This window comes from Pseudomonas marginalis (genome assembly GCF_024169655.1).
GTDB lineage: Bacteria > Pseudomonadota > Gammaproteobacteria > Pseudomonadales > Pseudomonadaceae > Aquipseudomonas > Aquipseudomonas paraveronii.
Genome location: NZ_JALJWV010000001.1, coordinates 5,742,877 through 5,800,547 on the forward strand (window position 1 = coordinate 5,742,877; position 57,671 = coordinate 5,800,547).

Annotated in this window: 50 protein-coding genes (1 of these 50 running past the window's edge); 27 read left to right on the forward strand and 23 right to left on the reverse strand. The window is 61.6% G+C overall.

Annotation, left to right across the window (positions count from 1 at the left end; translation table 11 throughout):
• Nucleotides 1-90 precede the first annotated feature (90 nt).
• From etfB to J2Y83_RS26605, 6 genes are all read right to left on the reverse strand, one after another.
• On the reverse strand, nt 91-861 hold the full coding sequence (gene etfB, locus J2Y83_RS26580) for an electron transfer flavoprotein subunit beta (protein WP_253399799.1): 771 nt from the start codon (nt 859-861) through the stop codon (nt 91-93).
• 15 nt (nt 862-876) lie between these two features.
• Nucleotides 877-2,097, reverse strand: coding sequence for an electron transfer flavoprotein subunit alpha (etfA, locus tag J2Y83_RS26585; protein ID WP_253399801.1), 1,221 nt, complete (start codon nt 2,095-2,097; stop codon nt 877-879).
• Nucleotides 2,097-4,040 (reverse strand): dimethylglycine demethylation protein DgcB, encoded by a 1,944-nt coding sequence (dgcB, locus tag J2Y83_RS26590; protein ID WP_253399802.1) that lies wholly within the window; start codon nt 4,038-4,040, stop codon nt 2,097-2,099. Before dgcB ends, etfA begins: the two co-directional genes overlap by 1 nt.
• 173 nt (nt 4,041-4,213) lie before the next feature.
• Complete coding sequence (gene dgcA, locus J2Y83_RS26595) at nt 4,214-6,274, reverse strand: dimethylglycine demethylation protein DgcA (RefSeq protein WP_253399803.1); 2,061 nt, start codon at nt 6,272-6,274, stop codon at nt 4,214-4,216.
• Between the two features lie 16 nt (nt 6,275-6,290).
• Entirely contained in the window at nt 6,291-6,821 is a 531-nt protein-coding gene (locus J2Y83_RS26600; RefSeq protein ID WP_027606002.1) for a DUF5943 domain-containing protein, read from the reverse strand.
• Nucleotides 6,822-6,872: 51 nt separating this feature from the next.
• Nucleotides 6,873-7,850 (reverse strand): dipeptidase, encoded by a 978-nt coding sequence (locus J2Y83_RS26605; RefSeq protein ID WP_017849539.1) that lies wholly within the window; start codon nt 7,848-7,850, stop codon nt 6,873-6,875.
• A gap of 219 nt (nt 7,851-8,069) precedes the next feature.
• On the opposite strand from J2Y83_RS26605, the gene J2Y83_RS26610 reads away from it, so the two are divergent.
• Together J2Y83_RS26610 and J2Y83_RS26615 are read left to right on the forward strand one after the other, a co-directional pair.
• Nucleotides 8,070-8,471 (forward strand): lysozyme inhibitor LprI family protein, encoded by a 402-nt coding sequence (locus tag J2Y83_RS26610; RefSeq protein ID WP_247403253.1) that lies wholly within the window; start codon nt 8,070-8,072, stop codon nt 8,469-8,471.
• Between the two features lie 41 nt (nt 8,472-8,512).
• Nucleotides 8,513-8,929, forward strand: a complete 417-nt coding sequence (locus J2Y83_RS26615; protein ID WP_253399804.1) for a DUF3010 family protein — start codon at nt 8,513-8,515, stop codon at nt 8,927-8,929.
• A 135-nt stretch (nt 8,930-9,064) separates the two neighbouring features.
• Here J2Y83_RS26615 and J2Y83_RS26620 read toward each other — a convergent pair whose 3' ends face one another.
• Nucleotides 9,065-10,009, reverse strand: coding sequence for a GlxA family transcriptional regulator (locus J2Y83_RS26620; RefSeq protein WP_247403257.1), 945 nt, complete (start codon nt 10,007-10,009; stop codon nt 9,065-9,067).
• 193 nt (nt 10,010-10,202) lie between these two features.
• On the opposite strand from J2Y83_RS26620, the gene J2Y83_RS26625 reads away from it, so the two are divergent.
• From J2Y83_RS26625 to J2Y83_RS26640, 4 genes are all read left to right on the forward strand, one after another.
• Nucleotides 10,203-11,147 (forward strand): choline ABC transporter substrate-binding protein, encoded by a 945-nt coding sequence (locus J2Y83_RS26625; protein ID WP_253399805.1) that lies wholly within the window; start codon nt 10,203-10,205, stop codon nt 11,145-11,147.
• A gap of 87 nt (nt 11,148-11,234) precedes the next feature.
• The gene (locus J2Y83_RS26630) at nt 11,235-12,122 is read left to right on the forward strand and encodes a 3-keto-5-aminohexanoate cleavage protein (protein WP_253399806.1); all 888 of its coding nucleotides are present in this window, start codon (nt 11,235-11,237) and stop codon (nt 12,120-12,122) included.
• 85 nt (nt 12,123-12,207) lie between these two features.
• Entirely contained in the window at nt 12,208-13,173 is a 966-nt protein-coding gene (locus J2Y83_RS26635) for an L-carnitine dehydrogenase (protein WP_253399808.1), read from the forward strand.
• A gap of 13 nt (nt 13,174-13,186) precedes the next feature.
• Nucleotides 13,187-13,663: a thioesterase family protein gene (locus J2Y83_RS26640; RefSeq protein ID WP_253399810.1), complete on the forward strand. Its 477-nt coding sequence runs from the start codon at nt 13,187-13,189 to the stop codon at nt 13,661-13,663.
• Between the two features lie 73 nt (nt 13,664-13,736).
• On the opposite strand, the gene J2Y83_RS26645 is transcribed toward J2Y83_RS26640, so the two are convergent.
• Both J2Y83_RS26645 and J2Y83_RS26650 read right to left on the reverse strand, forming a co-directional pair.
• Entirely contained in the window at nt 13,737-14,342 is a 606-nt protein-coding gene (locus J2Y83_RS26645) for a hypothetical protein (RefSeq protein WP_253399812.1), read from the reverse strand.
• The gene (locus J2Y83_RS26650; protein ID WP_253399814.1) at nt 14,339-15,628 is read right to left on the reverse strand and encodes an AAA family ATPase; all 1,290 of its coding nucleotides are present in this window, start codon (nt 15,626-15,628) and stop codon (nt 14,339-14,341) included. Before J2Y83_RS26650 ends, J2Y83_RS26645 begins: the two co-directional genes overlap by 4 nt.
• Before the next feature lie 307 nt (nt 15,629-15,935).
• Here J2Y83_RS26650 and J2Y83_RS26655 point away from each other — a divergent pair, with 307 nt between their 5' ends.
• Nucleotides 15,936-16,199: a hypothetical protein gene (locus J2Y83_RS26655; protein ID WP_247397743.1), complete on the forward strand. Its 264-nt coding sequence runs from the start codon at nt 15,936-15,938 to the stop codon at nt 16,197-16,199.
• A 94-nt stretch (nt 16,200-16,293) separates the two neighbouring features.
• Here the strand turns inward: J2Y83_RS26655 and J2Y83_RS26660 are convergent, their stop codons facing one another.
• Nucleotides 16,294-17,397, reverse strand: coding sequence for a GlxA family transcriptional regulator (locus tag J2Y83_RS26660; RefSeq protein WP_017844931.1), 1,104 nt, complete (start codon nt 17,395-17,397; stop codon nt 16,294-16,296).
• A gap of 501 nt (nt 17,398-17,898) precedes the next feature.
• Nucleotides 17,899-19,275 carry an L-serine ammonia-lyase gene (locus tag J2Y83_RS26665; protein ID WP_253399816.1) on the reverse strand — a complete coding sequence of 459 codons (1,377 nt, stop codon included), beginning with the start codon at nt 19,273-19,275 and terminating at the stop codon, nt 17,899-17,901.
• A 424-nt stretch (nt 19,276-19,699) separates the two neighbouring features.
• On the opposite strand from J2Y83_RS26665, the gene J2Y83_RS26670 reads away from it, so the two are divergent.
• The 3 genes from J2Y83_RS26670 (at nt 19,700) to choV (ending at nt 22,740) form a co-directional block, all read left to right on the forward strand.
• Nucleotides 19,700-20,647, forward strand: a complete 948-nt coding sequence (locus J2Y83_RS26670) for a choline ABC transporter substrate-binding protein (RefSeq protein ID WP_247397752.1) — start codon at nt 19,700-19,702, stop codon at nt 20,645-20,647.
• Between the two features lie 69 nt (nt 20,648-20,716).
• Complete coding sequence (choW, locus tag J2Y83_RS26675; protein ID WP_247397755.1) at nt 20,717-21,565, forward strand: choline ABC transporter permease subunit; 849 nt, start codon at nt 20,717-20,719, stop codon at nt 21,563-21,565.
• Nucleotides 21,562-22,740 (forward strand): choline ABC transporter ATP-binding protein, encoded by a 1,179-nt coding sequence (gene choV / locus J2Y83_RS26680; protein WP_253399819.1) that lies wholly within the window; start codon nt 21,562-21,564, stop codon nt 22,738-22,740. The genes choW and choV overlap by 4 nt, the downstream gene beginning before the upstream one ends.
• A 169-nt stretch (nt 22,741-22,909) precedes the next feature.
• On the opposite strand, the gene J2Y83_RS26685 is transcribed toward choV, so the two are convergent.
• Nucleotides 22,910-24,844 (reverse strand): BCCT family transporter, encoded by a 1,935-nt coding sequence (locus J2Y83_RS26685; RefSeq protein WP_253400450.1) that lies wholly within the window; start codon nt 24,842-24,844, stop codon nt 22,910-22,912.
• Between the two features lie 390 nt (nt 24,845-25,234).
• Here J2Y83_RS26685 and betI point away from each other — a divergent pair, with 390 nt between their 5' ends.
• The 10 genes from betI (at nt 25,235) to yccS (ending at nt 39,966) form a co-directional block, all read left to right on the forward strand.
• Entirely contained in the window at nt 25,235-25,828 is a 594-nt protein-coding gene (gene betI / locus J2Y83_RS26690; protein WP_253399821.1) for a transcriptional regulator BetI, read from the forward strand.
• A 110-nt stretch (nt 25,829-25,938) separates the two neighbouring features.
• Nucleotides 25,939-27,411 (forward strand): betaine-aldehyde dehydrogenase, encoded by a 1,473-nt coding sequence (gene betB, locus J2Y83_RS26695; RefSeq protein ID WP_253399823.1) that lies wholly within the window; start codon nt 25,939-25,941, stop codon nt 27,409-27,411.
• Nucleotides 27,412-27,553: 142 nt separating this feature from the next.
• A complete protein-coding gene (gene betA / locus J2Y83_RS26700) occupies nt 27,554-29,257 on the forward strand; it encodes a choline dehydrogenase (RefSeq protein WP_253399825.1) in 1,704 nt (567 codons plus the stop codon).
• Between the two features lie 203 nt (nt 29,258-29,460).
• On the forward strand, nt 29,461-30,903 hold the full coding sequence (locus J2Y83_RS26705; RefSeq protein WP_253399827.1) for a TldD/PmbA family protein: 1,443 nt from the start codon (nt 29,461-29,463) through the stop codon (nt 30,901-30,903).
• Entirely contained in the window at nt 30,903-32,219 is a 1,317-nt protein-coding gene (locus J2Y83_RS26710; RefSeq protein ID WP_253399829.1) for a TldD/PmbA family protein, read from the forward strand. The genes J2Y83_RS26705 and J2Y83_RS26710 overlap by 1 nt, the downstream gene beginning before the upstream one ends.
• A gap of 240 nt (nt 32,220-32,459) precedes the next feature.
• A complete protein-coding gene (locus J2Y83_RS26715) occupies nt 32,460-33,350 on the forward strand; it encodes an alpha/beta fold hydrolase (protein ID WP_253399831.1) in 891 nt (296 codons plus the stop codon).
• Nucleotides 33,351-33,385: 35 nt separating this feature from the next.
• Nucleotides 33,386-34,813 (forward strand): multidrug transporter subunit MdtD, encoded by a 1,428-nt coding sequence (gene mdtD / locus J2Y83_RS26720; protein WP_253399833.1) that lies wholly within the window; start codon nt 33,386-33,388, stop codon nt 34,811-34,813.
• Nucleotides 34,814-34,943: 130 nt separating this feature from the next.
• Nucleotides 34,944-36,281, forward strand: a complete 1,338-nt coding sequence (dbpA, locus tag J2Y83_RS26725; protein WP_247397788.1) for an ATP-dependent RNA helicase DbpA — start codon at nt 34,944-34,946, stop codon at nt 36,279-36,281.
• 160 nt (nt 36,282-36,441) lie between these two features.
• Nucleotides 36,442-37,620 (forward strand): NAD(P)/FAD-dependent oxidoreductase, encoded by a 1,179-nt coding sequence (locus J2Y83_RS26730; RefSeq protein ID WP_253399835.1) that lies wholly within the window; start codon nt 36,442-36,444, stop codon nt 37,618-37,620.
• A 162-nt stretch (nt 37,621-37,782) separates the two neighbouring features.
• Entirely contained in the window at nt 37,783-39,966 is a 2,184-nt protein-coding gene (gene yccS / locus J2Y83_RS26735; RefSeq protein ID WP_253399837.1) for a YccS family putative transporter, read from the forward strand.
• Nucleotides 39,967-39,970: 4 nt separating this feature from the next.
• Here the strand turns inward: yccS and J2Y83_RS26740 are convergent, their stop codons facing one another.
• Nucleotides 39,971-40,708, reverse strand: a complete 738-nt coding sequence (locus tag J2Y83_RS26740; RefSeq protein ID WP_253399839.1) for a substrate-binding periplasmic protein — start codon at nt 40,706-40,708, stop codon at nt 39,971-39,973.
• A gap of 202 nt (nt 40,709-40,910) precedes the next feature.
• Here J2Y83_RS26740 and J2Y83_RS26745 point away from each other — a divergent pair, with 202 nt between their 5' ends.
• Nucleotides 40,911-41,363 (forward strand): GNAT family N-acetyltransferase, encoded by a 453-nt coding sequence (locus tag J2Y83_RS26745; protein ID WP_253399841.1) that lies wholly within the window; start codon nt 40,911-40,913, stop codon nt 41,361-41,363.
• Between the two features lie 115 nt (nt 41,364-41,478).
• On the opposite strand, the gene J2Y83_RS26750 is transcribed toward J2Y83_RS26745, so the two are convergent.
• Genes J2Y83_RS26750 through J2Y83_RS26760 form a run of 3 tightly spaced genes read right to left on the reverse strand, consistent with a single transcriptional unit; the run spans nt 41,479 to nt 44,444 of the window.
• The gene (locus J2Y83_RS26750) at nt 41,479-41,775 is read right to left on the reverse strand and encodes a winged helix-turn-helix domain-containing protein (RefSeq protein ID WP_247404038.1); all 297 of its coding nucleotides are present in this window, start codon (nt 41,773-41,775) and stop codon (nt 41,479-41,481) included.
• Between the two features lie 19 nt (nt 41,776-41,794).
• A complete protein-coding gene (locus J2Y83_RS26755) occupies nt 41,795-42,295 on the reverse strand; it encodes a M48 metallopeptidase family protein (protein WP_010207148.1) in 501 nt (166 codons plus the stop codon).
• A gap of 43 nt (nt 42,296-42,338) precedes the next feature.
• Nucleotides 42,339-44,444, reverse strand: coding sequence for a putative bifunctional diguanylate cyclase/phosphodiesterase (locus tag J2Y83_RS26760; RefSeq protein WP_253399843.1), 2,106 nt, complete (start codon nt 44,442-44,444; stop codon nt 42,339-42,341).
• A gap of 312 nt (nt 44,445-44,756) precedes the next feature.
• Between J2Y83_RS26760 and J2Y83_RS26765 the strand changes: the two genes are divergently transcribed.
• Nucleotides 44,757-45,422: a polysaccharide lyase family 7 protein gene (locus J2Y83_RS26765; protein ID WP_253399845.1), complete on the forward strand. Its 666-nt coding sequence runs from the start codon at nt 44,757-44,759 to the stop codon at nt 45,420-45,422.
• Between the two features lie 238 nt (nt 45,423-45,660).
• On the opposite strand, the gene fba is transcribed toward J2Y83_RS26765, so the two are convergent.
• From fba to tkt, 6 genes are all read right to left on the reverse strand, one after another.
• The gene (gene fba / locus J2Y83_RS26770; protein WP_247404048.1) at nt 45,661-46,725 is read right to left on the reverse strand and encodes a class II fructose-bisphosphate aldolase; all 1,065 of its coding nucleotides are present in this window, start codon (nt 46,723-46,725) and stop codon (nt 45,661-45,663) included.
• A gap of 297 nt (nt 46,726-47,022) precedes the next feature.
• Nucleotides 47,023-47,355 (reverse strand): MliC family protein, encoded by a 333-nt coding sequence (locus J2Y83_RS26775; protein WP_253399847.1) that lies wholly within the window; start codon nt 47,353-47,355, stop codon nt 47,023-47,025.
• A 60-nt stretch (nt 47,356-47,415) separates the two neighbouring features.
• Nucleotides 47,416-47,643, reverse strand: a complete 228-nt coding sequence (locus J2Y83_RS26780; protein ID WP_253399849.1) for a hypothetical protein — start codon at nt 47,641-47,643, stop codon at nt 47,416-47,418.
• Nucleotides 47,644-47,669: 26 nt separating this feature from the next.
• A complete protein-coding gene (locus J2Y83_RS26785; RefSeq protein ID WP_253399850.1) occupies nt 47,670-48,833 on the reverse strand; it encodes a phosphoglycerate kinase in 1,164 nt (387 codons plus the stop codon).
• Between the two features lie 27 nt (nt 48,834-48,860).
• Nucleotides 48,861-49,916: an erythrose-4-phosphate dehydrogenase gene (epd, locus tag J2Y83_RS26790; RefSeq protein ID WP_253399851.1), complete on the reverse strand. Its 1,056-nt coding sequence runs from the start codon at nt 49,914-49,916 to the stop codon at nt 48,861-48,863.
• 209 nt (nt 49,917-50,125) lie between these two features.
• Entirely contained in the window at nt 50,126-52,123 is a 1,998-nt protein-coding gene (gene tkt / locus J2Y83_RS26795) for a transketolase (protein WP_253399852.1), read from the reverse strand.
• 259 nt (nt 52,124-52,382) lie between these two features.
• On the opposite strand from tkt, the gene J2Y83_RS26800 reads away from it, so the two are divergent.
• From J2Y83_RS26800 to J2Y83_RS26820, 5 genes are all read left to right on the forward strand, one after another.
• Complete coding sequence (locus J2Y83_RS26800; RefSeq protein ID WP_253399853.1) at nt 52,383-53,378, forward strand: ArsR/SmtB family transcription factor; 996 nt, start codon at nt 52,383-52,385, stop codon at nt 53,376-53,378.
• Between the two features lie 19 nt (nt 53,379-53,397).
• Nucleotides 53,398-54,588: a methionine adenosyltransferase gene (metK, locus tag J2Y83_RS26805; RefSeq protein ID WP_247398970.1), complete on the forward strand. Its 1,191-nt coding sequence runs from the start codon at nt 53,398-53,400 to the stop codon at nt 54,586-54,588.
• 219 nt (nt 54,589-54,807) lie between these two features.
• Nucleotides 54,808-55,158 carry a DUF1090 family protein gene (locus tag J2Y83_RS26810; protein ID WP_253399854.1) on the forward strand — a complete coding sequence of 117 codons (351 nt, stop codon included), beginning with the start codon at nt 54,808-54,810 and terminating at the stop codon, nt 55,156-55,158.
• A 99-nt stretch (nt 55,159-55,257) separates the two neighbouring features.
• Nucleotides 55,258-56,919: an NAD-dependent DNA ligase LigB gene (gene ligB, locus J2Y83_RS26815; RefSeq protein ID WP_253399855.1), complete on the forward strand. Its 1,662-nt coding sequence runs from the start codon at nt 55,258-55,260 to the stop codon at nt 56,917-56,919.
• A 39-nt stretch (nt 56,920-56,958) separates the two neighbouring features.
• Nucleotides 56,959-57,354 carry a DUF1090 domain-containing protein gene (locus J2Y83_RS26820; protein WP_253399856.1) on the forward strand — a complete coding sequence of 132 codons (396 nt, stop codon included), beginning with the start codon at nt 56,959-56,961 and terminating at the stop codon, nt 57,352-57,354.
• A 5-nt stretch (nt 57,355-57,359) separates the two neighbouring features.
• Here the strand turns inward: J2Y83_RS26820 and J2Y83_RS26825 are convergent, their stop codons facing one another.
• Nucleotides 57,360-57,671, reverse strand: partial view of a c-type cytochrome gene (locus tag J2Y83_RS26825; RefSeq protein WP_253399858.1) — the 3' portion only. Its footprint extends 138 nt past the window's final position; only the last 312 of its 450 coding nucleotides appear in the window; the start codon falls outside the window, past its right edge; its stop codon occupies nt 57,360-57,362.

Sequence of the window (57,671 nt, forward strand, 5' to 3'; positions counted from 1 at the left end):
ATAGCGGTAGATCAGTCAATATTTTCGGCGACTGGTACACCGCTATCGGGAGCAAGCTCCCTCCCACAGGTGTGTTGCAGTGTTTGCAGATCAGCGAACCACGCCTTCCTCAACCAACAGCTTGAGAATGGCTTCAGCGCCCGCTTCAGGGCTGAGGCCCTTGAGCACCTGCCCACCGCCGCCACTGGCCTTGGCCGTGGCGGCCTTCATCCGATCCGCGCCGCTCTTGGCCTTGATCACCTTGAGCCGCTTGGGCCGGGGCTTGGCCGGTTGCAGCACGGCGCCGGTGAATAACTCATCCTCTTCAACCGCGACCTCGTGGGCCGCCAGTTCGCCGCGTTGCGCCGGGCCATACGCGCTTTGTCGAGGCTTGGGCGCGGCGTTATCCACCGTGGCCAGAAACGGCAGGCGCACCTTCAAGCGCCGCCGCTGCCCGCGTGGCAAGGCTTGCAGCACGTGGGCCACGCCGCTGTCGATGGACTCCACCTGCGCCAGCCCGACAATCAGCGGCCAGCCCAGGTGTTCGGCGAGCAGGAACGGCAACATCCCCGAACCTTCGCCGGTTTCGGCCTGGCTGCCGGTGAGCACGACCTGGGCGCCGGCGTCGCGCAGATACTCGCTGAGCACCGGCAAGGCATCCGCGCCGGCCGGTTGTTCGAGCACATGCAATTGCGCCAGCCCCATGCCCAGGTAGCTGCGCAGCGTGGGCTCGGCGATGTTGCCGGCATGCAGCACCTGCAACTTATCCCCAGCCATCTGCAGGCCCAGCTCGACCGCACGCGCGTCCTGCTCGGCGCGGCGCGGGCGCCCGGAGGTGGGGTGGGCGCCGATGGAAACCAGACTGATTACATGCGTGTTCATGACCCTATCCTTTGCTTAAGCCGCATCGCGCTTGGCGCCGTTGCGGAAGGCCTCGACCGCAGCGATCAAGGCTTGCAGAATCGCGGCGCTGTCGCCGATCACCGACAGGTCGGCACGCTTGATCATGTCGCAGCCAGGGTCGAGGTTGATCGCCACCACCTTGTCGCAGGCGCCGATGCCTTGCAGGTGCTGGATCGCCCCGGAGATACCGACCGCCACATACACCCGCGCCGTGACCCAGGTGCCGCTGGCGCCGACCTGGCGATCGCGGGCCATGAAGCCATCGTCCACCGCGACCCGCGAGGCGCCTTCGGTGGCGCCGAGGGCGGCGGCGGCCTGGTGGAACAGCGCCCAGTCCTTCACGCCGTTGCCGCCGGAGACAATAAACTCGGCTTCAGCCATCGGAATCGCCGCCGGGTCCACCGCCACCGCGCCGAGGTCTTCGATGCGCGGCAGGCGCCGCGCCAGGGCTGTGGATAACTCTACGGGCAGCACTTCATGACGGGTCTCGCTGACCGGATCAGCGCATTCGGCGGCGGCCAGGATCAGGCGCGGCAGCGGCCGCGCCAAATCTTGCTGACCGGCACCGGCACGGCCGATGCACTGCTCGTCCTTGATCTGCCAGACCCGCGTGGCCGGGCGCTCGTTGAGGCTGGCGGCAAAACGCCGACCGAGTTCGCCGCCACCGCTGCGGCTGTCCGGCAGCAACCAATGGCGCGGGTTGAACTGGTTATCCACAGCCCGCAGGCCCTGCACGCGTTGCTCCGGTGAATAACCGTCGAAGGCGTGACCTTCCAGCACCAGCAGGCGGTCGACACCGGCCGTGGCAAACGCGGTTTCTTTGTGTTCACCAAACACCACCGCCAGCACCGCACCGTCACTGCCGGCGAGTTGCCGGGCCAGGCCGAGCAGGTCACGGTCGTGGCTGCTCAGGCGACCGCCGACCATGTCCGGCACCACGTTGATGTAGAACGCAGGTGCCGCCACCTGATGCAGCGGCAACTGCACGTCCACTGCCGCCGTGCGCTTCGCCGCGCCGCCTTGTTGGGCGCCGCTGCGGTCGATGCGTTTGATGCCGTTGGGGCCGATAAAACCGACACCATGGACGTTTTTGCGGATGACGCCGTTTGGCCCCATCCAGCTGTGTTGCACCGGCTGCATCGCCGCATGCAGCGGGTGCAGGCGGTTACGGGCGATCCATTCGGCGCGTGGGTCGCGGCGGATAATGTCGCTCATCAGTGCACCTCCGCAGGTTCACGTTTGATCGGTGATTTGGTAGGCGCGGCGTCGTCGAGCAACGCGTCGGCCACCAGCTCGGCGATGTCTTTGATCAGTGGACGCGGTTCGACCACGCCTTCGAGCATCGCGGTGCATTGCGGGCAGCCCACGGCCACCAGCTCGGCGCCGGTTTCGCGGATGTCGTCCATGCGCATATCGGGGATACGTTGCTTGCCGGGAATGTCGGTGATCGGCGCGCCACCGCCGCCGCCACAGCAGCGTGAACGGAAGCCCGAGCGCTGCATTTCCTTGATCTCGATACCCAATGCACGCAGCACTTGGCGCGGCGCCTCGTATTCGCCGTTGTAGCGGCCCAGGTAGCACGGGTCGTGATAGGTCACGCTGTTGCCTTTGTGCTGGCCCAGGTTCAACGCGCCGTCGCCGATCAGCTCGGCCATGAAGGTGCTGTGGTGCTGTACGACATAGTCACCGTTGAAGGCGCCGTATTCGTTTTTCAGCACATGGAAACTGTGCGGGTCGCAGGTGACGATGCGCGTGAAGCTGTACTTGGCCAGGGTCTGGATATTGCGCGTGGCCAGCAGTTGGAAGGTCGCTTCATCGCCCAAACGCCGGGCGACGTCGCCGCTGTCGCGTTCTTCCAGGCCGAGCACGGCGAAGTCGACCTTGGCCGCTTTCAGCACTTTGACGAAGGCGCGCAGGGTGCGTTGGTTGCGCATGTCGAAGGCGCCGTCGCCGACCCAGAACAGTACCTCGCAACTGCCCTTTTCGCTGAGCAACGGCAGGTTCAAATCCGCCGCCCAGTTCAGCCGACCGCCCGGTGCGAAGCCGCCGGGGTTGTCGGTGGCGATCAGGTTTTCGAGGACTTCGGCGCCCTTGTTCGGCGTGGCGCCTTTTTCCAGGGTGAGGTGGCGGCGCATGTCGACGATGGCGTCCACGTGCTCGATCATCATCGGGCACTCTTCCACGCAGGCGCGGCAGGTGGTGCAGGACCACAAGGTGTCGGCGTCCACCAGGCCGTTGACGATTGGCTGGTGCGGGTTGCCGCTGTGTTCGCCGATCGGTTTTCCAGGATACGGGCTGCCGGCGAACTTGGCATCGGTGCCGCCGGCCAGGCCGACGACCATGTCCTGAATCAGCTTTTTCGGGTTCAGCGGCTGGCCGGCGGCGAACGCCGGGCAGGCGGCTTCGCACTTGCCGCACTGCACGCAGGCGTCGAAGCCGAGCAATTGGTTCCAGGTGAAATCCTTGGGTTTTTCCACACCCAGGGGCGCGCTTTTATCGTTCAGGTCCAACGGCTTCAAGCCGGTGGAACGGCCACCGCCGAAGCGCTCGGCGCGGCGGTGCCAGGCCAGGTGCAAGGCACCGGCGAAGGCGTGCTTCATCGGCCCGCCCCAGGTCATGCCGAAGAACATTTCCGACACGCCCCACAGCACGCCCACGCTCAGCAACGCGGCCAGCAACCAACCGCCGAAGTCCGCCGGCAGAATCCCGGCCACCGGCAAGGTCACCAGGAAGAAGCTCACTGCGAACGCCATCAGGCTTTTCGGCAGGCGCATCCACGGGCCTTTCGACAGACGCGCTGGAGGGTTGCGCCGACGCAGATACACAAACGTGGCGCCGACAAACATCAGCACCGACGCCAGCAACAGCGCATAACCGAGGATGCGGTTATGCAGGCCGAACCCATGCACCAGAATCGCCAGCAGCGCCGACAGCACAAAACCCAGCGCCGTGGCGACGTGGGTGTTGGCGATGTATTTATCGCGGGCGACCACGTGGTGCAGGTCGACCATGTAGCGCTTGGGCATGGCCAGCAGGCCTTTGATCAAGTCGACCTTCGACGCCCGCCCACGGCGCCACATGGCTGCCCGCCGCAGTGCGCCCAGAACAGCAAGGCCCAGCGCCGCAAACAGCAGAATCGGAAGAAGAGTATTCAACATGGTGAAGCTCCCACAGACCACACGGATCTACTGTGAAACCGGGTCTGAATGTGGGAGGGGGCTTGCCCCCGATGGCGGACTGTCAGTTGATACAGCTGTAGCTGACCCACCGCTATCGGGGGCAAGCCCCCTCCCACATTTTCAGACCGGGTCCACATTGGTTCGGTGTCGGGTCAGAAATCCTTGCACAAGCGCAGGGCGTCATAGATCGCAGCGTGGGTATTGCGCTGCGCCACACAGTCACCGATGCGGAACAGCAAATAGCCCTCGCCCGCTTCGCTCAGGCACGGTTGCGGCTTGATCGCGAACAGCGCTTCGATGTCCATCTGGCCCTTGTTGCGCGAGCCGGGCTTGAGGGCGTAGTAGATCTCTTCATCCGGGCGCACGCCGTTCTCGACGACCACCTGATCGACCACCCGCTCCTCTTTGGCGCCGGTGTATTCGTTCTCCAGCACCGCCACCAGCTTGTCGCCTTCGCGGTAGACCTTTTCCAGCATCATGTCGCCGGTCATGATCACTTCCTTGGGGTACATGCTGCGGTAGTAGGTCGGGAACGACGTACCGCCGATGGCCACGCCCGGCTTGATGTCGTCGGTGACGATCTCGACCTGGCTGCCCTTGTCCGCGAGGAAGTCCGCCACCGACATACCGGTGAATTCGCAGATGGTGTCGTAGACCAGCACGTTCTTGCCCGGCGCGACTTTGCCGTCGAGCACGTCCCAACTGCTGACCACCAGGCCTTCGGCCGCGCCCCAGTGTTCGTTCTGTTCCAGGAACGGATGCCCGCCCACCGCCAGCACCACTACGTCCGGGCGCAGGTCAAGGATGGTCGCCGCGTCCGCCGCCACGCCCAGGCGCAGCTCGACGTTCAAGCGCGCCAGTTCCAGTTGGAACCAGCGGGTGATCCCGGCGATCTGGTCGCGCTGCGGGGCTTTGGACGCGGTGGTGATTTGCCCACCGATAAAGGCTTTTTTCTCGAACAGGGTCACGTCGTGACCACGTTCAGCAGCAACGCGCGCGGCTTCCATCCCGGCGGGACCGGCACCGACCACCACCACCTTGCGCTTGGGCCCGGTGGATTTCTCGATGATGTGCGGCACGCCCATGTATTCACGGGAGGTCGCGGCGTTCTGGATGCACAGCACATCCAGGCCCTGGTACTGGCGGTCGATGCAATAGTTGGCGCCGACGCACTGCTTGATCTGGTCGATCTGGCCCATCTTGATCTTGGCGATCAGGTGCGGGTCGGCGATGTGGGCGCGGGTCATGCCGACCATGTCCACATAGCCGCCTTCGAGGATGCGCGTGGCCTGGTTCGGGTCCTTGATGTTCTGCGCGTGCAGCACCGGGGCCTTGACCACTTCCTTGATCCCGGCCGCCAGATGCAGGAACGGCTCCGGTGGATAACTCATGTTCGGGATGACGTTGGCCAGGGTGTTGTGCGTATCGCAACCCGAGCCGACCACGCCGATAAAGTCGAGCATGCCGGTGTCGTCGTAGTACTTGGCGATCTGCTTCATGTCCTCGTGGGACAAACCATCCGGGTGGAATTCATCGCCGCACAGGCGGATACCGACGCAGAAGTCCGGGCCTACCTCGGCACGCACCGCCTTGAGCACTTCCAGGCCGAAACGCATGCGGTTTTCAAAGCTGCCGCCCCATTCGTCGGTGCGCTTGTTGACGCGCGGGCTCCAGAACTGGTCGATCATGTGCTGGTGCACCGCCGACAGTTCCACGCCGTCCAGACCACCGGCTTTCGCACGCGCTGCCGCGCTGGCGTAGTTGCCGATCACGCGCCAGATTTCTTCCGGCTCGATGGTCTTGCAGGTCGCACGGTGTACCGGCTCGCGGATGCCCGAGGGCGACAGCAGGGTCGGCCAATGCTCGCCGTCCCAGCGCGAGCGGCGGCCCATGTGGGTAATCTGGATCATGATCTTGGCGCCATGCTTGTGCATGGCATCGGCCAGGTTCTGGAAGTGCGGGATGATCCGGTCGTCGGCCAGGTTCACCGATTTCCACCAGCCTTGCGGGCTGTCGATCGCCACGCTGGAAGACCCGCCGCAGATGGCCAGGCCGATCCCGCCCTTGGCTTTCTCTTCGTAGTACTTCACATAGCGGTCGGTGGTCATGCCGCCGTCGGTGGCATACACCTCGGCGTGGGCGGTACTGAGCACGCGGTTGCGGATGGTCAGTTTGCCGATCTGGATCGGCGCGAACATTGCTTCGAAAGCCATGGCAGGGTTCCTCGACTTACAACGGCTTGACGGTGAACAGGCCGTCGTCGTGGCCCTCTTCGGAGCCGCCGTAGACTTGTTCGGCCACGGTGCGAATCTGGCTGCCGCGTGCTTGCAGAATCTGGTCCATGGCGCCGGCAAACCAACCGGTGAACATGTAGTCGACCTTGCGCCCGACCTTGCCGTACACGTAGACGAACGCCGAGTGCTCGAGCTTGACGCTGGCGGTGCCTTTGTCGAGGTCGATGTCCTGGATCTTGAACAGGCCCCAGCCGCGTTGCGACAGGCGCTTCATGTAGTGTTCGAACACCGCCACACCTTCGAGGCCGTGGCATTCGGCTTCTTTTTCACACCAGTGCCAGGCGGATTTGTAGCCGGCCTTGTAGAGGATCTCGGCGTAGGCCTCGGCACCGAGGACTTCTTCGATGCCCATGTGGTTGTTGACGAAGAAATGGCGCGGTACGTACAGCATTGGCAGGGCGTCGGAGGTCCAGACACCGGTTTCGCTGTCGACTTCGATAGGCAATTGCGGGGCGATCTTGGCCATGGAAACTTAACTCCAGAAAATTCGTAGTGGTGTTGCCCGTGGGTGTTTGGCTTATTCGCCCCACACGTCCTTCAAGACGTTGACCCAGTTCTCGCCCATGATCTTGCGCACCACGCGTTCGCTGTGGCCGCGCTTGAGCAGGGTCTCGGTGAGGTTGGGAAACTCGCCCACGGTGCGGATGCCCAGGGGGTTGATGATCTTGCCGAAGCTGGTCAGGCGGCGGGCGTAGCCCTTGTCATGGGTCAGCATCTCGAAGAAATCCTGGCCATGGCCCTGGGTGAAATCGGTGCCGATGCCGATGGCGTCTTCGCCGACGATGTTCATGGTGTATTCGATGGCTTCGGCGTAGTCGTCGATGGTCGAATCGATGCCCTTGGCGAGGAACGGCGCGAACATGGTCACGCCGACAAAACCGCCGTGGTCGGCAATGAACTTCAGCTCTTCATCGGACTTGTTGCGCGGGTGCTCCTTGAGCCCGGAAGGCAGGCAGTGGGAGTAGCACACCGGTTTTTTCGATTCGAGGATGACCTCTTCGCTGGTCTTGGAGCCGACGTGGGACAGGTCGCACATGATGCCGACGCGGTTCATCTCGCCGACGATCTCACGACCGAAGCCCGACAGCCCGCCATCGCGTTCGTAGCAACCGGTACCGACCAGGTTCTGGGTGTTGTAGCACATCTGCACCACACCGACGCCCAGCTGCTTGAAGATCTCGACGTAGCCGAGCTGGTCTTCAAACGCATGGGCATTCTGGAAGCCGAAGATGATGCCGGTCTTGCCCTGTTCCTTGGCTTTGCGGATGTCGGCGGTGGTTTTCACCGGGATCACCAGGTCGCTGTTCTCGCGGATCAGGGTCTGGCTGGCGACGATGTTATTGATCGTGGCCTGGAACCCTTCCCACACCGACACGGTGCAGTTGGCAGCGGTCAGGCCGCCTTTGCGCATGTCCTCGAACAGCTCGCGGTTCCACTTGGCAATGATCAGCCCGTCGATAACGATGCTGTCGGCGTGTAATTGCGCTGGGCTCATCAGGCGTCCCCTTATTGGCGATTCGTGCGCCGAATCGTCTGCCGGCGCTTTGGGGTCAGCATATGCCGAGGGGCCGACCGGACCGGGTGCAAAAACGACAGGGGAATTGCCGAAAGCGTCAATCCGCGACGAAGGTCGCTATGACAGGTCTGTCTGACGGCTGTTCTTTGTCTTACGCTTGGGCCAGAATTCGCGCATCAACCGATATGAGACGGCGCAATGAAATCAATTTTCCTGGCTTTGGCACTCATCGCAACCGGCGTCCACGCGGCCGAAGACACCGACAGCACGCCGTGCGACGGCATCGAAAACGACAAGCAAACCCTGGAATGCGCCACCTACAACAAAACCACCGCCGAACAACTGCTCAAGGATAACTATCAAGGGCTGTTGGAGCGCATGGGCTCGACCTATGGCAGCAACAAGACGCAACTGGCGGACATTACCGCTCGTCTGAAGGATGCCCAGCAGAAGTGGGAAAAATTGCGCGACGCCGATTGCGCAGTGGACACCTTCCCGGCGGTGACCGGCACCAAACCTTATGCGATCGAGCTGAACGATTGCCTGGCGCGGATGAGTGATGAACGGTCGGAGTTTTTGGAGTCGATCGGGCAGGAATAGGCGACAATCCTTGCCACTTTCAATCTGAACCAAGGCCATTCATGAAAACCTGCGGCATCGAAATCAAAGGCAGCGAAGCCATCTTCGCCGTTGCCTCCCTGGACGACCAGACACTGACCCACGTCGCCCTGGCCACCAAGAAAATCGCCCTTGAAGACGACGATGAAGCAGCCAACGTCAAAGCCTTCGCGGCCCAGGTGAAGGCGTTCGTGCGGGACAACGCCATCGAACGCATCGCCATCAAGAAGCGCAGCAAAAAAGGCGAATTCGCCGGTGGCCCGACCACGTTCAAGATTGAAGGGGTGTTTCAGTTGCTCGACGGTGTTGAAGTGACGCTGCTGTCGCCGCAGACCCTCAATGCGCAGAACAAGAAGCACAACTTTGATCTGCCGACGACGCTGAACAAATACCAACATGAAGCCTTCAAGGCAGCGTGTTCGGCCCTGATAAAAAAATAAGCACACCGACAATTTACTGTGGGAGGGGGCTTGCCCCCGATGACGGTGGATCAGCAGCACATGAGTGGCTGACACACCGCTATCGGGGGCAAGCCCCCTCCCACATTTGATCGTTGTCGCGTGTAGGACCTACGTTCACACCACCTCCCGTCGCCGATCCTCCCGCGGACACTTGGCAAACCGCGCCCGATAACGGCGGGTGAAATACGACGGCGACTCAAACCCGCAGGCAAGGCTCACCTCCAGCACGCTCATGTCGCTCTGGCGCAGCAGTTGCCGGGCTTTTTCCAGGCGCAGGCCGAGGTAGAAGTTGCTCGGCGTGTCGTTCAGATGCAGGCGAAACAGCCGCTCCAATTGGCGTCGCGTCACTTTGATCGCCTCGGCCAGGGCCAGGGTGCTCAGCGGCGGCTCGGTGTGTTGTTCCATCTCGCCGATCACCTGCACCAACTTCTTGTTGTTGATGCCGTAACGCGTGACGATCTGCATGCGCTGGTGGTCTTTGCGTGGGCGGATGCGCCCGAGCACGAATTGTTCGGAAACCTGGATCGCCAACTCGGGCCCATGGGCCTGGCTGATCAGGTCGAGCATCAGGTCGATGGAGGCGGTGCCGCCGGCGCAGGTGATGCGGCGGCGGTCGATCTCGAAGAGTTCCTGGGTCACCGTCAGCTGTGGATACGCTTCCTTGAACGCGTCGATGGCTTCCCAGTGCAGGGTCAGACGGTGACCGTCGAGCAGCCCGGCTTCGGCCAGGATGCAGGCGCCGGTGTCGATGGCGCCAAGGGTCACGCCGTCATAGTCGAGGCGGCGCAGCCAGTGTTCGAGGGCCGGGGTGGCGAATTTGAGCGGTTCGAAACCGGCGACCACCATCAGCGTCGCGCCCTTTTTCAGCGGCTCCAGCGCCGCGTCGGCGTTGACCGACATGCCATTGCTCGCCAGCACCGCGCCGCCATCGGCGCTCAATACATGCCAGCGGTACAACTCGCCACGAAAGCGGTTGGCCACCCGCAGCGGTTCGAGCGCAGAGATAAAGCCGATGGCCGAGAACCCCGGCATCAGCAGAAAGTAGAAATCCTGGGACATGGTGCGCTCTCGTAGGACCGGCAGCGTGGTCACTGTGATACGCCAGTTCAACGGCCCATTCAAGAGCACAGGTCGCTGCAGTGCAAGAGCCGGTCGCCGCCGTGCGTTTTGTCGCCCCTCAAGCTGCGTAACGTGATCGCACGGCGCATAAAGACGCCGGCCCCCACAATAACGACCTGCCGAGGGAACCACCATGAACCGACTGATCAGCCGCTGCGTGCTCGCATTCAGCGCCAGCGCCATCTTGAGCACCAGCGTCCTCGCGGCCGACGCGCCCTCCTGCCAGAACGTGCGCATGGGCGTGGTGAACTGGACCGACGTGATCGCCACCAGCGCCATGACCCAAGTGTTGCTCGACGGCCTCGGCTACAAGACCAAACAAACCAGCGCGTCCCAGCAAATCATCTTCGCCGGTATCCGCGACCAGCGCCTGGACCTGTTCCTCGGCTACTGGAACCCGCTGATGACCCAGACCATCGCGCCGTTCGTCGACGCCAAGCAGGTCAAGGTCCTCGACAAACCGAGCCTGGAAGACGCACGCGCCACGCTGGCGGTGCCGACTTATCTGGCGGACAAAGGCCTGAAAACCTTCGCCGACATCGCCAAGTTCGAGAAAGAACTGGGCGGCAAGCTCTACGGTATCGAGCCAGGCTCGGGCGCCAACACCCAGATCAAGGCGATGATCGCCAAGAACCAGTTCGGCCTTGGCAAATTCCAGCTAGTGGAGTCCAGCGAAGCCGGCATGCTCGCCGCCGTCGACCGCGCGGTGCGCCGCAAGGAAGCCGTGGTGTTCTTCGGCTGGGCGCCGCACCCGATGAACGTCAACATCGCGATGACCTACCTCACCGGCAGCGAAGACGCCCTGGGACCGAACGAAGGCATGGCCACCGTGTGGAGCGTCACCTCGCCGACCTACGCCGAGCAGTGCCCCAACGTCCACAAGCTGCTGACCAACCTGACCTTCACCGCCGCCGACGAGAGCCGAATGATGCAGCCGTTGCTGGATCACAAGGACGCATTCGAGTCCGCCAAGCAGTGGCTCAAGGACCACCCGCAAGACCAGCAGCGCTGGCTCGAAGGCGTGACCACCTTCGACGGCAAACCGGCCGCCGCCAACCTGCAACTGACCAGCAAATAACGGTATTCGACGCACCGTTTCGCGGTCGTGCCTGACCGCGAACGGCCTCGCTACGCCTTGAAATCACGCCTGTAAGGAACCTGCCCCATGAACCACGACGTCATCATCACCTGCGCACTCACCGGTGCTGGCGACACAAGCGCCAGAAGCCCCCATGTGCCGGTCACCCCCAAACAAATCGCCGCCGCCGCCGTGGAAGCCGCCAAGGCCGGCGCCACCGTGGTGCATTGCCATGTGCGCAACCCCGAGACCGGCAAGTTCAGCCGCGACGTCGCCTTGTACCGCGAAGTGATGGAGCGCATCCGTGAGGCCGACGTCGACATCATCGTCAACCTCACCGCTGGCATGGGCGGCGACCTGGAGATCGGCGGCGGCGAAAACCCGATGGCATTCGGCCCCAACACCGACCTGGTCGGCCCGCTGACCCGCCTGGCCCATGTGGAAGCGCTGCTGCCGGAAATCTGCACGCTGGACTGCGGCACGCTGAACTTCGGCGATGGCGACACCATTTACGTGTCGACCCCGGCGCAACTGCGGGCCGGCGCCAAACGTATCCAGGAACTGGGCGTAAAAGCCGAACTGGAAATCTTCGACACCGGCCACCTGTGGTTCGCCAAGCAGATGATCAAGGAAGGCCTGCTCGACGACCCGTTGTTCCAACTGTGCCTGGGCATCCCGTGGGGCGCGCCGGCCGACACCACCACCATGAAAGCCATGGTCGACAACCTGCCCGCCGACGCAGTGTGGGCCGGCTTCGGCATCGGCCGCATGCAAATGCCGATGGCGGCGCAGGCGGTGCTGCTCGGCGGCAACGTGCGGGTCGGCCTGGAAGACAACCTGTGGCTGGACAAGGGCGTGCTGGCCACCAACGGTCAACTGGTGGAACGCGCCAGTGAAATCCTCAGCCGCCTGGGCGCGCGGGTCATGACCCCAGCCGAAGGGCGCATAAAAATGGGCCTCAAAAAACGCGGCTAACCCCCCGACCCAAACCGGATCAAAACCTGTGGGAGGGGCTTGCCCCCTCCCACAGGGGTTCGCCCCATTATTCAGGAATGTCGCCATGCCTTTTATTACAGATATCAAAATCTTCGCTGCCCTCGGCAGCGGTGTGATCGGCAGCGGTTGGGTGTCCCGCGCCCTCGCCCACGGCCTCGATGTGGTGGCCTGGGACCCGGCGCCCGGCGCCGAAGCCGCGCTGCGCCAACGCGTCGCCAATGCCTGGGGCGCTCTGGAGAAACACGGCCTGGCCCCAGGCGCATCCCAGCAGCGCCTGCGTTTTGTCAGCACCATCGAAGCCTGCGTGAAAGACGCCGACTTCATCCAGGAAAGCGCCCCGGAACGCCTGGAGCTGAAACTGGAGTTGCACGGCAAAATCAGCGCGGCGGCCAAGCCCAATGCCCTGATCGGTTCGAGCACCTCGGGCCTGTTGCCCAGCGAGTTCTACGAGGGCTCGACGCACCCGGAGCGCTGCGTGGTCGGCCACCCGTTCAACCCGGTGTACCTGCTGCCGCTGGTGGAAGTGGTGGGCGGCAAAAACACCGCGCCCGAGGCGATCCAGGCGGCGATCAAGGTGTATCAATCCCTGGGCATGCGCCCGCTGCATGTGCGCAAGGAAGTCCCCGGCTTTATCGCCGACCGCCTGCTCGAAGCCTTGTGGCGTGAGGCGCTGCACCTGGTCAACGATGGCGTCGCCACCACCGGCGAGATCGATGACGCGATCCGTTTTGGCGCCGGCTTGCGCTGGTCGTTCATGGGTACGTTCCTGACCTACACCCTGGCCGGCGGCGATGCCGGGATGCGCCACTTCATGGCGCAGTTCGGCCCGGCGTTGCAGTTGCCGTGGACCTACCTGCCGGCACCGGAACTGACCGACAAGTTGATCGACGATGTGGTCGACGGCACCAGCGCTCAGTTGGGCCAACACAGCATTTCGGCGCTGGAGCGCTATCGTGATGATTGCCTGCTGGCGGTACTGGAAGCGGTGAAGACCACCAAAGCCAAGCACGGCATGACCTTCGCCGAATAAGGGAAACCCCAGCATGCCCGCACTGACCACCTACACCACACAGGTCCACCCCGACTGGGTGGACTACAACGGCCACCTGCGCGACGCGTTCTACCTGCTGATCTTCAGCTACGCCACCGACGCGCTGATGGACACCCTGGGCCTGGACAGCGAAAACCGCGCCGCCAGCGGCCACTCGCTGTTCACCCTGGAGCTGCACCTGAACTACCTGCACGAAGTGAAACTCGGCGCCGAGGTGGAGGTGCGCACCCAACTGATCGCGCACGATGCCAAGCGCCTGCACCTCTATCACAGCCTGCACTGGGTGAGCGACGACAAGGAACTGGCGGGCAACGAACAGATGCTGCTGCACGTCGACCTCGCCGGGCCGCACGCCACCCCGTTCAGCGCGAAGACCTTGGCAACACTCGCGGCCATCGGCGCCGAACAAGCCGAACTGCCGCGCCCCGCCCTCCTCGGCCGAGTGATTGGATTGCCAGCCAGGAAATAATCAGGAGCCACCCCGAAAACCACCGCCGCTGTTATCGATTTGCGTACTTAATCGCAGTGATTGCTGCGGTGGTTCACTGATTCCCCGACGCTGGCGCATGGACCGCTTCCAAAGCCAGTTTCTTTTCAACAGCGGCAGCAATAAGAGGAGCCATTTCACGGAGCATATCTAAATTTCCGGTCTTCTCGTAAAGGCTTAGCCATTTGCGTCGAGGCCTCAATATCCGCTCATCATCCCTAAGCGGTAGCTTTTTCAGGGTGTTCTCAGCGCGCGCTCTAAATTCCGCAGGGACCGCGTCAGTCAATACCAACTGGAGAGACGGCAAACTGATCTCAAACCACCCCTCCTGCACTTCGAAGGGGTCCAATAAATCAGCAGCCACCTGCTTACTTTTAGAGCTGTTGATCCATCCATCAATAAATCGGTAGTTCGACCATTCATAGGCGAGCAACGGGTCTTCGTTGAAACTGATGCCGTGATCGACTGTACCGCTGGGAATATACATTGCGGCATAACCACATCGGTCATCAAACCCATCGGCAAGCGCATGCCTGAAAGGGGACCACAAGTCTCTCGGCCGCTCGGCTGTCGGGTTTGCTTTCAACCAGAGGTCGCCTGGCTTTCGACATTTCTCGTCAAATTTTTCAGGCTCGGGAATAGGGTTCAAAACGGGTGTCATGACCTTTTTCCTTTCGACCCTTTCTCGGGTTTTCCCTGAGACATTATCCATCGCGGCCAAAAGTCATCTAGGCCGGGCAAGACACGAACCAGTTCCTGATGAATAGCTGATTGCGTTGCCAAGTTTTCCGGCAACTCTTCCTTATCACCACGCATCCACGCTTCGGCGGCTTCGATAGCTTCCTCCGCTGCCACCGAGCGGGCCTGTTGCAAACCAAAAACGTCCGACACCAACCAGTTCACTACATCGCCCTGCTTGGACCATACCTCTTTGGTGATTCTGGCCTGCCCTCCTTCAAGATGAATATTGAAAACTGCATCTTTTTCTTCAATAAATTCAGGCTCGGCCGATGCCAATACCAAAGGGGAGTGGGTTGCCACAATCAGTTGTACAGCGACCTTCTCTTGCGTCATTTCCTCTACCACTTTAAGCAGGGCAGGGACGATTCGACGCTGCCATTGCGGATGCAAATGGCACTCGACTTCGTCGATCAGAAAGATGATCTCTTTGGCAGGGTTAACTTTTCGCTGTTTGCACGCTCGCTTATGACCGTTCCACGTCCAGACAATCATGTAGGCTAACGCAGCAATTCGACGCATACCCGCAGAGGCATGCACCAGCGGGACATCAAGGCCATATGGCATTCGCAAGGTTGGGTATTCGGTTTCATCCAGAGGACCAATATGGCAAGGCTCACCAGGCGACAACTTTTCAATGCCTGATGGAGACAGTGCATCCAGTGCCACAGTCAACTCTTTGAAAGAGGAGTCACCTGCGGTCCGCTGCCATCGGACCCAATCATGAATTAAGCCATTGCAGATATTGGTACCCTTTTCGGACACAGCGCCGTTCCATACCTCATCTGGAGAAAAGTTAAATGCCCGAATTTTTTCTTCAGTCCCGGCCTGTTGATCAGTCCAATAGTTACGCGCGGGGTCCCAAGCAGAGAAGCTGCCGTCTACTCCCGCATAAATAACGATTCCAGGGATGGAGGGACGCGCCTTCGGCTGACGCCAAACACCCTCTTTGAAATGGACTTCACCGGCTTTGTCCCCCGTCGTCACCTTGCTGAACGCAAACTCAATGCTGGCCGATCTCGACGACTCTCTAGGAATAGCCTCTGAGCCACGCGCCCATGTCCGCGTCAAAGCCCACCAGGCAGCATCCAGTAGGAAACTTTTACCAAGACCATTGTCACCCGTGATGAAGTTGAGGCGAGGTGCGAACTCAACCGGACCAAACTTTTCAGCAGGGCCGACACCTTTGAGAGACAAGAGCTTTAGCATTGCATTACCTTCTGGTTTGCCTGAGAGCCTGGGCTGGGTTAAGTGTCAACAAAGCGGATACAAACCCATCACTGTAAACAGCTTATAGGCATTCTGTGCATTCGAACTGTGGCAATGCTAATGCCAAACAATAACACTAGCTATCCCTTGCCCATCACAGCCTCAAAATGCATCCATCGGTAAACGCTCTGAAAACGACATGCTCATAGCCATCTGAGCCATTCCCGTGTTCCGCCCTTGCCGATGGGGGTCGACGGCTACCAGAATCCAAATCAATCCCCCCGCTCCCTTCACCAGGATAAACGTCATGATGCACGCGGATTTAATTGACCAGGATGACCTGCTGAACCAACTGCGCTCGCTGGGTTTCGAGGTGTCCAGCGGCGCCAGCGCCGAGCAGGCCTGTGAATGTGCGGTGCGCGGTTTGAGCGAGGCACGGGCCAAGGCGCTCAAGAAGATGGTTGAGCAGATGTACAGCGGCAGCGCGACGATTTTGCCGGCGGTGCGGCAGGCGATCGATAAGCAGTTGTTGCCGGCGCTGATGCAGTTCAAACAGAAATCCGGCGCCTGATAGACCGCTATCGGGGGCAAGCCCCCTTCCACACTCGAATTGTGAATACAGTCAAATGTGGGAGGGGGCTTGCCCCCGATGCAGGCGACGCGGTTTAGAGCCTTACACTGGCAAACGTCGACTCATTGCGCGCCTGGCTCAACGCCGACATCGGCCCCGACAACGGTGACAACACCAGCGCCGGCGGAATTGGCATCATCGCCACTTGCTGGGTGGTGTTGGAGCCGACGCGCTCATCCCGTGGCGGAATGCCGAAGTATTCGCGGTAGCACTTGGAGAAGTGCGGCGTGGACACGAACCCGCACACCGACGCCACTTCGATGATCGACATCGGCGTTTGCTTGAGCAACTGCCGTGCGCGAATCAGGCGCAGCTTGAGGTAGTAGCGCGACGGCGAGCAGTGCAGGTATTTCTGGAACAGCCGCTCCAGTTGGCGCCGCGACACGGCGACGTACACCGCCAGCTCATCCAGGTCGATCGGCTCTTCGAGGTTGGCTTCCATCAGCGCGACGATTTCCTGCAACTTCGGCTGGTTGGTGCCGAGCATGTGCTTGAGCGGCACACGCTGGTGATCCTGTTCATTGCGGATGCGCTCGTACACGAACATCTCGGAGATCGCCGCCGACAGTTCACGACCGTGGTCGCGGCTGATCAGGTGCAGCATCATGTCCAGCGGCGCAGTGCCGCCAGAGCTGGTGAAGCGGTTGCGGTCGAGGGTGAACAGGCGGGTGCTCATCGACACACGCGGGAAGGCTTCCTGCATCGACGCCAGGCATTCCCAGTGCACGCTGCAATCGAAGCCATCGAGCAGCCCGGCGCAGGCCAAGGCCCAACTGCCGGTACACACCGCGCCCAGGCGACGCGACTGGCGCGCCTGGCTTTGCAGCCACGACACATGTTCACGGGTGACGGTGCGCTGGATACCCACGCCGCCGCACACGATGACGGTGTCCAGGGCCGGGGCTTTGTGCATGGCGGCATCGGGCGTGATTTGCAGACCGTCGCTGGCCCATACCTGGTTACCGTCGACACTCAGGGTGGTCCAGCGATACAGCTCGCGGCCGGACAACTGGTTGGCCATGCGCAGCGGTTCCACTGCCGAAGCCAGGGAAATCAGCGTGAAATTGTCCAGCAGCAAAAAGCCGATGGATTGAGGCGCACGGTTCTGGGGTTGGGCCCCGGAGTTGAACGACGTCATCGCGGTATCTCCTCACACAAAGCGGGTGATGGCCTCAGGCGAGGCTCTTGTTATTGCGCTCTGCTCCAGCGCGGAGAGAGGCTTTGAATGGATAGAGCAAATGCCATGCCTAAATTTGAATGGCCATTCAATAACTCCTGAAAACGACCTCTTGATGTGTCTAGACAAGCCCCTGTGCGAAGTGCGGGATATGCCCCGAATCGAACGCAGAAGCGGCTCCGCTCAAGGGCCGTGAGCAGATCGGTAGCACTTGTGGGTAGGCGCTTTGAGGGCGAAGCAAGCGTCTGTCACCACAAGCACGGGTGACGGGTGGTCGAAGGCGAAAGTGTTTGGGGGGTACTTATCTGTTTGCGACGCGCTAAAAGGTGGCGCTTTTGGTTTTAGTGTTCACTTTATGAGCAGGGTTGTTTGGACTGGCGCTATCGGGGGCAAGCCCCCTCCCACAGGGGAACGCATTTCAAATGTGGGAGGGGGCTTGCCCCCGATAGCGGCGACACGGTCTCAACACTCAACCGCACTGACCGCCAACCCACCCCGCGAGGTTTCCTTGTACTTATCATGCATGTCCGCCCCGGTATCGCGCATGGTGCGGATCACCCGGTCCAGGGAGATGAAGTGCTGGCCATCGCCGCGCAGGGCCATCTGCGCCGCGTTGATCGCCTTCACTGCAGCAATCGCATTGCGCTCGATACACGGCACTTGCACCAGCCCGCCCACCGGGTCGCAGGTCAGGCCGAGGTTGTGTTCCAGGCCGATTTCGGCGGCGTTGCACAGTTGTTCCGGGGTGGCGCCGAGAATCTCTGCCAACCCCGCCGCCGCCATGGCGCAGGCTGAGCCGACCTCGCCCTGGCAACCGACTTCGGCCCCGGAGATCGACGCGTTCTTTTTGCACAGAATCCCCACCGCCGCCGCGCTGAGCAAATAGTCGACCACGTTGGCTTCGGTGACGTCGTCGCTGAACTTCATAAAGTAGTGCAGCACCGCCGGGATGATCCCCGCCGCGCCATTGGTCGGCGCGGTGACCATGCGCCCACCGGCGGCGTTTTCTTCGTTGACCGCCAGGGCGTACAGGTTGACCCACTCCATCGCGCTCAAGGTCGAGCCGATCACGTTGGGCTTGCCCAGCTCCTGCAAACTGCGGTGCAACTTGGCGGCGCGACGGCGCACATTCAGGCCGCCGGGCAGGATGCCTTCGTGCTTGAGGCCCTGCTCCACACACGCCTGCATGGCGCGCCAGAGCGTCATCAGGCCGCTGCGGATTTCATCTTCGCTGCGCCAGACTTTTTCGTTGGCCAGCATCAGTTCGGCAACACGCAGGTTGTGGCTGCTGCACAACTGCAACAGTTCCACCGCGCTGGAAAACTCATAGGGCAACTCGGTGCGATCCAGATCCGCCACGCCGCTTTGGGCCTGGGCTTCATCCACCACAAAACCGCCGCCGACCGAGTAGTAGGTATTGCGATGCAACTCGCCGTCATCGCCGAACACCACCAGGGTCATGGCATTGGGGTGGAACGGCAGGTTTTCGTCGAGCAGGCGCATGTCCCGGGCCCACACGAAAGGCACCGGCAAACGCCCGTCCAGCAGCAGCGTGTCGGTCTCGCGCAGGGTATGGATACGCAGGCCGATCTGCGCCGGATCGATTGCGTCCGGCCACTCGCCCATCAGGCCCATTATCGTGGCGGTATCACTGCCGTGGCCGATGCCGGTGGCCGATAGTGAGCCGTAGAGCTGAACTTCGACGCGCCGCACCTGTTCCAACAGTTCACGTTCACGCAACCGTTGAACGAACAACGCTGCGGCGCGCATGGGGCCGACGGTGTGAGAACTCGAAGGCCCGATGCCGATCTTGAACAGGTCGAAAACGCTGATAGCCATTGCCGTAGAACTCCTCGATAAGCACGGGCCAGGCTTGAACGAGGTGCTACGCTCAGATCGCCCAGACGGCCCAGATGGCGGCATCATCAGGCTTTTATCCGTCATCACGGCGTCTCACACCGACGCAACCATGCTCACCAGCGTCGCTCACGAGCAATGGCCTGTTTTGGGCGTTTTTAGCGGTGCAGATGGGCAAAAACAGCCGTTTAGCCGTGGGAAAAACCTGTAAACGACGTCACCGACACTGGATGCGACCCTGCCTGTACTGGATACGACGCCCCCTGTAGGCGTCAGATTTTCACTGGTACATGATCAGTCTCGACTCGTTTGCAAGGCACCGTGCCGCCGCTTCAAGGCACGCTCCAACCGCAACACTTATAAAGCGCGGCGAATGCCGCCAGAAAACACACAGGAGTCTAGCCCCATGAAAGGTTCACCCTCGTTGTTGTTGGCCGCCATGCTGAGTCTGCCAGTCCTGGCGCACGCTGCAGAACCGGCACAATGTCAGACCGTCAACTTCTCCGATGTCGGCTGGACCGACATCACCGTGACGACCGCGACCACCAGCGAAATCCTCAAGGGCCTCGGCTACAAGCCGCGCACCACGATGATTTCGGTACCCGTGACCTACAAGTCGCTGGCCGACGGTAAGAACATGGACATCTTCCTCGGCAACTGGATGCCGACCATGGAAAACGACATCAAGCAGTACCGTGATGCCGGCACCGTGGAAACCGTGCGCGCCAACCTGGAGAACGCCAAGTACACCCTGGCCGTTCCCGAGGCGCTGTATGACAAAGGCCTGAAAGACTTCGCCGATATCGCCAAATTCAAGGATGAGCTGGAAGGCAAAATCTACGGCATCGAACCCGGCAACGACGGCAACCGCACCATTCAAACGCTGATCGACAAAGACGCGTTTGGCTTGAAGTCGGCCGGTTTCAAAGTGGTCGAGTCCAGCGAAGCCGGGATGCTCTCGCAGGTCGAACGCGCCACCAAGCGCGGCAAGGCCATCGTGTTCCTCGGCTGGGAACCGCACCCGATGAACACCCGCTTCAAGATGAAGTACCTGACCGGCGGTGACGATTCGTTCGGCCCCAACTACGGCCAGGCCACCATCTACACCAACGTGCGCAAGGGCTACACCCAGGAATGCAGCAACGTCGGTCAGTTGCTGAAAAACCTGTCGTTCACGCTGAACATGGAAAGCACCCTGATGGGTAACGTCCTGGACGACAAGATGAAACCCGACGCCGCGGCCAAGGCCTGGCTGAAAAAGAACCCGCAAGTGCTCGACACCTGGCTCGCCGGTGTCACCACCGTTGATGGCAAACCTGGACTCGACGCCGTGAAAGCCTACCTCGCCAAGTAACACCGCTGACCCCGGGGCGGTGCGCTGCCCCGGGATGTTTTCCCCCCTCGCATGTGGACATTCACTACCATGCTGACTGAACAGAAAATCCCACTAGGCCAGTACATCGCTGCCTTCGTCGAATGGTTGACCCAACATGGCGCCAACTACTTCGACGCAATCGCATCGACACTGGAAACGATGATCCACGGCGTGACGTTCGCGCTGACCTGGTTCAATCCGCTGGCATTGATCGGTCTGATTGCGCTACTCGCTCACTTTATTCAACGTAAATGGGGCCTGACGGTGTTTGTCATCGCCTCCTTCCTGCTGATCCTCAACCTGGGGTACTGGCAGGAAACCATGGAGACCCTGGCGCAGGTGCTGTTCGCCACCCTGGTCTGCGTGGTCATCGGTGTGCCGCTGGGCATTGTTGCCGCGCACAAACCGCTGTTCTACACCCTGATGCGGCCGGTGCTCGATCTGATGCAGACCGTACCGACCTTCGTCTACCTCATCCCTACCCTGACCCTCTTCGGGCTGGGTGTGGTCCCCGGGTTGATTTCCACGGTGGTGTTCGCGATTGCCGCGCCGATCCGCCTGACCTACCTGGGTATCCGCGATGTACCGCAAGAGTTGATGGACGCCGGCAAGGCCTTCGGCTGCTCGCGCCGTCAGTTGCTCTCACGCATTGAACTGCCCTACGCCATGCCGAGCATTGCGGCCGGCATTACCCAATGCATCATGCTGTCGCTGTCGATGGTGGTGATCGCGGCCCTGGTGGGTGCCGACGGCCTCGGCAAGCCGGTGGTCAACGCACTGAACACCGCCGACATCGCCCTGGGCTTTGAAGCCGGCCTGGCGATTGTGCTGCTGGCCATCATGCTCGACCGCATCTGCAAACAACCCGACGCCAAGAAAGTAGGGGGTGATGCATGAGCATTATCCGATTCGACAATGTCGACGTGATCTTCTCCAAAGACCCACGCGAAGCGCTCAAGCTGCTGGACCAGGGCATGAGCCGTAACGAGATCCTGAAAAAAACCGGCCAGATCGTCGGTGTTGAAAAAGCCAGCCTGGACGTGGAAAAAGGCGAGATCTGTGTGCTGATGGGCCTGTCAGGCTCCGGCAAGTCGAGCCTGCTGCGCTGCATCAACGGCCTCAACACCGTCAGCCGTGGCCAGTTGTTCGTCGAGCATGAAGGGCGCCAGATCGACATCGCCTCCTGCACCCCGGCCGAGCTGAAAATGATGCGCACCAAACGCATCGCCATGGTGTTCCAGAAGTTCGCCCTGATGCCCTGGCTGACGGTGCGCGAGAACATCAGCTTCGGCCTCGAAATGCAGGGCCTCCCGGAGAAAGACCGGCGCAAGCTGGTGGACGAAAAGCTCGAACTGGTGGGCCTGAGCCAATGGCGTAACAAGAAGCCGGACGAACTCTCCGGCGGCATGCAGCAGCGCGTCGGCCTGGCCCGCGCGTTGGCGATGGACGCCGACATCCTGCTGATGGACGAACCCTTCTCCGCCCTCGACCCGCTGATCCGCCAAGGCCTGCAGGATGAGCTGCTGGAACTGCAAAGCAAGCTGAGCAAGACCATCGTGTTCGTCAGCCACGACCTCGACGAAGCCCTCAAGCTCGGCAGCCGCATCGCGATCATGAAAGACGGCAAGATCATCCAGTACAGCGTGCCGGAAGAGATCGTGCTGAACCCGGCGGATGACTATGTGCGCACCTTCGTCGCGCATACCAACCCGCTGAACGTGCTGTGCGGGCGCAGCCTGATGCGCACACTGGACAACTGCAAACGCGTCAACGGCTCGGTGTGCCTCGATCCGGGCGGCGACTCGTGGCTGGACCTCGCCGAAGGCAACACCATCCAGGGCGCGCGCCAGAATGGCGTGGTGATGAACCTGCAGAACTGGGCACCGGGGCAACCCGTGGAAGGCCTGGGCCGCGTGCCGACACTGGTGGACTCGAACATCGGCATGCGCGATGCGTTGCAGATTCGCTACCAGACGGGGAACAAGCTGGTGTTGCATGACAACAACAAGGTGGTGGGGATTCTTGGCGACAGCGAGCTCTACCATGCGTTATTAGGCAAAAACCTGGGCTAACAAACACCGCATAACAACTGTGGGAGGGGGCTTGCCCCCGATGGCGGTGTATCAGCAACAGATGAGCTGACTGACACACTGCAATCGGGGGCAAGTCGAATCGTCGCACCGCCCCTCCCACATTTTTTGCCCCAGTGGTGTCAGTGGGGACACCACCAGGCTTCAACCATCAGCTATAGACACGGCCAAGGAGCTGCCGATGGCTTTCAAACTGATCGAGCACGTCCCGGGTGATCTGTTCCTGGGCGAAGCCCATCAGGTCGTACTCCTGAGGCCCGTTGTGCAGGTACACCTCGGCACGGTAGTAACGGGTGCGCTCTGCCTCAGGCTGCTCGTCCGACGCCACCGCGTAGCCGTCCAGGCTCACTTCGTAGACAAACGGGTTGCCCTCTTCCATCTCGATGCGCACACCGATGCAACGCTTGGATTTGCCCAACAGCGTCTGCACCTCCAACCCCTGCTCGCGCAATGCCGTCGCCGCGTGTTCCAGCGCCGGCGTGACGTGCTTGTCCATAAAGCGCTGCACGGTGGACTGGCTCGGCTGCAGGTCCAGGGCGGTCAAGCGCTCGCTGAAACCACGACGGCCACGCTCGGCCAATTGCGCCTGCTCCAGCTCCGTCGCCGCGTCCTGGCGCATCGCTTTGTGCAAACCGAACATAAACACAATCAGCACCACCGAGAACGGCAGCCCCGCCAGCACCACCATGGTTTGCATGGCTTCGAAGTTACCCGCGAACAGCAGGCCGATGGTCACCAGGGTGATCACTGCCGACCAGAAGATCCGCAGCCAGTGCGGCGCATCTTCGTCCACGTTGCCGCCTTTGCAGGAAAGGTTGGCCATCATCACCGCGCCGGAATCCGCCGGGGTCAGGAACAGTACAAAGCCGACAAAGATCGACACACCGATGACGATTTTCGACGCCGGGTAATGCTCCAGCAACTGGTAGATGGCCATCGACGGTTGTTCCAGCGCCGTCTTGCCCAACTCCACCGCGCCCTGGTTCAACACCAGGTCCAGGGCCGAGTTACCGAAGATCGACAACCACGCCAGGGTGAAGCCCAGCGGGATCAGCAGCACGCCGGCCACCAGTTCACGCACCGTGCGACCACGGGAAATCCGCGCGATGAACATGCCCACGAACGGCGCCCAGGAAATCCACCAGGCCCAATAGAACAAGGTCCACAGGCCCATCCAGCGTTCGGTCTTGTCGGCGTCGCCTGCGTACACATACAGGTCGAAGGTTTTCAGGATGATGCCGTTGAGGTAGTCACCGGTGTTCTGCACCAGGCCGTTGAGCAGGTGCAAGGTCGGGCCGAACAACAGCACGAAGATCAGCAAACCGCTGAACAACACGATGTTGAGGTTGGACAGGCGACGAATGCCGTTTTCCACCCCCGACACCGCGGCGATGGTCGCCACGGTGCTCATCACGATGATCACGATCAGCAGGTTGGTGTTGCTGTGCTGCATGCCGAACAGGTTTTCCAGGCCGGACGACACCTGCATCGCGCCGATACCGAGGTTGGTCACCAGGCCCAGCAGGGTCACGAACATGCCGAATCCGTCGACCGCGTGGCCGGCCGCGCCTTTGACCCAACGCTCGCCCACCAGTGGGTACAACGCCGAACGCAGGGCCAGCGGCTGGTTGTGCCGATAGGCGAAGTACGCCACGGCCAGGCCGACCAGGGCATAGATCGCCCAGCCGTGCAGGCCCCAGTGCAGGAACGTCAGTTGCAACGCCTGGCGCGCCGCGCCGTTGCTGGCGGCCGCGCCTTCGGGCGGGTTGAAGTAATGGTCCAACGGCTCCGATGCGCCGAAGTACAGCAGCGAGATGCCGATACCCGACGAGAACAGCATGCCGGCCCAGGCGCCGTAGCTGAAGTCCGGGGTGTCGTCCTTACTGCCCAGTTTCAACTTGCCGTAGGACGAAAACGCCAGGCCGACCACGAATACCAGGTAGGCGGCGATCACCACCATGTAGTACCAGCCGAAACTTTTCGATAACCATGCCTGCGCCACGCCGAGCATCCGGCCGGCCTCTTGCGGGGCAATGATCAAAATGGCGGTCAGCAACAGAATCAGCGCGGTGGAGGTGTAGAACACCCAACCGTTGACCCGCACCTTTTCCGGTGGGGTCTTTATTAGAGAGGCAGAACTCATGGCGCAGATGCTCCAGGCAGTGCGAGAGAGAAACACAAGGCAACGGTGATCCCGTGCTCATCGATTTTTCGGCAGTCGACGGACGGGTGTTATAAAGACACCCCGAAAATTCTTGAGGCCGCCGAGGCGGTGTTCAGGCTCTGAAATGGCCTGTTTCAAGGGTTTTTGCAGGTGTCAGATGTCGCTACTTACCCGTAGGAAATACCGGCAGGCAGCGGCAATTTGTCGCAGAGCTTATTCTTTGTTGATTGAACGTTCAATCAAAACAAAATAGACTGGCCATCAAGTCGACGGACGTTATCGCCCGCCGGCAGGCCTGAGGAGAGGTACTCCATGCCCAAGGTCGGTATGCAACCCATACGCCGCCAACAACTGATCGAAGCCACGCTGACGGCCATCGATCAAGTCGGAATGGGAGATGCCAGCATTGCGCTGATCGCCCGTTTGGCCGGTGTTTCGAACGGCATCATCAGTCACTACTTCAAGGACAAGAACGGCCTGATCGCCGCGACGATGCGCTACCTGATGAACGTGCTGATCGAGAACGTCCATGAACGCAGGCTGGCGCTGAAGGATGACAGCCCGCGGGCACACATTCAGGTAATCATCGGGGGCAACTTCGATGCCAGCCAGGTCAATGGACCGGCAATGAAAACCTGGCTGGCCTTCTGGGCCGCCAGCATGCATCACCCGTCTTTGCACAGGTTGCAGCGGATCAACGATCAACGTCTGTATTCCAACCTGTGCTGCCAGTTCCGCCGCGTATTGCCGCTGCCCGACGCACGCAGCGCAGCCCGAGGCCTGGCGGCCTTGATCGACGGTTTGTGGTTGCGCGGCGCCCTGTCGGGAGATGAGTTCGACACGGAGCAGGCGCAACGGATCGCTTACGAATACATGGATTTCCAATTGGCCAAGCAGGTGAGTTAGAGCACACATACCCGCTCAACCCCTGAACGTCTGCCGCTCAGTGTTGCCACCCCCTTATGGCCCACTTTGCGGCGGGTAACGCCAACCACTTATGCACTTGCGAGGACTTTATGGCCCGTTTCGACCTGCAAAAACTCTACATTGACGGCGGCTACAGCGATGCCGGCAGCGATGCCACCTTCGAAGCCATCAACCCGGCTAACGGTGAAGTTCTCGCCAAAGTGCAACGCGCCACGAAAGATGACGTTGAACGTGCCGTGGTCAGCGCGGAAAAAGGCCAGAAAATCTGGGCCGCCATGACCGCCATGGAGCGTTCGCGCATCCTGCGCCGTGCCGTCGACATCCTGCGCGAGCGCAACGACGAACTGGCCGCTCTGGAAACCCTGGACACCGGTAAATCCTTCTCCGAAACCAAGTACGTCGACATCGTCACCGGCGCCGACGTGCTGGAATATTACGCAGGCCTGGTGCCAGCCATCGAAGGCGAGCAGATCCCACTGCGCGACACTTCCTTCGTCTACACCCGCCGCGAGCCGCTGGGCGTGGTCGCCGGTATCGGCGCGTGGAACTACCCGATCCAGATCGCCTTGTGGAAATCCGCACCGGCCCTGGCTGCCGGTAACGCGATGATCTTCAAGCCCAGCGAAGTCACCTCGCTGACCACCCTGAAACTGGCCGAGATCTACACCGAAGCCGGCGTTCCAGCCGGTGTGTTCAACGTCTTGACCGGCAGCGGCCGTGAAGTCGGCACCTGGCTGACCGAGCACCCGCGCATCGAGAAAGTCTCGTTCACCGGCGGCACCGACACCGGCAAGAAAGTCATGGCCAGCGCTTCCAGCTCCTCGCTCAAAGAAGTGACCATGGAACTGGGCGGCAAATCGCCGCTGATCGTGTTCGAGGACGCCGACCTGGATCGTGCCGCCGACATCGCGATGATGGCCAACTTCTACAGTTCCGGTCAGGTCTGCACCAACGGCACCCGCGTGTTCGTACCCAAGCATCTGCAAGCCGCGTTCGAAGCCAAGATCGCCGAGCGTGTTGCGCGCATCCGCATTGGCGACCCGCAGGATGACAACACCAACTTCGGCCCACTGGTCAGCTTCGCCCACATGGAAAGCGTGCTCGGCTACATCGCCAAAGGTAAGGCAGAAGGTGCTCGCGTGCTGTGCGGCGGCGAACGCCTGACCGAGGGCGACTTCGCCAAAGGCGCCTTTGTTGCCCCGACCGTGTTCACCGACTGCACCGACGAGATGACCATCGTCCGTGAAGAAATCTTCGGCCCGGTGATGAGCATCCTCACCTATGAGACGGAAGAAGAAGTGATCCGCCGCGCCAACGACACCGACTTCGGCCTCGCCGCCGGCCTGGTGACCAAGGACCTGAACCGCGCCCACCGCGTCATTCATCAGTTGGAAGCCGGTATCTGCTGGATCAACGCCTGGGGCGAGTCCGACGCGAAGATGCCGGTCGGCGGCTACAAGCAGTCGGGCGTGGGCCGTGAGAATGGGATCAGCTCGCTGAACAACTTCACCCGCATCAAATCAGTACAGGTTGAGTTGGGCGATTACGCCTCGGTGTTCTAAAACCGAGCCTTGCGTTGCCTGTGAGGCCGCTATCGGGGGCAAGCCCCCTCCCACCTTTGACTGTGTAAACCCGATCAAATGTGGGAGGGGGCTTGCCCCCGATGAGGCCCGACCTGACCACACTTCAAAGAGGGTGCATTCAATGTCCCAAGAATACGACTACATCATTGTGGGTGCCGGCTCCGCCGGTAACACCCTGGCGACCCGTCTGACCGAAGACGAAGGCGTCACCGTCCTGCTGCTGGAAGCCGGCGGTCCTGACTACCGTCTCGACTTCCGTACCCAGATGCCCGCCGCCCTCGCGTTCCCGCTGCAAGGCCGCCGCTACAACTGGGCCTACGAGACCGATCCAGAGCCACACATGGACGGCCGCCGTATGGAATGCGGGCGCGGCAAGGGCCTGGGCGGTTCCTCGCTGATCAACGGCATGTGCTACATCCGTGGCAACGCCATGGACTACGACAACTGGTCGAAACTGCCCGGTCTGGAAGACTGGACGTACCTGGATTGCCTGCCATATTTCCGTAAAGCCGAAACCCGCGACATAGGCCCCAACGACTACCACGGCGGCGACGGCCCGGTCAGCGTGACCACGCCCAAAGCCGGCAACAACCCGCTGTTCCACGCCATGGTCGAAGCCGGCGTGCAGGCCGGTTACCCGCGCACCGAAGACTTGAACGGCTACCAGCAGGAAGGCTTCGGCCCGATGGACCGGACCGTCACGCCAAACGGCCGGCGCGCCAGCACCGCACGCGGTTACCTGGACACGGCTAAAAAGCGCGCCACCCTGACCATCGTCACCCACGCCCTGACCGACAAAGTGCTGTTCGAAGGCAAGCGTGCGGTCGGCGTGCGTTACCTGATCGGCGCCGCCGAAGAGCGCGTGGAAGCCCGCGCCCGCAAAGAAGTGCTGGTGTGCAGCGGCGCCATCGCGTCGCCGCAACTGCTGCAACGCTCCGGCGTCGGCCCGGCCAAACTGCTCGAAAGCCTCGACATCCCGGTGGTCCACGACCTGCCCGGCGTCGGCGAAAACCTGCAGGACCACCTTGAGCTGTACCTGCAATACGCCTGCACCCAACCGGTGTCGCTGTACCCGTCGCTGCTCTGGTACAACCAACCGGCCATCGGTGCCGAATGGCTGTTCAACGGCACCGGCATCGGCGCCAGCAACCAGTTCGAAGCGGGCGGTTTTATCCGTACCCGTGAAGACTTCGATTGGCCGAACATCCAGTACCACTTCCTGCCGGTGGCGATTAACTACAACGGCAGCAACGGCGTGAAAGAGCACGGTTTCCAGGCGCACATGGGCTCCATGCGTTCGCCGAGCCGTGGTCGCGTGCAGTTGAAGTCGAAGAACCCACGGGACTACCCGAGCATCCTCTTCAACTACATGGCCACCGAGCAGGACTGGCAAGAATTTCGCGATGGCATCCGCCTGACCCGTGAAATCATGCAGCAGCCGGCACTCGACGCCTTCCGTGGCCGCGAAATCAGCCCGGGTATCGACGTGCAAACCGATGAGCAGTTGGACACGTTCATCCGTGAGCACGCCGAAACCGCGTTCCACCCGTCCTGCTCGTGCAAGATGGGCAGCGACGAGATGGCCGTGGTGGATGGCGAAGGCCGTGTGCATGGCATGCAGGGCCTGCGGGTGGTCGATGCGTCGATCATGCCGATCATCACCACCGGCAACCTGAACGCGCCGACGATCATGCTCGCCGAGAAAATCGCCGACAAGATCCGGGGCCGCCAGCCATTGCCGCGCAGCACCGCCGACTACTACGTGGCAGGCGATGCGCCGGTGCGGGGCAAGCCGATGCGTGAAGTGGGGCCGACTGCGCAGTAACCGTGTCGCCTCCATCGGGGGCAAGCCCCCTCCCACACTTCGATTTGTGAATACATTCAAAATGTGGGAGGGGGCTTGCCCCCGATGAGGCCCTATCTGACACCGCAAGACCTCCCGCCTGCCTACACTCTCCTTGATCCGCGCCCCAGCCCAGGCCTACTCTGTTTGTCTGCCTGCGCTGAGCCGCCCACAAGGAAGGCCCTATGTTCGAACACCACGCCACACTCAAAAAACATTTCAGTGCCCTGCGCACCACCGCCGACTTCTTCTCCCTGCGCTACGTGCGCGAATCCGGCCACTACCTGTCGGTGCGCAAGAACGTCGCCGCACCGCCGCACCTGAACCACGACGAAGGCGCCATGCTCACCGTGCGCGTCAACGGGGTCGAAGCCTACGCCGCGACCCACGATATTTCCCTGCCCGGCCTGCAAGCTGCGCTTGAGCGTGCCGAACAGCAGGCGCGCCTGATCAAGCCCCATGCCCTGCTCGACCTGCGCGATCAACAGGTTTCCAGCGATGTCGCCGACTACCTGTCACCCAACCTTGCCCAGGCCTTTCCGTCCCTGAGCGACTGCTACCAGTTGCTCGGCGATGAGTCCGCTGCCGTGCCCCAGGACGAGCGCCTGGTGAACTGGGAAGTCAGCCTCGGCTTGACCCACGTCGAGCAGATCTACCTCAACAGTGCCGGTGCCGAGCTGCGCCAGGCCCAGCGGTTTGTATTCCCCGGCGTCAACGTCACCGCCTACGACGGCAACGACAGCCAGTCGCGCACCTTCGGTGGCACCAACTTCGGCCAGCAAGGCGGCTTCGATGTGATCGACCGCTTCGGCCTCGTCGGCGCCGCGCCGCGCATTGCCGACGAAGCCTTGCAATTGCTGCTGGCGCCGAACACGCCCCAGGGTCCGCGCGACCTGTTGCTGATGCCCGACCAGATGATCCTGCAGATCCACGAATCCATCGGCCACCCGCTGGAGCTCGACCGCATCCTGGGCGACGAGCGCAATTACGCCGGCACCAGTTTCGTCAAGGCCAGCGACTTCGGCCACCTGCAATACGGCTCCAAGCTGCTCAACGTGACCTTCGACCCGGACATTCCCGAGCAACTGGCCAGCTACAGCCATGACGACGACGGCACCGCCGCCAGCAAGCAATTCCTGATCCGTGAAGGGTTGCTGCTCAGGCCGCTGGGCGGGGCGTTGTCGCAATTTCGCGCAGGCATGAGCGGCGTCGCCAACAGCCGTGCCAGCAGTTGGAACCGCCCGCCGATCGACCGCATGGCCAACCTGAATATCGAAGCCGGCGACCAGAGCCTGGCGCAACTGATCGGCAGCATCGAACACGGCATCCTGATGTCGACCAACCGTTCGTGGTCCATCGATGATGCACGCAACAAATTCCAGTTCGGCTGCGAGTGGGGCCAGTTGATTGAAAACGGCGAGCTCAAGGGCGTGGTGAAAAACCCCAACTACCGGGCGATTTCCGCGCAGTTCTGGCGCAACCTCAGCGCCGTGGGCGACGCCAGCACCTTCAAGGTTCTGGGCACGCCGAACTGCGGCAAGGGTGAACCCAACCAGGTCATCCGCGTCGGCCATGCGTCGCCGGCCTGTGTGTTCAGCAACGTTGATGTATTCGGGGGAGATGCCTGATGAACAACTTCAAGGCATTGGTGGAGTGGCTCAAGCAGGCCATCACCGACAAGGAACAATTTCACCTGGGCTATGCCGCAGAGTCGTCCGAATTCGTGCGTTTCAACCACGCCAAGGTGCGTCAGGCCGGCCAGGTGCAACAAGCCAGCCTCAACCTCAAACTGATCAACGACGGCCGCCATGCCGACCTCAGCATCACCCTCGGCGGCGAACCGGCGCTGGACCGCCAGCGCCTCGCCGATGGCCTGCAACAACTGCGCGAAACCTTGCCGTTGCTGCCCCACGATCCTTACCTGTTGCTCAACCACAACGCCTGGCAAAGCCACAACGAACAGGCCCGGCCACTGCCCGAGCTGAGCCAGGTGCTGGAAGACATCAACCAGGCGGCACACGGCGTCGATCTGGTCGGCTTCTACGCCGCCGGCCCGATCAGCCGTGGCTTCGCCAGTTCCGATGGCGCGTTTGGCTGGCATCAGGCCAATAGTTTCAACTTCGACTTCAGCCTGTTCCACGCCAACGGCGAAGCGGTCAAAGCCAGTTACGCCGGCAACGAATGGAACAGCGCCGAGTTCGCCCGCCGCTTCCAACAGGCTCGCGAACAGCTGGAGTTCCTCGGACGGCCACTGCACACGCTGGCGCCCGGCGAGTACCGCGCCTACCTGGCGCCGGCAGCCCTGGAAGAAATCGTCAGCCTCATCACCTGGGGCGGTTTTTCCGCCCAGGCCATCGCCAGCAAAAGCAGCTCGCTGCAGCGGCTGTATGCCGGCGAGCAGTCGTTGAGCACGCTGGTGACGGTGGATGAGCACATCAGCGGTTCCCTCAGCCCGGCGTTCTCCAGCGAAGGCTACCCGTGCAGTGACGTCACGCTGATCCACGCCGGCCAGGGCGCCGGCCAACTGGTCAATTCGCGCAGCGCCGCCGAATACGGCCTCAGCGCCAACGGCGCCAGCGGCGACGAATCCCCCAGCGCGTTGCAGATGGCGGCGGGCAGCCTGACCCAGGCCGATATCCTCAAGCAATTGGGCACCGGGCTGTATATCAGCAACCTGTGGTACCTGAACTACTCCGACCTGCCGGCGGCGCGCCTGACCGGCATGACGCGGTTCGCCACGTTCTGGGTGGAGGACGGCGAGATCAAGGCGCCGGTCAGCACGATGCGTTTTGATGACAGCGTCTACAGCCTGCTCGGCTCACAACTCGAAGCGCTGACCGCCGAGCGCGAATTGCTGCTGTCGGCCAGTACCTACAGCCAGCGCAATACCGCGTCCAATCTGTTGCCGGGGGCGTTGGTCAAGCGACTGACCCTGACCCTGTAACCGACAGTAGTCTGCTTGTGGGTGGGGGCTTGCTCCCTCCCACATTGCTTTGTGTTGATTTCAGACGTCCTGTTTCAACATGTCCTACAACTAAATCAGACCCCTCTCACCGCCCGCCCAAGGCCGGTTGTCGCCTGCAAAAAACCTCGTTATAACGGTTGGTGGCATCCTGCCATCCAACCCACGTGCCCGCACGTGATGTATGACCTTGCCTGGTAAACGGCAAGCTGGAGCGTTGACATGAACCATGGAAGTTTTGTCATTGAAAAGCTGTTCAAGCACTACAACGTTCATGTTGAGCAGCTAGGAAACGATTCGGAAAAGAAGACCGTGCTGTTGGTCAACGGCGCGCTGTCCACCACCCGCTCATTTGCCCGTACCAGCAAATGCCTGGCCGAGCATTTCAATGTATTGCTGTTCGACCTGCCGTTCTCCGGTTATTCACGCGAGCACAACACCGACCTGGACCTGGTGACCAAGGACGACGAGGTACAAATCCTGCGGGCGCTGGTGGAGCGTTTCCAGGTCAACCACTTGGTGTCGGCCTCATGGGGCGGCATCTCCACGCTGCTGACCCTGGCACACAACCCGCCCTCCATCGAAAGCTCGGTGGTGATGGCGCTGGCGCCGAACCTCAACCCGGCGATGCTCGACTACGTCGAGCGGGTGCGCGTGCTGATCGAGGCCGATGACAAGTCCGCCGTCGGCCATTTGCTCAACGAAACGGTGGGCAAATACTTGTCGCCGCGGCTCAAGCGCAACAACCATCGGCACCTGTCGAACATGGCCACCACCGAATACCGCCAGGCGCGCTTTCATATCCACCAGGTGCTGGCGATGGGCGATGGCAACTACCTGCCGCAGCTCACCCGGATCGAAACACCGGTGCATTTCCTCAACGGCACGCTGGACGAATACACCCCGGCCACCGAAGCCCGACTGTTCAAGCAATACGTAGGCCGCAGCAGCTTTGCCGTCGCCGAACATACCGGGCATTTGCTCGACCTGGAGTCCCGCGAGGCGGCGCTGGCGGTCCACCGGGCGCTGCTGGATTTCCTGGTGGGCGAGCACGCGACGCTGTCGGATTTAGACGAACCTTCAGTGGGAAAAGGAGCGACGAATGACGCATAATCGCCGACACATAGCCTCCTAACAAAAGGGATCCCATGCCGAATCGCGCCCCTCTCGATGCCAAGACCGCCCGCTGGCTACCCTGGGTGGTCGCGATTGCCTTCTTCATGCAATCGCTGGATGGGACGATTCTCAACACGGCACTGCCGGCCATGGCCCGGGACCTCGCAGAGAACCCGCTGCGCATGCAAGGGGTGGTGATCGCCTACATGCTCACCGTCGCCTTGCTGATCCCGGCGTCGGGCTGGATCGCCGACCGCTTCGGCACCAAGAAAATCTTCTTTGGCGCGATCATGCTGTTCAGCATTGGCTCGCTGCTGTGCGCGCTGTCCAGCAGCTTGACCATGCTGGTCGGCGCGCGGGTGGTCCAGGGCCTGGGCGGTGCGCTGATGCTGCCGGTCGGCCGACTCGTGGTGCTGCGCGCTTATCCGCGCTCCGAGCTGGTGCGGATCATGGGTTTCATCACCATCCCCGGCCTGCTCGGCCCGTTGCTCGGGCCGACCATGGGCGGCTGGATGGTGCAATACCTGACGTGGCACTGGATTTTCCTGATCAACCTGCCGGTGGGCATGATCGGCTGCTACGCCGTGTGGAAGTTCATCCCCGATCTGCGCGGCAGCGAACGCACGCGTTTCGATGGCGTCGGCTTCCTGCTGTTCGGCGCGGCGATGGTGCTGATCACCATCGCCATGGAAGGCCTGGGCGAATTGCACCTGCCGCACCTGCGGGTGATGTTGCTGCTGTTTGGCGGGCTGGCGTGCCTGGCGGCCTACTGGCTGCGCGCCGGGCATATCGATAACCCGCTGTTTTCGCCGGCGCTGTTCAAGACCCGCACCTTTGCGGTGGGCATCCTGGGCAACCTGTTCGCGCGCCTGGGCAGCGGCGCCTTGCCGTTTCTGGTGCCGTTGCTGCTGCAGGTGGCTTTGGGCTATTCACCCTCCCAGGCCGGGATGAGCATGCTGCCGCTGGCGGCGGCGGCGATGTTGGCCAAGTCTGTCGCACGGCCGCTGATCGAACGCCTGGGCTACCGCGTGGTATTGACCGGCAACACCCTGGCCCTGGGCCTGATGCTGGCGAGCATGGGCCTGGTCAGCGAGCAGACGCCCTACCCGCTGCTGCTGGGCATGCTGGCGGTACTGGGGGCAATCAATTCCTTGCAGTTCACCGCGATGAACACCGTCACCCTGATCGACCTCGACGATGCCCAGGCCAGCAGCGGCAACAGCTTGCTGTCGGTGGTGGCGCAACTGTCCCTGAGCCTCGGCGTGGCCTGCGCCGGTGCGCTGCTCGGCGGGTTTACCGCCGAGTCGGGCAATGACGGCGTGAGCACGATACTTGGCGCCTTCCAGTTGACCTTCCTCACCGTGGGCATCATGGCGATGCTGGCGGCGGCGATTTTCCTGCAACTGTCGCCAAAAGACGGCAAACGCATCGGCAACCGCGAGCACGACATCGAACACTAGCAGGCGTCTCGTCGAGAACTTGCAGGGAAAATCCCACGGGGCTGGTACACTGCGCGACATTTTGTTTTGCAGAGCCAGTCCCGTGACCACCATCGCCACCGCTTTTAATACGTTGCCGCTCTCCGCTGCCATGCTGGCTAACCTCGACTCGCTGGGTTATGCCGAGATGACGCAGATCCAGGCGCAGAGCTTGCCGGTGATCCTCAAGGGGCTGGACCTGATTGCCCAGGCCAAGACCGGCAGCGGCAAGACGGCTGCGTTCGGCATCGGCCTGCTGAACCCGATCAACCCGCGCTACTTCGGCTGCCAGGCCCTGGTGATGTGCCCGACCCGCGAGCTGGCCGACCAGGTGGCCAAGGAAATCCGTCGCCTGGCCCGCGCCGAAGACAACATCAAGGTGCTGACCCTGTGTGGCGGCGTGTCCCTCGGCCCGCAGATCGCCTCGCTGGAGCATGGCGCCCACGTCATCGTCGGCACCCCGGGCCGCATCCAGCAACACCTGCGCAAGGGTTCGCTGGTGCTCGACGGCTTGAACACGCTGATCCTCGACGAAGCCGACCGCATGCTCGACATGGGCTTCTACGACGCCATCGAAGACATCATCAGCAAGACCCCGGCCCGCCGCCAGACCCTGCTGTTCTCGGCCACCTACCCGGTGAGCATCAAGCAGTTGGCCTCGAAATTCATGCGCGCGCCGCAGCAAGTGAAGGCCGAAGCCTTCCACTCCGATGACCAGATCGAGCAACGCTTCTACGAGATCTCGCCGGAAGAACGCATGGACGCGGTGACCAAGGTGCTCGCGCACTTCCGCCCGGCCTCGTGCGTGGCGTTCTGCTTCACCAAGCAGCAAGTGCAGGAAACCGTCGATCACCTGACCTCCAAGGGCATCTCCGCCGTCGGCCTGCATGGCGACCTGGAACAGCGTGACCGTGACCAGGTGCTGGCGATGTTCGCCAACCGCAGCACCTCGGTACTGGTCGCCACCGACGTTGCCGCCCGCGGCCTGGACATCGATTCGCTGGACATGGTGATCAACGTCGAACTGGCCCGCGACTCGGAAATCCACATCCACCGCGTCGGCCGCACCGGCCGTGCCGGTGAGACCGGGATCGCTATCAGCCTGGTGGCGCCGTCTGAAGCACACCGTGCCCAAGCCATCGAGCAGTTGCAGAAATCGCCGCTGAACTGGGACCAGTTGGACAACCTCAAGCCGCAGAGCGGTGGCCCGCTGCTGCCGCAGATGAGCACCCTGTGCATCGCCGCCGGCCGTAAAGACAAGGTACGCCCGGGCGACATCCTCGGCGCACTGACCGGTGACGCCGGCATCCCCGGCGCCCAGGTCGGCAAGATCGCGATCTTTGATTTCCAGGCCTTCGTCGCCGTGGAACGCGGCGTCGCCAAGCAGGCGCTGCAGCGTTTGAATGACGGCAAGATCAAGGGCCGTTCGTTGCGCGTGCGGATCCTGTAAACGATCGCCCATCCCATGGAGATCCAATGTGGGAGGGGGCTTGCCCCCGATGGCGGTGTATCAGTCACCTGATTAATTGACTGGACCACCGCCATCGGGGGCAAGCCCCCTCCCACAGTTTTGATTGCATTTCAGATCAATATTTTGTGAGGACATTGCTGTGCGCTCGACCGAAGTTGTGATCATTGGCGCCGGCGCCGCAGGCTTGATGTGCGCACTGACCGCCGCCGGGCGTGGGCGCAAGGTGATGCTGATCGACCACGCGAACAAGGCCGGCAAGAAGATCCTGATGTCCGGCGGTGGCCGCTGCAATTTCACCAATATGTACACCGAGCCGGCGAATTTCCTCTCGCACAACCCGCACTTCTGCAAGTCCGCCCTGGCCCGCTACACCCAATGGGATTTCATCGGGCTGGTGGCCAAGCACGGCGTGCCGTACCACGAGAAGAAACTCGGCCAATTGTTCTGCGATAACAAATCCAGCGACATCCTCGGCATGCTGCTCGACGAGTGCATCCAGACCGGCGTGAGCCTGCACCTGGACACTTCGATTCAAGAGATTGCCAAACTCGACAGTGGCTACCAGTTGCAGACCACGTTGGGCGAGCTGTGCTGCGAGTCCCTGGTGATCGCCACCGGCGGTTTGTCGATTCCGACGCTGGGCGCAACCGGTTTTGGTTATCAGGTGGCCAGGCAGTTCGGCCACGAACTGCTGCCGACCCGCGCCGGGCTGGTGCCGTTCACCATCACCGACCAGCTCAAGGATTTGTGCGGCGAGTTGTCCGGCACCTCGGTGGACTGCCTGGTCAACTGCAACGGCCAGAGCTTTCGCGAGAACCTCCTGTTTACCCATCGCGGCCTGAGCGGGCCGGCGATTTTGCAGATTTCCTCCTACTGGGAATCCGGTGACACGGTCGAGATCAACCTGCTGCCCGACCACGACGCCCACGCCTGGCTGCAACAGCAACAGGCCGAGCGCCCCAACAGCGAGCTGAAAACCCTGCTGGGTGAGATCTTCACCAAGAAGATGGCCAACCTGCTGGCGGACACCTGGTTCGTGTCCAAGCCGATGAAGCAGTACACCCACGCCGAACTGGCCGACATCGCGCAAAAACTGGCGAGCTGGCAACTGGTCCCGGCAGGCACCGAGGGCTACCGCACCGCCGAAGTGACACTGGGCGGCGTGGATACGCGAGAAGTGTCGTCCAAGACCATGGAATCGCTGAAAAGCCCGGGCTTGTACTTTATCGGTGAAGTACTGGATGTGACCGGCCACCTCGGTGGTTTCAACTTCCAGTGGGCCTGGGCTTCCGGCTACGCCGCCGCGCAATATGCCTGAAGGATGTACTCGGTCAAAATGTGGGAGGGGGCTTGCCCCCTCCCACATTTTGATTTTCGGTGTGCCAGTGAGTAATTTTGTGCAGTGATGTGATCACCACCCTTGCCGCAGCGTCCCTGATAGCTCAATTTAGCGGCATCGTCCCGGAAGACTCCAGCCTTCATGTCATCGACCTCGTTCAACCACTCCATGCGGCGCCTGTGGGCGCTGGATAAATTCAGTTACAGCGTTCGGGTCTTCATCGCCCTCACCGGCAGCATGGCGCTGTGCTGGTACCAAGATGAAATGACGCTGCTGATCCCGCTGTTCCTGGGAATTATCGCCAGCGCCCTGGCTGAGACCGACGACAGTTGGCAAGGCCGCCTCAATGCCCTGGCGGTGACGCTGGTGTGTTTCAGCATTGCCGCGCTGTCGGTGGAGCTGCTGTTCCCCTACCCGTGGGCCTTTGCGGTCGCCCTGGCCCTGGCGAGTTTTGGCCTGACCATGCTCGGCGCCCTTGGCGAGCGGTATGGCGCGATTGCTTCGGCCACCTTGATCCTGTCGGTCTACACCATGATCGGCGTGGACCAACGTGGCGGCGCCGTTACGGATTTCTGGCATGAACCGCTGCTGCTGGTGGCCGGGGCCGCCTGGTACGGGGCGCTGTCGGTGCTGTGGCAGGTGCTGTTTTCCAACCAGCCGGTGCAGCAAAGCCTGGCGCGGTTGTTTCGCGAATTGGGGCATTACCTCAAGCTCAAATCGTCGCTGTTCGAGCCGATCCGCCAGTTGAACGTGGAGGCGCGACGCCTGGAGCTGGCCCAGCAAAACGGCCGGGTAGTGGCCGCACTGAATGCGGCGAAGGAAATCATCCTGCACCGCGTCGGCAATGGGCGGCCGGGCTCGAAGGTCAGTCGTTACCTCAAGCTGTACTTCCTGGCCCAGGACATCCACGAACGCGCCAGTTCGTCCCACTACCCCTACAACGCCCTGGCCGAGGCCTTCTTCCATAGCGATGTGCTATTCCGCTGCCAGCGCCTGCTGCGCCAGCAAGGCAAGGCTTGCGAGGCCCTGGCCGAGTCGATCCAACTGCGCCAGCCGTTCATCTATGACGCCAGCTTCGCCGAAGCCCTGGGCGACCTGAACGCGTCCATGGAACACCTGCGCATCCAGAGCAACCCGGCCTGGCGCGGTCTGCTGCGTTCCTTGCGTGCGCTGGCGGCCAACCTGTCGACCCTCGACCGCCTGCTGGGCGACGCCAGCAACCCTGACGCGCTGGCCGACGCCACTGACAGCAACCTGCTCGATCGCGCCCCGCGCAACCTCAAAGAAATGTGGACGCGCCTGCGCACCCAACTCACGCCGACCTCGCTGCTGTTCCGCCACGCCTTACGCCTGGCCCTGGCGTTGACCATCGGCTATGGCACCCTGCACGCGATCCACGCCTCCCAGGGCTACTGGATCATCCTCACCACCCTGTTCGTCTGCCAGCCCAACTACGGCGCCACCCGGCGCAAGCTCGGCCAGCGGATCATCGGCACAGCCATCGGTCTCACCGTGGCCTGGGCACTGTTCGACCTGTTCCCCAGCGCCCTGGTGCAATCGATGTTCGCCATCGCCGCAGGCCTGGTGTTCTTTATCAACCGCACCACCCGCTACACCCTGGCCACGGCGGCAATCACCTTGATGGTGCTGTTCTGCTTCAATCAGGTGGGCGATGGCTACGGGCTGTTCCTGCCACGGTTGTTCGACACCTTGATCGGCAGCGTGATTGCCGGCCTGACCGTGTTCCTGTTCCTGCCGGACTGGCAAGGCCGGCGCCTGAACAAAGTGCTGGCCAACACCCTGACCTGCAACAGCATCTACCTGCGCCAGATCATGCAGCAATACGCCGCCGGCAAACGCGACGACCTCGCCTATCGCCTGGCCCGACGCAATGCACACAACGCCGATGCGGCGCTGTCCACCACCCTGGCGAATATGCTGATGGAGCCGGGGCACTTTCGAAAGGAAGCCGATGTGGGCTTCCGCTTCCTGGTGCTGTCCCACACCTTGCTCAGCTACCTGTCGGGGCTCGGCGCACACCGCGAAACCCAACTGCCGGCCGACGTGCGCGAGCACTTGATCGACGGCGCGGGGAAAACCCTGGCGGCGAGCATCGACGAAATCGCCACGGGGCTGGCCAGTAAACAGCCGATCGCGATTCAGAGCGATGCCGAGGAAGCGTTGGCCGCCGAGCTGGAACAGATGCCCGATGAGATCGATGAAGGACAGCGTTTGGTGCAGACGCAACTGGCGTTGATTTGCCGGCAGTTGGGGCCATTGCGCACCCTGGCGGCGCACCTGATCAAAGACACCAGCGCGGAGTAGGCGCCTACATCCCGTGCTGCTTCATCAACCGCGCGTAGCTGCCATCGGTCTTCATCTTGGCAATCTCGCGGTCAAAGCTGGCAACGATCTGCTCATGCTCGGGGTTCTTCAGGCTGACCAGAATATGCAGGCTGTTTTCACTCAACGGCTGCGGCAAAAACTCCACCGAGTTACGCACCCGCGCCGACTCCTGTGCCAGGTAATAGCGGGCGACATATTCGTCCTCCACCGTCAGGCGTACCCGACGCGCGACGAGCATGCGCACCGCCATGGCGAAGTTATGCACCGGGATTTTCTGTAACTGGGGGTCTTGGTCAAACGCCGCTGAATACGCATACCCGCGCACCACGGCGATGGGGTAGTCGTGCAATTGCTCAAGGTTCTGGAACTCGATGGGATCGTCGCGGCGCTTGATAAACACCAAGCGGTTGATCAGGTATCCAGCGGAAAACTGCCCCAGATGCGTGCGCGCGTCGTCATACCAGGCGTTGACCAACACGTCGTAGCGCCCATCGCCGACGCCCATCAACGCGCGGGCCCAGGGCACCTGCTCGAAATCACTGGCATAACCGGCGCGGGCCAAGGCCGTGCTAACAATATCGGTAGCCAGCCCGCCATTGATCAAGGTGGCATCGGTAAAGGGCGGCCAGGCATCCGCCACCAGGCGCAGACGCTGCGCAAACGCCGGCTGGGCCATCAACAACATTCCAATCAAAGCAACGGCACGAGAGAATCGCGGCATGCTTAAAATCCTTGGCGGGCAGGTGGTGGCCTTGACTCAGGCAGTGCCTGAGGATCTAACAGTAGCTCAGATTACACAAAGAACCCGGCGCTGAATGCACACAATGATGGCAGATTGACGTCACTGACAAAAATAGCTGATTTAGACAGAAGTACCTACCGCGCTTACTATCCGGGACAGACACTTCCAAGAGAACCGCACTATGACAGTCGAATGGGTCTGCAAACATCACACCGAGCTGGGCAAGGAACAGCTGTACGCCATTCTGCGCCTGCGCAGCGAGGTCTTCGTCGTCGAGCAAAAGTGCCTCTATCAGGACATCGACGGGCAGGACCTGCAAGGCGATACCCACCACCTGATGGCCTGGAAAGACGATGAACTGGTGGCCTACCTGCGTCTGCTGGACCCGGAAACCCAGGCCGGGGATGTGGTGATTGGCCGGGTGATCGTGGCACCGATGGCTCGCGGCACCGGGCTGGGGCATTTGATGATGGAAGAAGCACTCAAGCAGATCGACGATATCTGGCCAGAGACGCCGATCTTTCTGTCAGCCCAGGCGCATCTGCAGGGTTATTACGCGCGGTATGGTTTTTTGGTGGCGGGCGAGCAATACCTTGAAGACGATATTCCCCACATCGGCATGCGGCGCGCCTGATGGCTCCATCGCGAGCAAGCCCGCTGCCACATTCGCGCGCATTCCAAACGGTGTACGCGGTTAAATGTGGGCGCGGGCTTGCTCGCGATAGCGTCAGCCCAGCGACCGCCAAGCCTCAGGGATAACCCAATACCTGTTTGATCGACGCAAGATTCGCCTCGATCCACCCCCGATCAATCGCGCCCCAATCGCGAATCCGATAATGCCCCGCATGATTGCGCGCGCCGTCTTCCTGCTCAAACTCGCAGACGATATCCAGATCCGCCAACGCCGCAATCGTGTCCTGCGCGGTGCGCCGGGGCATGCCCGTCACCTCGGTCAGCGCCGGCACGCTGCTGGCCTGCTGGCTGTCGATCAAATACGCCACGTACAGGCGGCGGTAGAAGCTGCTTTTGGTCTTGCTCACATCCATGGTCAACCGCCTTGGAAAGTCAGGGTTTGCCCTGCAGATCGCGATACGTGAGGTACACACGCAGGTCGAATTCCACCTGATGGTAGCCCGGCATCATGTATTCACAGAGTTTGTAGAACGCTTTGTTGTGGTCCGATTCCTTGAAGTGCGCCAACTCGTGTACCACGATCATGCGCAGAAACTCCGGGGCAGCCTCCTTGAACAGCGCGGCGATGCGGATTTCTTTCTTGGACTTCAGATTGCCGCCCTGAACCCGCGAGATCGTGGTGTGCAGGCCGAGGGCGCGGTGGGTCAGATCAAGGCGGTTATCGAACAGCACTTTGTCGATGGCCGGCGCGTTGCGCAGGTGCTCCTGCTTCAAAGCCAGCGCGTAGGCGTACAGGGCTTTATCGCTCTGCACGGCGTGACGTTCGGGGTAACGCTGTTCCAGGTAGGCGCCCAACTGGTCCTTGGCGATCAGTTGGCGCACTTGCTCCTGGAGGGCTGCGGGGTAAGCCTGGAGGTATTTCAGTGCGGTCATTGAGGTCTGCAACAGGGTTCGAATGGGCGCCAGTGTAGCGAATTCAACCGGAACGGGCGCGCGACCAGTCGACCACCGCCTCGGCCATCAACGGCTGCGCCGCCCACGGTCCCTGGACAAACGCGCAACCATTGGCCTTGAGCCACTGGGCTTGCTCCTGCGTCTCTACGCCCTCGGCGACCACCAGCACGCCGAAATGCCCGCACAACTCGATAATGCTGCGGGCCATCGCCGCATCCCGCGCCGAGCCCGGCAGGCACGCGATCAATTGGCGGTCGAGCTTGAGCGTGTCGAACTCCAGGTCGCGCAGGTGGGCCAGGGAACAGTGGCCGGAACCGAAGTCATCCAGGGCGATGCGCACCCCAACCGCACGCAGCAACTTGAGCTGCTTGGCGGACTCTTCGAGGTTATGCATCAGGCTGTCCTCACCGATTTCCACTTCCAACTGGCGCCCCTGCAACCCATGTCGGTCGAGCACCTGCTGCAGTTGGCTCGCCAGGTTGGGCATGTTGAACTGGCTGCCGCTCAGGCTCACGCTCAACACCAGCTCATCCTCGAACGCGGCTTGCCACGCTTGGCGCTGGGAAGCGACCTGGTGGTAGATCCAGGCGCTCAACTGACTGATCAGCCGCGCCTCTTCCAGCAGCGGCAAAAACAGCCCAGGCGGTACATCGCCGACACTCGGGTGCTGCCAGCGCAACAATGCCTCGACGCCGCGCAGATGGCCGTCCTCCAGGGACACCTGCGGCTGGTACACCAGGGTGAAATCCTTGTTCTGGATGGCGCTGCGCACGCTGTCTTCGAGCATCAGACGCGAGCGCGCGCGGCCGTTCATTTCCTGATCGTAATAGCGATATTGCTGACGCCCCGCACGCTTGGCTTCATACATGGCGATGTCAGCCGCACGCAACAGGCCACTCAAGTCCGAGCCGCAATCCGGGAAAGTCGCGATGCCGATGCTGACCCCGAGCATCACCTCCAAACCGTCAACCTGCTGGCCAACAGACACGCGCTCGATCAGTTTCTCGGCAATCTTCGCTGCCTGCTCGGGGAACTCCAGCTCCAGCAACGCCGTGAACTCATCCCCGCCCATGCGTCCGAGAATGTCGTAGGAACGCAGGCAACTCTGCAACTGTTCCGAGACCCAGCGCAGCACCCGATCACCGGCGTCATGCCCCAGCGAATCGTTGACCCGCTTGAAGCCGTCGAGGTCCAGGTACAGCAAGACCAAGGACTGCTCGGTCCGATCACTGCGCAGCAGCGAGTTTTCCACCGCCTGGTAAAAACCACGGCGGTTCAACAAGCCGGTCAGCGGGTCGGTCACCGCCTGGAATTCCAGTTGTTGATGCAAATGGCGAACTTCGGACATGTCCAACACGGTCACCACCATGGCCTTTCGCTCGGTAGGCAATGGCGCACAGGACAGCGCCACCGGCACCTGCTGACCACGTCCGGTGCGCAAGATCGCATCGTGCAAGCGCCAGGTTTCGCCGCAGCGGTAACTGGCGCACATCTGCGACTCAAGCCAGGCCGGCACATGGGGTTTTTGCAGGAAACCCAGGAAGTCCTGGCCTTTGAGTTCATGGAGCGTGGCATTGAGCAGACGCGAAATCGCCGGGTTGGCGTACTCGATCACGCCCGCCTCGCTGACCACCAGGATGCCTTCGGCGGCGTTATCCAGCACCGAGGCGTTGAAGGCGCGGGCGGATTCCAGGTCATGACTCAGGCGCTGCAAGGCCCGGCGATTGCGCTGGTGCTCCAGCAACGCCTGAACCTTGGGCTTGAGAATATGCGGGTCGAAGGGTTTGAACATGTAGTCGATGGCACCGCTGGCATAACCCTCCAGCACGGCGGCCGGCGATTGCGCATTGGCGCTCAGAAAGATGATCGGTGTCATGCGCGTGCGCTGGCTGCCGCGCATCAGGCGGGCGACTTCAAAACCGTCCATGCCGGGCATCATTACGTCGAGCAGCACCAAGTCGACTTCGTGCTGGAGCAACAGCTCCAGAGCCTCCAGGCCGGAACCGGCGGTCACCACCTGCCAGTCATCACGCTGCAAAAGGGCACGCATGCTGATCAGGTTTTCCGGGTAGTCATCGACCACCAGAAGAACCGAACCACCATCGCCTGGGTGTGGAGCGCATTCCATGCTACGTCTCTTCCTTAAGGTGCCGCACCGGTCAGTTCTGACAGAAAAACCAGGCAAGCACTGAGGTCTCACTCTAGCCTTGGTTCCCAAAAATCAGAAGTGACGCGGGTGCCATCATTGCGCCAAAAACTGGTAAGCCGACTAACGGTCAACCTCTACAGCCCACGTTTCATGCGGAACATGGCTTTTTGACATTCCCTTGGCGCCAATAACTTGCCAGTCATTGATTAACAAGCGGTGGGCTACCGCCTATAAAGATGCTGTCTGGCCCAAGGGCCAAAGCCTACACCTATCTGTAAAAAGGCCTACGCCATGATTGATCTTTCCACCTGGAACCTAAGCATTCCGGTCGGCTCGCCCCCCACGACGATCGACACCCCAAAGCTGATGAATGGTTTCAACGACCAATATTTCCAGGCCGAAGGCAGCAACGTGCAATTCTGGACACCCGTCACCGGCACCCGCACCGAAAACGCCATTTACCCCCGCAGCGAACTGCGCGAAACCTACGCCGATGGTCGCCTGCGCAACTGGACCTACCCCGAAGCCGACAATTATCTACGCGCCACATTGACCGTCAATCAGGTGCCCTCCTCCGGGAAAATCGTCATCGGCCAGATCCACGCCTATGACAGCCAAAAACCGCTGATCAAGCTGGAATACCAATTCAAGGAAAAAACCCAGACCGGCAACATCGTCGCCAAGGTCCGCATGCGCCCGGACGAGGATGAAAGCCGGGTGATCATCGTCGCCTCCAATGTGCCGCTGGAGAAGAGCTTTACGTACACCATCAACCTCAATAAAGCCGGCTTGCTCAGCGTGTACGCCGCCGACGATGAGTGGAACGAACGCATTGGCGCGGCATGGGGCAGCAAGCTGCTGTATTTCAAGGCGGGGACGTATGTGCAGGACAACAGTGGCGACAGCAAGGAAGGCGCACGGGTGACGTTTGCCAAGTTGGATATCGATCACGAGTGAACGCAGGCTTGGTTGATCTTTAAGTCGGCGCTGTCCGCGATGGCGGTGGGTCAGTGACCGAACGGGCGGGCTGACAGTCCGCCATCGCGGGCAAGCCCGGCTCCCACATGTGTCCTGCGTCGACTGAGGGTTAAGGGCTCGTCCTACACGATTCGCCGAGCGCGACCTGCAAGCGGATCAAATCCCAGCCAAAAAGAAGCCCGCATCGCTGCGGGCTTCTTTTTTAAACGCCTGAGGCTCAGTTCACCTTGGCGTTCAACTCACCTTTCAGGTAACGCTGGTACATCGCTTCCAACGAGATCGGCTTGATCTTCGAAGCATTGCCCGCAGTACCAAACGCTTCATAACGTGCGATACACACATCGCGCATCGCCGTCACGGTGGCGCCGAAGAATTTACGTGGGTCGAATTCGCTCGGGTTGGTGGCCATCAGGCGACGCATCGCGCCGGTGGACGCCAGGCGCAGGTCGGTGTCGATGTTGACCTTGCGCACGCCGTACTTGATGCCTTCGACGATTTCTTCAACCGGCACGCCGTAGGTTTCTTTGATGTCGCCGCCGTACTGGTTGATGATCGCCAGCCATTCTTGCGGCACCGAGGAAGAACCGTGCATCACCAGGTGGGTGTTGGGGATGCGCTTGTGGATTTCCTTGATGCGGTCGATGGCCAACACGTCGCCGGTCGGTGGCTTGGTGAACTTGTAGGCGCCGTGGCTGGTGCCGATGGCGATGGCCAGGGCGTCGACCTGGGTCTTCTTGACGAAGTCGGCAGCTTCTTCCGGATCGGTCAGCATCTGGCTGTGATCCAGCACGCCTTCGGCGCCGATGCCGTCTTCTTCGCCGGCCATGCCGGTTTCCAGGGAACCCAGGCAACCCAGCTCGCCTTCAACCGATACGCCGCAGGCGTGAGCCAGGGCCACGGTTTGTTGGGTGACGCGCACGTTGTATTCGTAGTCGGTCGGGGTCTTGCCGTCTTCGCCGAGGGAACCGTCCATCATCACCGAGCTGAAGCCCAGTTGGATGGAACGCTGGCACACGTCCGGGCTGGTGCCGTGGTCCTGGTGCATGCACACCGGGATGTGCGGGAATTCTTCGATCGCGGCGAGGATCAGATGACGCAGGAACGGGGCGCCAGCATATTTGCGCGCACCGGCCGAGGCCTGGACGATCACTGGGGAGTCGGTCTTGTCAGCGGCTTCCATGATGGCGCGCATCTGCTCAAGGTTGTTGACGTTAAAAGCTGGGACGCCATAGCCGAACTCGGCTGCGTGGTCCAGCATTTGACGCATGCTGATAAGTGCCATTGTGTTGTCTCTCCCGGTCGAGGGTCGTTAATCGTGCAAGCCTGCCGTAGCGGCGGCTGCTATTCAAGTTATTGCCGGTCAGGCTTTGCATGCCTGGCTTGCTGAATCGTTTTTTCACTGTCCGGTTCACCGCTTGTATCACTTTGGAACCGGATCAATGTGGGAGGGGCGGTGCGACGATTCGACTTGCCCGCGATGGCGGTTTACCTGTCGACATCGCGGGGGGCTGACCCACCGCTATCGGGGGCAAGCCCCCTCCCACATTTTGGTCTCATTAATTTTGAGACCGTGTTTTGTTTACTGGGCTTTGCAGCCACGCCCGATCAGATCGTCAGTGGCCACCCAGTAAACCAGGCCTTCCTCACCTTTTGTGTGAAACGCCAACTGGTCGTTGCTGTACAGCACACCCGACGCCGCCACGTCCTGCTTGAGGCGGTAAACCTGGGGCGAGCCGCCGAGGCGGACGTCCACTCCGGTGTGGGCCGGGTTGGCAAAGCGCCAGTTGACCTCGGCCTTGCTGTCGCAGGTCCAGGTCGTCCATTTGTCAGCAGGCTCTGCCTTGTTGAACATGTTCATGCTGCTGCAACCGGCCAGTAGGGCCAGTGCTGCCAGGGCGAAAACGCCTTTCATTGCCAATCCTCGCACGCAGGCCCAAGGTCTGCGTTGCTGTCGGTTAGTTGATCAGACCCGTCAAGGGCAACCCTGTTCCTGACCGTTGGGCGCAGAGTCGTATTTCTCCAGCCGTTCGTTGCCCATGCGCTTGTTGATCACCGGCATGGTCTCGGCTTGCCAATCGGCCTGGTAGCAGTTTTTTTTCTGCGCAGGCAGCGCTTTTCCAGGCGCCGGCGCCGCGCTCGGCGTGCTGCCGCAGCCGGCCAACAGGCCCGCTGCGATCACCAGTGCCAACGACTTGATCATGGGAATGCTCCTTTTCCTGATCTGCCTCAGCCTTTGGCTCGGCTTTCCAGGACTTCAACGGCAGGCAGGACTTTACCTTCGACAAATTCGAGGAACGCGCCGCCACCGGTGGAAATGTAGGAGATCTGGTCGGCAACGCCATATTTATCGATGGCCGCCAGGGTGTCGCCGCCGCCGGCGATGGAGAATGCCGAGCTTTCGGCGATGGCCTTGGCCAGCACTTTGGTGCCGTTGCCGAATTGGTCGAACTCGAACACGCCGACCGGGCCGTTCCACAGGATGGTCCGGGAGGCTTTCAGCAGCTCTGCGAAGTTGGCCGCGGTTTGCGGGCCGATGTCCAGGATCATGTCATCGGCCTCTACGTCATCGATGAGTTTGACTGTGGCTTCGGCGCTTTCGGCGAATTCCTTGGCCACGACCACGTCCACCGGCAGCGGCACGCTGACCTTGGCGGCGATGGCACGCGCGGTGTCCAGCAGGTCCGGCTCGTACAGCGACTTGCCCACCGGGTGGCCGGCTGCGGCCAGGAACGTGTTGGCAATGCCGCCGCCGACGATCAGTTGGTTGCAGATCTGGCTCAGGCTGTTGAGCACGTCCAGCTTGGTGGAGACTTTGGAGCCGGCCACGATGGCCGCCATTGGCTGGGCCGGCGCACCCAGGGCCTTGCCCAGTGCTTCCAGCTCGGCAGCCAGCAACGGGCCAGCAGCCGCGACCTTGGCGAACTTGGCCACGCCGTGGGTCGAGCCTTCGGCACGGTGAGCGGTGCCGAAAGCGTCCATCACGAACACGTCGCACAGGGCGGCGTATTGCTGGGCCAGTTCGTCACTGTTCTTTTTCTCGCCCTTGTTGAAGCGCACGTTTTCGAACAGCACGATGTCGCCGGCCTTCACGTCGACGCCGCCCAGGTAGTCAGCTACCAGCGGCACGTCGCGGCCCAGGGCCTTGCTCAGGTAATCGGCCACAGGCTTGAGGCTGTTTTCAGCCGAGAACTCACCTTCGGTCGGACGACCCAGGTGGGAGCAAACCATCACGGCCGCACCTTTTTCCAGGGCCAGCTTGATGGTCGGCAGCGAGGCCAGGATTCGCGCATCGCTGGTGACAACACCGTCCTTGACTGGGACGTTGAGGTCTTCGCGGATCAGTACGCGTTTACCTTGCAGATCGAGGTCGGTCATCTTCAACACGGTCATGGGTGGCAATTCCTGAGAGTCTTTGAATTAGAGAACGGATTTTGGGGAGGCTATGTGCAGATAGTGCTCTGCGACGTCCAGCATACGGTTGGCAAACCCCCATTCGTTGTCGAACCAGGCCAGGATGTTTACCAGCCTCGGGCCGGAAACGCGGGTCTGGCTGGCATCGACAATCGCCGAATGCGGGTCATGGTTGAAATCACAACTGGCGTGAGGCAATTCAGTGTAGGCCAACAAGCCTTTGAGCGGGCCGCTGGCGGCGGCGTCGCGCAGAATCCGGTTGACCTCCACCGCATCGGTGTCGCTGACGGTTTGCATGGTGATGTCCAGACAGGACACGTTCACCGTCGGCACCCGCACGGCTTTGGCCTGAATTCTCCCGGCAAGTTCCGGCAACAGTCGTTCGATGCCGCGCGCCAGACCAGTGGACACCGGAATCACCGACTGAAACGCCGAACGCGTGCGGCGCAGGTCTTCGTGGTGATAAGCGTCGATCACCGGCTGGTCGTTCATGGCCGAGTGGATGGTGGTAATCGACACGTAGTCCACGCCGATCGCCTGATCCAGCAGGCGCAACAGCGGCACACTGCAGTTGGTGGTGCAGGAGGCGTTGGACACCAGCCGCTCAGCGCCGGTCAGGCAATCCTGGTTGATGCCGTAGACGATGGTGGCGTCGACATCCGCCTCGCTGGCCATCGGCTGGGAAAACAGCACGCGGGGTGCGCCGGCGTCGAGAAAACGCTGGCCGTCGGCACGGGTGTTATAGGCACCGGAGCATTCCAACACCAGGTCGACGCCCAGCGCCGCCCAGTCGATGCCCTCGGGGGTGGCACTGCGCAACACTTTCACGCAGTCGCCATTGATATGCAGACAATCGCCGTCGACCCGCACTTCGCCGGGGAAGCGGCCGTGGGTGGAGTCAAAGCGTGTCAGGTATTCGATGCTGGCCATGTCGGCCAAATCGTTGATCGCAACAATCTCAAACCCGGCCGCCGGCCCTCGCTCGAACAGAGCACGCAAGACGCAACGACCAATGCGGCCGTAGCCGTTGAGTGCAACTTTGTAGGGACGCGGTTGGGGCATGGGGTTCTCGCAGTGTGGGCGACACAAACCATCTAACCAATGTAGGAGCGAGCTTGCTCGCGAAGATCGTCAACGATAACGCAGCGTCTCTGGTTTGACGCGGCGCTCTCTCGTTCTTCGCGAGCAAGCTCGCTCCTACAGTGGGTGCGATGGGCAGTCGCCACCGCACATCTGTGTGCAGCAGCCAGTTGGCCACCGCGTTCGCGCTTTTAGTCTTCCAGCAGCTCTTCAGCCTGACCCAGGATGTTTTCCAGGGTGAAACCGAACTCTTCGAACAAGGCTGGCGCCGGCGCCGACTCACCGTAGGTGGTCATGCCGATCACGCGGCCTTCCAGGCCCACGTACTTGTACCAGTAGTCGGCGTGGGCCGCTTCGATGGCGATACGCGCACTGACCTGCAACGGCAATACCGATTGCTTGTAGTCCGCGTCCTGGGCTTCGAACACGCTGGTGCAGGGCATGGACACCACGCGCACGCTACGGCCTTGGGCAGTCAGTTTGTCGTAGGCCTGAACGGTCAGGCCGACTTCGGAACCGGTGGAGATCAGGATCAGCTCCGGCTCGCCGATGCAGTCCTTGAGCACGTAGCCACCGCGGCTGATGTCGGCGATCTGCGCGTCGGTGCGCACCTGATGTTGCAGGTTCTGACGCGAGAAGATCAGCGCCGAAGGGCCATCCTTGCGCTCGATCGCGTGTTTCCAGGCCACGGCGGATTCGACCGCGTCGGCTGGGCGCCAGCAATCCAGGTTCGGCGTGGTACGCAGGCTGGTCAGTTGCTCGACCGGCTGGTGGGTCGGGCCGTCTTCGCCCAGGCCGATGGAGTCGTGGGTGTACACGTGGATCACGCGTTTCTTCATCAGCGCGGCCATGCGCACGGCGTTGCGCGCGTATTCCATGAACATCAGGAAGGTCGCGCCGTAAGGCACCAGGCCGCCGTGCAGGGACACGCCGTTCATGATCGCGCTCATGCCGAATTCGCGCACGCCGTAGTACATGTAGTTGCCGCTGGCGTCTTCGGCGGAAACACCTTTGCAACCTTTCCACAGGGTCAGGTTGGAACCGGCCAGGTCGGCCGAACCGCCGAGGAACTCAGGCAGCAGCGGGCCAAAGGCGTTCAGGGTGTTCTGGCTGGCTTTACGGCTGGCGATCGTCTCGCCCTTGGCCGCGACTTCGGCGATGTAGGCCGAGGCTTTTTCCGAGAAGTCGGCAGGCAGGTCACCGGCGAGGCGACGTACCAGCTCATTGGCAAGCTCCGGGAATTCGGCGGAGTAGGCGGCGAAACGCTGGTCCCACTCAGCTTCGGTGGCCAGGCCTTGTTCCTTGGCATCCCATTCGGCGTAGATGTCGGCCGGGATTTCGAACGGGCCGTAGTTCCACTTCAGCGCTTCACGGGTCAGGGCGATTTCCGCGTCACCCAGTGGGGCGCCGTGGCAGTCTTCTTTACCTTGCTTGTTCGGCGAGCCGAAACCGATGGTGGTCTTGCAGCAGATCAGGGTCGGCTGCTCGCTCTTGCGGGCGGTGTCGATGGCGGTCTTGATTTCTTCCGGGTCGTGGCCGTCGACGTTGCGGATCACTTGCCAGTTGTAGGCTTCGAAACGCTTAGGGGTGTCGTCGGTGAACCAGCCTTCGACTTCGCCGTCGATGGAGATGCCGTTGTCGTCGTAGAAGGCAATCAGCTTGCCCAGGCCCAGGGTGCCGGCCAGGGAGGCGACCTCGTGGGAAATGCCTTCCATCATGCAGCCATCACCCAGGAATACGTAGGTGTGGTGGTCGACGATGTCGTGGCCGGGGCGGTTGAACTGCGCGCCCAGGACTTTTTCAGCCAGCGCGAAACCGACGGCGTTGGCCAGGCCTTGGCCCAGGGGACCGGTGGTGGTCTCGACGCCTGGGGTGTAGCCGAATTCCGGGTGACCCGGAGTGCGGCTGTGCAACTGGCGGAAGTTTTTCAGATCGTCGATGGTGAGATCGTAGCCGGTCAGGTGCAGCAGCGAGTAGATCAGCATCGAGCCGTGGCCGTTGGACAGCACGAAGCGGTCACGGTCGGCGAACGATGGGTTGCTCGGGTTGTGTTTCAGGTAGTCACGCCAAAGGACCTCGGCGATATCCGCCATGCCCATCGGGGCACCGGGATGGCCGCTGTTGGCTTTTTGCACGGCATCCATGCTGAGGGCACGAATGGCGTTGGCACGCTCACGACGGCTGGGCATCGCTGTTCTCCTGAGGGTTGAATAAAAGAAACGGAAAAAAGGACCGGCATTTTCCCTCAGCCACCGCCTGCGGGCAATGACAGATAGTCACTTGAGGGTGTTTTTCCTGCGGTTTGCCCGGCAATCGCCTGCAGAACTCGGCCGCCACTTCGTCTAAGGGGGATAGCGCTCGCTTATAACCGCCACTTATCGAGCAATATCAAAACTTTTTGATATTGCCCTTGCGATGATTTCCACCCATCACTAGACTGCTGGCCTTATGAACCTACCCATGCCCTCCCTGCGTCCCGACGATGGCGATGAACTGGCTGCCTTATGCAAGGCCGCTGGCGATCCGTTGCGCCTGAACGTACTGCGGGCGCTGGCCAACGACTCCTTCGGCGTGCTGGAACTGGCGCAGATCTTCGCCATTGGCCAGTCGGGCATGAGCCATCACTTGAAGGTCCTGGCCCAGGCCGACCTGGTGGCCACCCGTCGCGAAGGCAATGCAATTTTTTACCGCCGCGCCCTGCCCCATACCGAGCTGCTCGGCGGCAAGCTGCACAGCGCGCTGCTGGAAGAAGTGGACAACTTGAGTCTGCCCAGCGACGTACAGTCGCGCATCGGCCAGGTGCATGGGCAGCGCGCAGCGGCCAGCCAGGACTTTTTCTCACGGGTTGCCGAAAAGTTTCGCGCCCAGCAGGACCTGATCGCCGGTTTGCCCCAATATCGCGAAAGTGTACTGGCGCTGCTGGACAAGCTGAGCTTCAGTCATGAAGCGACCGCCCTGGAAGTCGGGCCAGGGGATGGCGGCTTTTTGCCGGAACTGGCGCGCCGTTTTCAACAGGTCACGGCGCTGGACAACAGCCCGGCGATGCTCGAACTGGCGCGCCAGTTGTGCGAGCGCGAGGCCCTGGGCAACGTCAGCCTGCAGTTGGCCGACGCCCTGAATGACACCAGCCTGCGGGCCGATTGCGTGGTGCTGAACATGGTCCTGCACCATTTCGCGGCCCCCGCCGACGCCCTCAAGCAGATGGCGAATTTGCTGCAACCCGGCGGTAGCCTGCTGGTTACAGATTTATGCAGCCACAACCAGAATTGGGCCAGGGAGGCCTGCGGTGATCTCTGGTTGGGTTTTGAACAGGACGATCTGGCCCGTTGGGCCACCGCTGCGGGACTCGTTCCCGGGGAAAGCCTCTATGTAGGTTTACGTAATGGTTTCCAGATCCAGGTCCGCCATTTTCAGCGACCGGCTGGCGACACTCACCATCGGTAAATATCAGGAAAACATCGAGATGAGCGAATACTCCCTTTTCACCTCCGAGTCCGTGTCTGAAGGGCATCCGGACAAAATCGCCGACCAGATTTCTGATGCGGTGCTGGACGCCATCATTGCTGAAGACAAGTTCGCCCGTGTGGCGTGCGAGACTCTGGTGAAAACGGGCGTGGCGATCATCGCCGGCGAAGTCACCACCTCGGCCTGGGTCGACCTGGAGCATATCGTCCGTGAGGTGATCACCAACATCGGCTACAACAGCTCCAACGTCGGCTTTGACGGCGCGACCTGCGGCGTGATGAACATCATCGGCAAGCAGTCCCCGGACATCAACCAGGGTGTCGACCGCGCCAAGCCAGAAGACCAGGGCGCCGGCGACCAGGGCCTGATGTTCGGCTATGCCAGCAACGAAACCGACGTGCTGATGCCGGCCCCGATTACCTTCTCGCACCAACTGGTAAAGCGTCAGGCCGAAGCGCGTAAATCCGGCCTGCTGCCGTGGCTGCGGCCGGACGCCAAGTCCCAGGTCACCTGTCGTTATGAAGGCGGCAAAGTGGTCGGCATCGATGCTGTCGTGCTGTCGACCCAGCACAACCCGGACGTTTCCTATGCCGACCTGCGCGAAGGCGTGATGGAGCTGATCGTCAAGCACGTGCTGCCGGCTGAACTGCTGAGCAAGGACACCCAATTCCACATCAACCCGACCGGCCAATTCATCATTGGTGGCCCGGTGGGCGACTGCGGCCTGACCGGGCGCAAGATCATCGTCGACAGCTACGGCGGCATGGCCCGTCACGGCGGTGGCGCGTTCTCCGGTAAAGATCCATCCAAGGTTGACCGTTCGGCGGCCTACGCCGGTCGTTACGTGGCCAAGAACATCGTCGCCGCCGGCCTGGCCGAGCGTTGCGAGATTCAGGTGTCCTACGCCATCGGCGTGGCCCAGCCTACGTCGATCTCGCTGAACACCTTCGGCACCGGCAAGATCAGCGATGACAAGATCGTCAAGCTGGTGCGTGAGATCTTCGACCTGCGCCCTTACGCAATCACCACCATGCTCGACCTGCTGCACCCGATGTACCAGGAAACCGCGGCCTACGGCCACTTCGGCCGTACCCCGGCGCAGAAGACTGTCGGCGACGACACCTTCACCACGTTCACCTGGGAAAAAACCGACCGCGCCGACGACCTGCGTATCGCTGCCGGCCTGTAATCGCTTGCGGTAGCCACAGCCCTGCCGGGTTCGCCCGGTGGGGCTTTTTATTGCCGCGTGATTCGCGTCGTTCTTCAGATTTTTTGGATCCAAACCTTGCAGGCCAAATAATGGCCCACTAGAATCCGCGCCCTCCCGGGCCCTCCACCTAATTCTGGATATTGCACTGCGCCAGCCCGGGACTCATCAACGCGCAGGCAATCGAACATTGAGGTTTTCATGCGCATTTCCACGCTCGCCCCTACCGCCCTGCTGCTCAGCCTGTTCGCCCTGCCGGTAAATGCCGCCGACCTGAGCGCTCTGAGTGGCGCACTGAGCTCCCAACTCGGTGGCGGTAACTCCGGCGACTGCCAACAGCAAGCCAAAGACCTGCAAACCAAGATCGATGCGGCCAATGCCAAAAACGACACCTTGAAAGTGAAGGCCTTCGAAGCCGCCCTGGAGCAGGTCAACAAAGGCTGTAACAAACTCGCCGAGTCCCAGGCCAACGTTGATGCCAAGCAGCAAAAGCAGCAGGCCAAGACAGAAAACAACGATGCCGTGAAAGCCTTGGGTGGTTTGTTCAAGTAAGCAGAAACACCCGGTAAAAAGCCCCGACCGGTCGGGGCTTTTTTGTGGGCGCGAAGATCCCTTAGGCTGAACGCCCCTTACCGAGCAAGGATGCTCCCGATGCGCCTGCTGATTGTTCTTTTACTCAGTGTTCTAACCGGGCTGGCCAGGGCTGAAGAGTGCCCCGATGATGCGCGCGCGCAGATCGGCCCGCTGGCCCGGCAAATCAGTCTCTGGGATGACAACTACCACCGGCTCGGCCATTCGCCCATCAGCGATGAACTCTACGACCAGGCCCGCCAACGCCTGGCTCACTGGCACCGGTGCTTTCCCCAACCGGCTGCGCTGGCTGACAAGCCGTTGGCCAGCTCACGAGGCACCTCGCCGCACCCGGTGGCCCATACGGGCCTGGAAAAATTGCTCGACGAACACGCCGTCGGCGAATGGCTCCGGGCTCGCCAAGACGTCTGGATTCAGCCCAAGGTCGATGGTGTCGCCGTGACCCTGGTCTACCGCCAGGGGCGCTTGCGCCAAGTGATCAGTCGGGGCGACGGCCTGCTCGGCCAGGATTGGTCTGCCTCCGCGAAAAAAATCCCCGGCATCGTCCAGCAACTGCCGGAGCCCATCGACCTTGTGCTGCAAGGTGAGCTTTACTGGCGTCTCGACGACCACGTGCAATCGACGCTCGGCGGGCTTAATGCGCGCAGCAAGGTGGCCGGCCTGATGAACCGTCGACAATTGAACGACGCCGAGGCGGCCGGGATCGGTCTGTTTGTCTGGGCCTGGCCCGATGGCCCGGCAGACTTTACCGAACGCCTGGCCACCCTGGCAGGCTGGGGCTTCACCGACAGCCAACGCTACAGCCAACCCATCCAGAACATCACCGACGCCGCCCGCTGGCGCACCTACTGGTACAACCACCCACTGCCGTTTGCCAGTGATGGCGTCGTGCTGCACCAGGCCACCCGCGCACCCGCCAAGCGCTGGCAGGTCAGCGCGCCTTACTGGGCGGTCGCCTGGAAATATCCCGCAGCAAACGCCCTGGCGCTGGTACGCAAGGTGCAGTTCAACATTGGCCGCACCGGGCGCATCACGCCTGTCCTGGAACTCGAACCGGTGCGGCTGGACGACAGGCAGATCAGCCGCGTCAGCACCGGCTCCCTGCAACGCTGGAAAACATTGGATATCCGCCCCGGCGACCAGGTTTCCATCAGCCTCGCCGGCCAGGTCATTCCGCGATTGGACGAGGTGGTCCTGCGCAACGAGACCAGAGTCGACATCCAAGTCCCCAACGCCCGGGACTTTCACGCCCTGAGTTGCTGGCAACTGGACCCCGGCTGTGAAGAACAGTTGCTGGCCCGCCTGACCTGGTTGAGCGGCAACCAGGGCCTGGGCCTGCCGCATATGGGCCGGGAGACGTGGAACGTATTGATCCAGGCCGGTCTAATCGCAGGCTTCCTCGATTGGTTGACCCTGGATGCGGCAGAGCTTGCTAACATTGAAGGCTTCGGCGATCGCAGCCGTGCGCGGGTGCTCGACAGTATTCGCAGCGCACGGCAACGGCCTTTTGCTCAATGGCTCAAAGCCCTGGGCGTGCCACCCGCGGCACGCAATAACCTGGAAGGCGACTGGCAGGCGCTGGTTGCCAAGGACACCCAAGCCTGGCTGGCCCTGGATGGCATCGGCCCGGGACGCGCGGCGCAACTGAGCGCTTTTTTTCGCGACCCGCAGATCCAGGCTTTGGCTGAGACACTACGCGTGGCTGGGATTGACGGGTTTTGAACCTGACCCGGCCACTAGATTGCGACTTTGGAGCTCCCTATGAAATTTTTAGCCCCTTTTGCCCTGCTGACCGTCGCATGTTTCATGGCGACGCCGCTGCTGGCAGCCGAAGAAGCAACCCCACTGACCGGCTGCGCCGCCAAGCGCCAGGCCATCAGCACCCAGATCGAACAGGCCAAGGCCCATGGCGACAGTGCACAACAGGCCGGCCTGGAAAAAGCCCTAAGTGAAGTCACGACCAACTGCACCGACGCCGCCTTGAAAAAGGAGCGCGAAAACAAGGTACTCGACGCCAAGCACGACGTCAGCCGCCGTCAGGCCGACCTCGACAAGGCGATGAAAAAGGGCGACGCGGACAAGATCAACAAACGTAAGGACAAACTGGCCGAGTCGCGCAAAGCACTGCAGGATGCGGTGGAAGAACTCGACCAGTAAACCGGTCAGTGGTCCCGGAACTGCTTATGGCAGGCGCTGCAGGCATCTTCGACTTTCTGCACCGCAGGCGTAAGGTTACTGGCCTTGTAGGGCTGCACCTGACTTGCGATCACCAATTCACCGGTGGCCGCTTCGAGGTCGCGGGCCAGTTGCTGGAATTGCGCCTGTTTTTGCCAGACGTCGTCCTTGGCGCTGGTGTGGTCTTCCTCACGCACGCTCGGAAAATGCTTCCACGGCTCACGGGACAACGCATCGAGCTTGACCGCGCCTTCGGCGAACTTCGCGCCGTCGAACGGGATACGTCCACGCAACATGCC

Coding starts and splice junctions, on each gene's coding strand:
- etfB (WP_253399799.1), bottom strand. CDS start 861: ATGAACACGCATGTAATCAGTCTGGTTTCCATCGGCGCCCACCCCACC.
- etfA (WP_253399801.1), bottom strand. CDS start 2,097: ATGAGCGACATTATCCGCCGCGACCCACGCGCCGAATGGATCGCCCGT.
- dgcB (WP_253399802.1), bottom strand. CDS start 4,040: ATGTTGAATACTCTTCTTCCGATTCTGCTGTTTGCGGCGCTGGGCCTT.
- dgcA (WP_253399803.1), bottom strand. CDS start 6,274: ATGGCTTTCGAAGCAATGTTCGCGCCGATCCAGATCGGCAAACTGACC.
- J2Y83_RS26600 (WP_027606002.1), bottom strand. CDS start 6,821: ATGGCCAAGATCGCCCCGCAATTGCCTATCGAAGTCGACAGCGAAACC.
- J2Y83_RS26605 (WP_017849539.1), bottom strand. CDS start 7,850: ATGAGCCCAGCGCAATTACACGCCGACAGCATCGTTATCGACGGGCTG.
- J2Y83_RS26610 (WP_247403253.1), top strand. CDS start 8,070: ATGAAATCAATTTTCCTGGCTTTGGCACTCATCGCAACCGGCGTCCAC.
- J2Y83_RS26615 (WP_253399804.1), top strand. CDS start 8,513: ATGAAAACCTGCGGCATCGAAATCAAAGGCAGCGAAGCCATCTTCGCC.
- J2Y83_RS26620 (WP_247403257.1), bottom strand. CDS start 10,009: ATGTCCCAGGATTTCTACTTTCTGCTGATGCCGGGGTTCTCGGCCATC.
- J2Y83_RS26625 (WP_253399805.1), top strand. CDS start 10,203: ATGAACCGACTGATCAGCCGCTGCGTGCTCGCATTCAGCGCCAGCGCC.
- J2Y83_RS26630 (WP_253399806.1), top strand. CDS start 11,235: ATGAACCACGACGTCATCATCACCTGCGCACTCACCGGTGCTGGCGAC.
- J2Y83_RS26635 (WP_253399808.1), top strand. CDS start 12,208: ATGCCTTTTATTACAGATATCAAAATCTTCGCTGCCCTCGGCAGCGGT.
- J2Y83_RS26640 (WP_253399810.1), top strand. CDS start 13,187: ATGCCCGCACTGACCACCTACACCACACAGGTCCACCCCGACTGGGTG.
- J2Y83_RS26645 (WP_253399812.1), bottom strand. CDS start 14,342: ATGACACCCGTTTTGAACCCTATTCCCGAGCCTGAAAAATTTGACGAG.
- J2Y83_RS26650 (WP_253399814.1), bottom strand. CDS start 15,628: ATGCTAAAGCTCTTGTCTCTCAAAGGTGTCGGCCCTGCTGAAAAGTTT.
- J2Y83_RS26655 (WP_247397743.1), top strand. CDS start 15,936: ATGATGCACGCGGATTTAATTGACCAGGATGACCTGCTGAACCAACTG.
- J2Y83_RS26660 (WP_017844931.1), bottom strand. CDS start 17,397: ATGACGTCGTTCAACTCCGGGGCCCAACCCCAGAACCGTGCGCCTCAA.
- J2Y83_RS26665 (WP_253399816.1), bottom strand. CDS start 19,275: ATGGCTATCAGCGTTTTCGACCTGTTCAAGATCGGCATCGGGCCTTCG.
- J2Y83_RS26670 (WP_247397752.1), top strand. CDS start 19,700: ATGAAAGGTTCACCCTCGTTGTTGTTGGCCGCCATGCTGAGTCTGCCA.
- choW (WP_247397755.1), top strand. CDS start 20,717: ATGCTGACTGAACAGAAAATCCCACTAGGCCAGTACATCGCTGCCTTC.
- choV (WP_253399819.1), top strand. CDS start 21,562: ATGAGCATTATCCGATTCGACAATGTCGACGTGATCTTCTCCAAAGAC.
- betI (WP_253399821.1), top strand. CDS start 25,235: ATGCCCAAGGTCGGTATGCAACCCATACGCCGCCAACAACTGATCGAA.
- betB (WP_253399823.1), top strand. CDS start 25,939: ATGGCCCGTTTCGACCTGCAAAAACTCTACATTGACGGCGGCTACAGC.
- betA (WP_253399825.1), top strand. CDS start 27,554: ATGTCCCAAGAATACGACTACATCATTGTGGGTGCCGGCTCCGCCGGT.
- J2Y83_RS26705 (WP_253399827.1), top strand. CDS start 29,461: ATGTTCGAACACCACGCCACACTCAAAAAACATTTCAGTGCCCTGCGC.
- J2Y83_RS26710 (WP_253399829.1), top strand. CDS start 30,903: ATGAACAACTTCAAGGCATTGGTGGAGTGGCTCAAGCAGGCCATCACC.
- J2Y83_RS26715 (WP_253399831.1), top strand. CDS start 32,460: ATGAACCATGGAAGTTTTGTCATTGAAAAGCTGTTCAAGCACTACAAC.
- mdtD (WP_253399833.1), top strand. CDS start 33,386: ATGCCGAATCGCGCCCCTCTCGATGCCAAGACCGCCCGCTGGCTACCC.
- dbpA (WP_247397788.1), top strand. CDS start 34,944: ATGCTGGCTAACCTCGACTCGCTGGGTTATGCCGAGATGACGCAGATC.
- yccS (WP_253399837.1), top strand. CDS start 37,783: ATGTCATCGACCTCGTTCAACCACTCCATGCGGCGCCTGTGGGCGCTG.
- J2Y83_RS26740 (WP_253399839.1), bottom strand. CDS start 40,708: ATGCCGCGATTCTCTCGTGCCGTTGCTTTGATTGGAATGTTGTTGATG.
- J2Y83_RS26745 (WP_253399841.1), top strand. CDS start 40,911: ATGACAGTCGAATGGGTCTGCAAACATCACACCGAGCTGGGCAAGGAA.
- J2Y83_RS26750 (WP_247404038.1), bottom strand. CDS start 41,775: ATGGATGTGAGCAAGACCAAAAGCAGCTTCTACCGCCGCCTGTACGTG.
- J2Y83_RS26755 (WP_010207148.1), bottom strand. CDS start 42,295: ATGACCGCACTGAAATACCTCCAGGCTTACCCCGCAGCCCTCCAGGAG.
- J2Y83_RS26760 (WP_253399843.1), bottom strand. CDS start 44,444: ATGGAATGCGCTCCACACCCAGGCGATGGTGGTTCGGTTCTTCTGGTG.
- J2Y83_RS26765 (WP_253399845.1), top strand. CDS start 44,757: ATGATTGATCTTTCCACCTGGAACCTAAGCATTCCGGTCGGCTCGCCC.
- fba (WP_247404048.1), bottom strand. CDS start 46,725: ATGGCACTTATCAGCATGCGTCAAATGCTGGACCACGCAGCCGAGTTC.
- J2Y83_RS26775 (WP_253399847.1), bottom strand. CDS start 47,355: ATGAAAGGCGTTTTCGCCCTGGCAGCACTGGCCCTACTGGCCGGTTGC.
- J2Y83_RS26780 (WP_253399849.1), bottom strand. CDS start 47,643: ATGATCAAGTCGTTGGCACTGGTGATCGCAGCGGGCCTGTTGGCCGGC.
- J2Y83_RS26785 (WP_253399850.1), bottom strand. CDS start 48,833: ATGACCGTGTTGAAGATGACCGACCTCGATCTGCAAGGTAAACGCGTA.
- epd (WP_253399851.1), bottom strand. CDS start 49,916: ATGCCCCAACCGCGTCCCTACAAAGTTGCACTCAACGGCTACGGCCGC.
- tkt (WP_253399852.1), bottom strand. CDS start 52,123: ATGCCCAGCCGTCGTGAGCGTGCCAACGCCATTCGTGCCCTCAGCATG.
- J2Y83_RS26800 (WP_253399853.1), top strand. CDS start 52,383: ATGAACCTACCCATGCCCTCCCTGCGTCCCGACGATGGCGATGAACTG.
- metK (WP_247398970.1), top strand. CDS start 53,398: ATGAGCGAATACTCCCTTTTCACCTCCGAGTCCGTGTCTGAAGGGCAT.
- J2Y83_RS26810 (WP_253399854.1), top strand. CDS start 54,808: ATGCGCATTTCCACGCTCGCCCCTACCGCCCTGCTGCTCAGCCTGTTC.
- ligB (WP_253399855.1), top strand. CDS start 55,258: ATGCGCCTGCTGATTGTTCTTTTACTCAGTGTTCTAACCGGGCTGGCC.
- J2Y83_RS26820 (WP_253399856.1), top strand. CDS start 56,959: ATGAAATTTTTAGCCCCTTTTGCCCTGCTGACCGTCGCATGTTTCATG.